General features: G+C 47.1%; 58 protein-coding genes and 5 pseudogenes (1 of these 63 running past the window's edge). 23 read left to right on the top strand and 40 right to left on the bottom strand.

All coding sequences use genetic code 11. From position 1 onward, the window contains the following. Window positions 1–114: 114 nt before the first annotated feature. Both glpK and BLV33_RS16745 read right to left on the bottom strand, forming a co-directional pair. Window positions 115–1,608, bottom strand: coding sequence for a glycerol kinase GlpK (gene glpK, locus BLV33_RS16740; protein ID WP_090794150.1), 1,494 nt, complete (start codon window positions 1,606–1,608; stop codon window positions 115–117). Between the two features lie 35 nt (window positions 1,609–1,643). Further along, complete coding sequence (locus BLV33_RS16745) at window positions 1,644–2,204, bottom strand: glycerol-3-phosphate responsive antiterminator (protein WP_090794152.1); 561 nt, start codon at window positions 2,202–2,204, stop codon at window positions 1,644–1,646. A gap of 267 nt (window positions 2,205–2,471) precedes the next feature. Between BLV33_RS16745 and BLV33_RS16750 the strand changes: the two genes are divergently transcribed. Then, window positions 2,472–3,149: a DNA-3-methyladenine glycosylase family protein gene (locus tag BLV33_RS16750; protein WP_090794155.1), complete on the top strand. Its 678-nt coding sequence runs from the start codon at window positions 2,472–2,474 to the stop codon at window positions 3,147–3,149. On the opposite strand, the gene BLV33_RS16755 is transcribed toward BLV33_RS16750, so the two are convergent. Beyond that, window positions 3,146–3,715, bottom strand: coding sequence for a TetR/AcrR family transcriptional regulator (locus BLV33_RS16755; RefSeq protein WP_090794159.1), 570 nt, complete (start codon window positions 3,713–3,715; stop codon window positions 3,146–3,148). The two genes, BLV33_RS16750 and BLV33_RS16755, sit on opposite strands and share 4 nt — an antisense overlap. 29 nt (window positions 3,716–3,744) lie before the next feature. Continuing rightward, on the bottom strand, window positions 3,745–4,461 hold the full coding sequence (locus tag BLV33_RS16760; protein ID WP_090794162.1) for an MBL fold metallo-hydrolase: 717 nt from the start codon (window positions 4,459–4,461) through the stop codon (window positions 3,745–3,747). Between the two features lie 805 nt (window positions 4,462–5,266). On the opposite strand from BLV33_RS16760, the gene BLV33_RS16765 reads away from it, so the two are divergent. The 3 genes from BLV33_RS16765 to BLV33_RS16780 all read left to right on the top strand — a co-directional run bounded on the left by BLV33_RS16765 (window position 5,267) and on the right by BLV33_RS16780 (window position 8,728). Beyond that, entirely contained in the window at window positions 5,267–7,018 is a 1,752-nt protein-coding gene (locus tag BLV33_RS16765) for an alpha-glycosidase (protein WP_090794165.1), read from the top strand. A gap of 26 nt (window positions 7,019–7,044) precedes the next feature. Further along, window positions 7,045–7,848 carry an SDR family oxidoreductase gene (locus tag BLV33_RS16770; protein ID WP_090794168.1) on the top strand — a complete coding sequence of 268 codons (804 nt, stop codon included), beginning with the start codon at window positions 7,045–7,047 and terminating at the stop codon, window positions 7,846–7,848. A 472-nt stretch (window positions 7,849–8,320) separates the two neighbouring features. Further along, on the top strand, window positions 8,321–8,728 hold the full coding sequence (locus BLV33_RS16780; RefSeq protein ID WP_090794174.1) for a hypothetical protein: 408 nt from the start codon (window positions 8,321–8,323) through the stop codon (window positions 8,726–8,728). A 364-nt stretch (window positions 8,729–9,092) separates the two neighbouring features. Here BLV33_RS16780 and BLV33_RS16785 read toward each other — a convergent pair whose 3' ends face one another. Then, window positions 9,093–9,731, bottom strand: coding sequence for a TetR/AcrR family transcriptional regulator (locus BLV33_RS16785; protein ID WP_090794175.1), 639 nt, complete (start codon window positions 9,729–9,731; stop codon window positions 9,093–9,095). Window positions 9,732–9,927: 196 nt separating this feature from the next. Here BLV33_RS16785 and BLV33_RS16790 point away from each other — a divergent pair, with 196 nt between their 5' ends. Beyond that, the gene (locus BLV33_RS16790; protein WP_090798986.1) at window positions 9,928–10,827 is read left to right on the top strand and encodes an SDR family oxidoreductase; all 900 of its coding nucleotides are present in this window, start codon (window positions 9,928–9,930) and stop codon (window positions 10,825–10,827) included. 547 nt (window positions 10,828–11,374) lie between these two features. On the opposite strand, the gene BLV33_RS16795 is transcribed toward BLV33_RS16790, so the two are convergent. From BLV33_RS16795 to BLV33_RS16825, 7 genes and pseudogenes are all read right to left on the bottom strand, one after another. Continuing rightward, complete coding sequence (locus BLV33_RS16795) at window positions 11,375–13,546, bottom strand: ATP-binding cassette domain-containing protein (RefSeq protein WP_090794177.1); 2,172 nt, start codon at window positions 13,544–13,546, stop codon at window positions 11,375–11,377. A 219-nt stretch (window positions 13,547–13,765) separates the two neighbouring features. Beyond that, window positions 13,766–14,986 (bottom strand): annotated as a pseudogene (locus tag BLV33_RS16800) (IS1182 family transposase); the annotation flags it as partial. 268 nt (window positions 14,987–15,254) lie between these two features. Beyond that, complete coding sequence (locus BLV33_RS16805) at window positions 15,255–15,998, bottom strand: hypothetical protein (protein ID WP_090794180.1); 744 nt, start codon at window positions 15,996–15,998, stop codon at window positions 15,255–15,257. A 100-nt stretch (window positions 15,999–16,098) separates the two neighbouring features. Continuing rightward, a complete protein-coding gene (locus BLV33_RS16810) occupies window positions 16,099–17,301 on the bottom strand; it encodes an MFS transporter (protein ID WP_090794182.1) in 1,203 nt (400 codons plus the stop codon). Between the two features lie 70 nt (window positions 17,302–17,371). Next, on the bottom strand, window positions 17,372–17,653 hold the full coding sequence (locus BLV33_RS16815; protein WP_090794183.1) for an ArsR/SmtB family transcription factor: 282 nt from the start codon (window positions 17,651–17,653) through the stop codon (window positions 17,372–17,374). Between the two features lie 198 nt (window positions 17,654–17,851). Then, window positions 17,852–18,658 (bottom strand): ABC transporter permease subunit, encoded by an 807-nt coding sequence (locus BLV33_RS16820; protein ID WP_090794185.1) that lies wholly within the window; start codon window positions 18,656–18,658, stop codon window positions 17,852–17,854. After that, complete coding sequence (locus BLV33_RS16825) at window positions 18,655–19,542, bottom strand: ABC transporter ATP-binding protein (protein ID WP_090794187.1); 888 nt, start codon at window positions 19,540–19,542, stop codon at window positions 18,655–18,657. The genes BLV33_RS16820 and BLV33_RS16825 overlap by 4 nt, the downstream gene beginning before the upstream one ends. A 161-nt stretch (window positions 19,543–19,703) precedes the next feature. Here BLV33_RS16825 and BLV33_RS16830 point away from each other — a divergent pair, with 161 nt between their 5' ends. Continuing rightward, window positions 19,704–20,297, top strand: coding sequence for a TetR/AcrR family transcriptional regulator (locus tag BLV33_RS16830; RefSeq protein ID WP_090794189.1), 594 nt, complete (start codon window positions 19,704–19,706; stop codon window positions 20,295–20,297). 131 nt (window positions 20,298–20,428) lie between these two features. Here the strand turns inward: BLV33_RS16830 and BLV33_RS16835 are convergent, their stop codons facing one another. From BLV33_RS16835 to BLV33_RS16855, 5 genes are all read right to left on the bottom strand, one after another. Next, entirely contained in the window at window positions 20,429–21,949 is a 1,521-nt protein-coding gene (locus BLV33_RS16835; protein ID WP_253187248.1) for a DHA2 family efflux MFS transporter permease subunit, read from the bottom strand. Window positions 21,950–22,187: 238 nt separating this feature from the next. Then, window positions 22,188–22,829, bottom strand: a complete 642-nt coding sequence (locus BLV33_RS16840; RefSeq protein WP_090794193.1) for an HlyD family secretion protein — start codon at window positions 22,827–22,829, stop codon at window positions 22,188–22,190. A gap of 89 nt (window positions 22,830–22,918) precedes the next feature. Next, window positions 22,919–24,364 (bottom strand): cardiolipin synthase, encoded by a 1,446-nt coding sequence (gene cls, locus BLV33_RS16845; RefSeq protein ID WP_090794195.1) that lies wholly within the window; start codon window positions 24,362–24,364, stop codon window positions 22,919–22,921. A gap of 126 nt (window positions 24,365–24,490) precedes the next feature. Next, a complete protein-coding gene (locus tag BLV33_RS16850; RefSeq protein WP_253187089.1) occupies window positions 24,491–24,868 on the bottom strand; it encodes an NINE protein in 378 nt (125 codons plus the stop codon). 26 nt (window positions 24,869–24,894) lie between these two features. Beyond that, on the bottom strand, window positions 24,895–25,242 hold the full coding sequence (locus BLV33_RS16855; protein ID WP_090794197.1) for a TM2 domain-containing protein: 348 nt from the start codon (window positions 25,240–25,242) through the stop codon (window positions 24,895–24,897). A gap of 165 nt (window positions 25,243–25,407) precedes the next feature. On the opposite strand from BLV33_RS16855, the gene BLV33_RS16860 reads away from it, so the two are divergent. Then, window positions 25,408–26,040, top strand: coding sequence for a 50S ribosomal protein L25 (locus BLV33_RS16860; protein WP_171909181.1), 633 nt, complete (start codon window positions 25,408–25,410; stop codon window positions 26,038–26,040). Between the two features lie 133 nt (window positions 26,041–26,173). On the opposite strand, the gene BLV33_RS16865 is transcribed toward BLV33_RS16860, so the two are convergent. Then, a complete protein-coding gene (locus BLV33_RS16865; protein WP_090794201.1) occupies window positions 26,174–26,581 on the bottom strand; it encodes a DUF2188 domain-containing protein in 408 nt (135 codons plus the stop codon). Window positions 26,582–26,718: 137 nt separating this feature from the next. On the opposite strand from BLV33_RS16865, the gene BLV33_RS16870 reads away from it, so the two are divergent. Further along, window positions 26,719–27,429 carry a class I SAM-dependent methyltransferase gene (locus BLV33_RS16870; protein ID WP_090794204.1) on the top strand — a complete coding sequence of 237 codons (711 nt, stop codon included), beginning with the start codon at window positions 26,719–26,721 and terminating at the stop codon, window positions 27,427–27,429. A gap of 85 nt (window positions 27,430–27,514) precedes the next feature. Continuing rightward, complete coding sequence (locus BLV33_RS16875) at window positions 27,515–27,724, top strand: hypothetical protein (protein WP_090794206.1); 210 nt, start codon at window positions 27,515–27,517, stop codon at window positions 27,722–27,724. A 4-nt stretch (window positions 27,725–27,728) separates the two neighbouring features. Here the strand turns inward: BLV33_RS16875 and BLV33_RS16880 are convergent, their stop codons facing one another. Together BLV33_RS16880 and BLV33_RS16885 are read right to left on the bottom strand one after the other, a co-directional pair. After that, the gene (locus tag BLV33_RS16880) at window positions 27,729–28,229 is read right to left on the bottom strand and encodes a cysteine hydrolase family protein (RefSeq protein WP_090794208.1); all 501 of its coding nucleotides are present in this window, start codon (window positions 28,227–28,229) and stop codon (window positions 27,729–27,731) included. A 39-nt stretch (window positions 28,230–28,268) separates the two neighbouring features. After that, window positions 28,269–28,826 carry a hypothetical protein gene (locus BLV33_RS16885; RefSeq protein ID WP_090794210.1) on the bottom strand — a complete coding sequence of 186 codons (558 nt, stop codon included), beginning with the start codon at window positions 28,824–28,826 and terminating at the stop codon, window positions 28,269–28,271. A 197-nt stretch (window positions 28,827–29,023) separates the two neighbouring features. Between BLV33_RS16885 and BLV33_RS30145 the strand changes: the two are divergent. The 5 genes and pseudogenes from BLV33_RS30145 to BLV33_RS16905 all read left to right on the top strand — a co-directional run. Continuing rightward, a pseudogene (locus tag BLV33_RS30145) lies at window positions 29,024–29,467 on the top strand (SRPBCC family protein); the annotation flags it as partial. Continuing rightward, complete coding sequence (locus BLV33_RS16890; RefSeq protein ID WP_290439080.1) at window positions 29,456–29,977, top strand: SRPBCC domain-containing protein; 522 nt, start codon at window positions 29,456–29,458, stop codon at window positions 29,975–29,977. The pseudogene BLV33_RS30145 and the gene BLV33_RS16890, both read left to right, overlap by 12 nt. A 260-nt stretch (window positions 29,978–30,237) precedes the next feature. Next, on the top strand, window positions 30,238–31,215 hold the full coding sequence (locus tag BLV33_RS16895; protein ID WP_090794212.1) for an ABC transporter ATP-binding protein: 978 nt from the start codon (window positions 30,238–30,240) through the stop codon (window positions 31,213–31,215). Then, window positions 31,212–32,018, top strand: a complete 807-nt coding sequence (locus BLV33_RS16900; RefSeq protein WP_366414821.1) for an ABC transporter permease — start codon at window positions 31,212–31,214, stop codon at window positions 32,016–32,018. Before BLV33_RS16895 ends, BLV33_RS16900 begins: the two co-directional genes overlap by 4 nt. 6 nt (window positions 32,019–32,024) lie before the next feature. Then, window positions 32,025–32,807 (top strand): ABC transporter permease, encoded by a 783-nt coding sequence (locus BLV33_RS16905; RefSeq protein WP_171909182.1) that lies wholly within the window; start codon window positions 32,025–32,027, stop codon window positions 32,805–32,807. A gap of 281 nt (window positions 32,808–33,088) precedes the next feature. Here the strand turns inward: BLV33_RS16905 and BLV33_RS16910 are convergent, their stop codons facing one another. The 3 genes from BLV33_RS16910 to BLV33_RS16920 form a co-directional block, all read right to left on the bottom strand. Then, window positions 33,089–33,646, bottom strand: a complete 558-nt coding sequence (locus BLV33_RS16910; protein WP_090794214.1) for an NADPH-dependent FMN reductase — start codon at window positions 33,644–33,646, stop codon at window positions 33,089–33,091. Between the two features lie 72 nt (window positions 33,647–33,718). After that, window positions 33,719–34,465, bottom strand: coding sequence for an MBL fold metallo-hydrolase (locus tag BLV33_RS16915; RefSeq protein WP_090794217.1), 747 nt, complete (start codon window positions 34,463–34,465; stop codon window positions 33,719–33,721). Between the two features lie 57 nt (window positions 34,466–34,522). Then, the gene (locus tag BLV33_RS16920; protein ID WP_253187090.1) at window positions 34,523–35,935 is read right to left on the bottom strand and encodes a M23 family metallopeptidase; all 1,413 of its coding nucleotides are present in this window, start codon (window positions 35,933–35,935) and stop codon (window positions 34,523–34,525) included. Between the two features lie 141 nt (window positions 35,936–36,076). On the opposite strand from BLV33_RS16920, the gene BLV33_RS16925 reads away from it, so the two are divergent. Then, window positions 36,077–36,568: a hypothetical protein gene (locus BLV33_RS16925; RefSeq protein WP_090794220.1), complete on the top strand. Its 492-nt coding sequence runs from the start codon at window positions 36,077–36,079 to the stop codon at window positions 36,566–36,568. A gap of 29 nt (window positions 36,569–36,597) precedes the next feature. After that, the gene (locus BLV33_RS16930; RefSeq protein WP_090794223.1) at window positions 36,598–36,996 is read left to right on the top strand and encodes a VOC family protein; all 399 of its coding nucleotides are present in this window, start codon (window positions 36,598–36,600) and stop codon (window positions 36,994–36,996) included. Here BLV33_RS16930 and BLV33_RS16935 read toward each other — a convergent pair. Together BLV33_RS16935 and BLV33_RS16940 are read right to left on the bottom strand one after the other, a co-directional pair. Beyond that, window positions 36,993–37,709: a response regulator gene (locus tag BLV33_RS16935; RefSeq protein WP_253187091.1), complete on the bottom strand. Its 717-nt coding sequence runs from the start codon at window positions 37,707–37,709 to the stop codon at window positions 36,993–36,995. The genes BLV33_RS16930 and BLV33_RS16935 overlap by 4 nt on opposite strands. After that, window positions 37,709–38,809 carry a sensor histidine kinase gene (locus tag BLV33_RS16940; RefSeq protein ID WP_090798999.1) on the bottom strand — a complete coding sequence of 367 codons (1,101 nt, stop codon included), beginning with the start codon at window positions 38,807–38,809 and terminating at the stop codon, window positions 37,709–37,711. Before BLV33_RS16940 ends, BLV33_RS16935 begins: the two co-directional genes overlap by 1 nt. A 22-nt stretch (window positions 38,810–38,831) precedes the next feature. Between BLV33_RS16940 and BLV33_RS30150 the strand changes: the two are divergent. The 3 genes and pseudogenes from BLV33_RS30150 to BLV33_RS16950 form a co-directional block, all read left to right on the top strand. Then, a pseudogene (locus tag BLV33_RS30150) lies at window positions 38,832–38,939 on the top strand (tripartite tricarboxylate transporter substrate binding protein); the annotation flags it as partial. A 97-nt stretch (window positions 38,940–39,036) separates the two neighbouring features. Then, a complete protein-coding gene (locus BLV33_RS16945; protein WP_090794226.1) occupies window positions 39,037–39,279 on the top strand; it encodes an HPr family phosphocarrier protein in 243 nt (80 codons plus the stop codon). A 491-nt stretch (window positions 39,280–39,770) separates the two neighbouring features. Next, window positions 39,771–40,097, top strand: coding sequence for a hypothetical protein (locus BLV33_RS16950; protein ID WP_090794229.1), 327 nt, complete (start codon window positions 39,771–39,773; stop codon window positions 40,095–40,097). Between the two features lie 102 nt (window positions 40,098–40,199). Here the strand turns inward: BLV33_RS16950 and BLV33_RS16955 are convergent, their stop codons facing one another. The 10 genes and pseudogenes from BLV33_RS16955 to BLV33_RS17000 form a co-directional block, all read right to left on the bottom strand. Next, complete coding sequence (locus tag BLV33_RS16955; RefSeq protein ID WP_090794231.1) at window positions 40,200–40,712, bottom strand: SRPBCC domain-containing protein; 513 nt, start codon at window positions 40,710–40,712, stop codon at window positions 40,200–40,202. 40 nt (window positions 40,713–40,752) lie between these two features. Continuing rightward, a complete protein-coding gene (locus BLV33_RS16960) occupies window positions 40,753–41,064 on the bottom strand; it encodes an ArsR/SmtB family transcription factor (RefSeq protein ID WP_090794233.1) in 312 nt (103 codons plus the stop codon). Between the two features lie 317 nt (window positions 41,065–41,381). Next, window positions 41,382–41,706 (bottom strand): annotated as a pseudogene (locus tag BLV33_RS16965) (DJ-1/PfpI family protein). A 107-nt stretch (window positions 41,707–41,813) separates the two neighbouring features. Continuing rightward, complete coding sequence (locus BLV33_RS16970; RefSeq protein WP_090794235.1) at window positions 41,814–42,014, bottom strand: CsbD family protein; 201 nt, start codon at window positions 42,012–42,014, stop codon at window positions 41,814–41,816. Between the two features lie 97 nt (window positions 42,015–42,111). After that, window positions 42,112–42,609 (bottom strand): GNAT family N-acetyltransferase, encoded by a 498-nt coding sequence (locus tag BLV33_RS16975; protein WP_090794238.1) that lies wholly within the window; start codon window positions 42,607–42,609, stop codon window positions 42,112–42,114. A 27-nt stretch (window positions 42,610–42,636) separates the two neighbouring features. Further along, entirely contained in the window at window positions 42,637–43,068 is a 432-nt protein-coding gene (locus BLV33_RS16980) for a GNAT family N-acetyltransferase (protein WP_090799000.1), read from the bottom strand. Between the two features lie 112 nt (window positions 43,069–43,180). Next, entirely contained in the window at window positions 43,181–43,714 is a 534-nt protein-coding gene (locus BLV33_RS16985) for a YceI family protein (RefSeq protein ID WP_090794240.1), read from the bottom strand. 245 nt (window positions 43,715–43,959) lie between these two features. Beyond that, window positions 43,960–44,451: a preQ(1) synthase gene (gene queF / locus BLV33_RS16990; protein ID WP_090794243.1), complete on the bottom strand. Its 492-nt coding sequence runs from the start codon at window positions 44,449–44,451 to the stop codon at window positions 43,960–43,962. After that, entirely contained in the window at window positions 44,448–45,155 is a 708-nt protein-coding gene (locus BLV33_RS16995) for a queuosine precursor transporter (protein ID WP_090794246.1), read from the bottom strand. The genes queF and BLV33_RS16995 overlap by 4 nt, the downstream gene beginning before the upstream one ends. A 102-nt stretch (window positions 45,156–45,257) precedes the next feature. Continuing rightward, window positions 45,258–47,588 (bottom strand): ATP-dependent DNA helicase, encoded by a 2,331-nt coding sequence (locus tag BLV33_RS17000; RefSeq protein ID WP_090794249.1) that lies wholly within the window; start codon window positions 47,586–47,588, stop codon window positions 45,258–45,260. A gap of 173 nt (window positions 47,589–47,761) precedes the next feature. Between BLV33_RS17000 and phnC the strand changes: the two genes are divergently transcribed. The 3 genes and pseudogenes from phnC (at window position 47,762) to phnE (BLV33_RS17015) (ending at window position 50,112) form a co-directional block, all read left to right on the top strand. Further along, the gene (gene phnC, locus BLV33_RS17005; RefSeq protein ID WP_090794253.1) at window positions 47,762–48,538 is read left to right on the top strand and encodes a phosphonate ABC transporter ATP-binding protein; all 777 of its coding nucleotides are present in this window, start codon (window positions 47,762–47,764) and stop codon (window positions 48,536–48,538) included. Between the two features lie 32 nt (window positions 48,539–48,570). Further along, a pseudogene (gene phnE, locus BLV33_RS29690) lies at window positions 48,571–49,299 on the top strand (phosphonate ABC transporter, permease protein PhnE); the annotation flags it as partial. A 54-nt stretch (window positions 49,300–49,353) separates the two neighbouring features. Then, window positions 49,354–50,112 carry a phosphonate ABC transporter, permease protein PhnE gene (gene phnE, locus BLV33_RS17015; RefSeq protein ID WP_090799002.1) on the top strand — a complete coding sequence of 253 codons (759 nt, stop codon included), beginning with the start codon at window positions 49,354–49,356 and terminating at the stop codon, window positions 50,110–50,112. A 77-nt stretch (window positions 50,113–50,189) separates the two neighbouring features. Here the strand turns inward: phnE (BLV33_RS17015) and BLV33_RS17020 are convergent, their stop codons facing one another. After that, window positions 50,190–51,125, bottom strand: a complete 936-nt coding sequence (locus BLV33_RS17020) for a phosphate/phosphite/phosphonate ABC transporter substrate-binding protein (RefSeq protein ID WP_090794255.1) — start codon at window positions 51,123–51,125, stop codon at window positions 50,190–50,192. Window positions 51,126–51,285: 160 nt separating this feature from the next. Between BLV33_RS17020 and BLV33_RS17025 the strand changes: the two genes are divergently transcribed. Beyond that, window positions 51,286–52,872: a bifunctional metallophosphatase/5'-nucleotidase gene (locus BLV33_RS17025; RefSeq protein WP_090794258.1), complete on the top strand. Its 1,587-nt coding sequence runs from the start codon at window positions 51,286–51,288 to the stop codon at window positions 52,870–52,872. Window positions 52,873–53,237: 365 nt separating this feature from the next. Here the strand turns inward: BLV33_RS17025 and BLV33_RS17030 are convergent, their stop codons facing one another. From BLV33_RS17030 to BLV33_RS17045, 4 genes are all read right to left on the bottom strand, one after another. After that, on the bottom strand, window positions 53,238–54,251 hold the full coding sequence (locus BLV33_RS17030; RefSeq protein ID WP_090794261.1) for a Delta(5) desaturase DesA: 1,014 nt from the start codon (window positions 54,249–54,251) through the stop codon (window positions 53,238–53,240). 355 nt (window positions 54,252–54,606) lie between these two features. After that, window positions 54,607–55,800 carry an IS4 family transposase gene (locus BLV33_RS17035; RefSeq protein WP_090787168.1) on the bottom strand — a complete coding sequence of 398 codons (1,194 nt, stop codon included), beginning with the start codon at window positions 55,798–55,800 and terminating at the stop codon, window positions 54,607–54,609. A 182-nt stretch (window positions 55,801–55,982) separates the two neighbouring features. Further along, complete coding sequence (locus BLV33_RS17040) at window positions 55,983–57,656, bottom strand: ABC1 kinase family protein (RefSeq protein WP_090794263.1); 1,674 nt, start codon at window positions 57,654–57,656, stop codon at window positions 55,983–55,985. Window positions 57,657–57,658: 2 nt separating this feature from the next. Beyond that, window positions 57,659–57,671, bottom strand: the end of a protein-coding gene (locus BLV33_RS17045; protein ID WP_090794265.1) for a phasin family protein. It continues 281 nt past the right edge of the window; 13 of the gene's 294 nt are visible here — the last part of the coding sequence; its start codon lies beyond the right edge, outside the window; it ends in the stop codon at window positions 57,659–57,661.

Below are 57,671 nucleotides of genomic sequence, written 5' to 3' on the forward strand. Positions count from 1 at the left end.
TATATGCAAAAAAACCACGTACATGCCCAGCTCGCTCACACGAACAGGCAGTAGTGGTTTCTCCGATTCTCCAACCGATGTATTAACTTATCCGTATCATACCACAAAGCCGCTTTATTTAAAAGCCATCGCCGCGCGGACCGCTTTTTTCCACCCGTTATACAGTTCGCTGCGCTTATTTGCTTCCATCTTCGGTTCAAACGTGCGATCGATCTGCCACATCGCAGCAATTTCCTGCTGACTATACCAATAGCCCACAGCAAGGCCTGCCAGATAAGCCGCACCGAGTGCGGTGGTTTCATCGATGACCGGGCGCTCTACGCTGGCTCCCAGCATATCGCTTTGGAACTGCATCAGGAAGCCGTTCCTAACGGCTCCGCCGTCGACACGCAGCTTCCTAAGTTCTATGCCGGAGTCCTCTTCAATAGCGGTGAGGACGTCCAGGGTTTGATAAGCCAGCGATTCCAGCGTAGCTCGAATCAGGTGCTCCCTCGTTGACCCGCGAGTAAGCCCGAAAACAGCACCCCGCACATCGCTGTCCCAATAAGGGGTCCCGAGGCCGACAAACGCGGGAACGACATACACGCCATCCGTAGAAGCTACGCGTTCCGCGTAGCTTTCACTTTCACTGGCGTGTTCGATCAGATGCAGCCCGTCGCGCAGCCATTGAATGGCCGAACCGGCCACGAAGATGCTGCCTTCCAGCGCATACTGCACCTCTCCGTTCAGGCCCCAGGCGATCGTCGTTAGAAGCCCGTGCTTCGACGCAATCGGCTTGCTGCCTGTGTTCATCAGCATGAAACACCCCGTGCCGTAGGTGTTCTTAACCATGCCTTGCTCGAAGCAGGCTTGCCCAAACAGGGCGGCATGCTGGTCGCCGGCGGCGCCGGCAATCGGCACCGAAGCGCCGAAGAAATGCGACTCCGTCGTGTAAGCGTATACCTCCGAGGACGATTTAACCTGGGGAAGCATCGACAGAGGCACATCCAGATGGCGCAGCAGCGTCTCGTCCCAGCCAAGCTCATGAATATTGTACATGAGTGTCCGAGAGGCATTCGAGTAGTCAGTAACATGCGCTTTGCCGCCGGACAGCTTCCAGATCAACCACGTATCTATCGTGCCAAACAAGAGGTCACCGTTTGCCGCTTTTTCCTTTGCACCCGGAACATGGTCGAGAATCCACTTCACCTTGGTGCCTGAAAAATACGCATCAATGCGCAGCCCCGTTTTTTCCGTGAACAGCTCCTCCAGCCCTTGAGCTTTGAGCTCTTCGCAGATCTCAGCACTCTGTCTGGATTGCCACACAATGGCATGATAAATAGGAATCCCCGTGTTGCGATCCCAAACCACAGTAGTTTCCCGTTGATTCGTAATCCCGATAGCCGCGATCTGGTACGGGCTGATTTTCGTATCGGAAAGCACCTCGGCCATGACCCCGAGAATAGTCACCCAAATTTCATTGGCATCATGCTCCACCCAACCGGGCTGCGGAAAATGCTGAGTGAATTCCTTTTGCGCGATTTTCACGATACTTCCTTGATGATTGAATAAAATGGCTCTCGAGCTTGTGGTGCCTTGATCCAGTGATAATATATAGGTTTGTGCCATAGGGAATGGTCCTCCTTACAAGTTCGAACTTAGATTTACTTAACGGCAAAATGATCCCATAACTCCTTATTGGAAGTCGTTACAGCTGTTGCTCCAGCTTCAAGCGCAAGCTCAACTTCACTGACCGAACGAATCAAGCCTCCTGCGAAAATAGGAATTCCCGAGCGTTCCCTGACTTCTTTGATGATATGCGGCATTATCCCGGGCAGCACCTCAATATAATCCGGCCTGGTGCGCTCCAGCAGCGTATAGCTCTTCTCCAAAGCGCTTGAATCCAGCAAAAAGAGGCGCTGGATGGCCAATAGGCCGTTCTGCTTCGTCTTGGTGATAACGCCAGCCCGCGTGGAAATGAGTCCCGCCGGCCTAACCTGTTGGCACAGATACTCCGTTGCATACTCGTCATTTTTGAGCCCCTCCACTAGATCCACATGCAGCAGAATCTTTTTGTCGTTCGCCTTGGCGAGATCGACGATGCTGCGCAGCTGGCCTATGTGGCTGTCGAGCAGCACGATGTAAGTGAATGCAGAATCCAGCAGCTTCTCGAGATCCTTCATTTTACGGATCGCTGGCAAAATACTTTGATTATGAAATGACATGTATTCGGCTCCAATCCACGAGAGAGGGGTAAAAATAAAAAACACATAACTTGCTTCATCCAATATAGATAAGCAACCTATGTGAATCTCCCGTTCTCCATCACATTCTATGAACTTGGTTTTATTGTAATTGCAGAGCCTGCGCAGTGTCAATCTTTCTACTTGTAGCCTTTGGACAAGCTTGCAGGTAAAATATAGGTATCATCGAGGTGAGCGAAAATTTGCTGCACATCAAAGGCGGCATGATGTAGAAGTTGGAGGAAGAAGATGACAAATTCCATTCATTTGACTATGCAGGATGAAGCCATTCACAAGCTTTGCCAGGCTGACCCCCGGATGGGGATGCTGATCCAGCTTGTCGGCGATGTGTCCGTTCAACTTTGGTCCGATCCATTTCACTCCCTAGCGATGTCCATCATTGGACAGCAGCTCTCCGCGAAGGCCGCGAACACGATCAAGAGCCGAGTGAAGCTGCTGGCTCCTGAATTTACGCCTGAGCTTGTGAGGCAGATTGATGTGGAGCTTTTTCGCCAGGCAGGAGTGTCTTATGCCAAAATCTCTTACATCCACGACTTATGCGATAAAATTATCGCTGAGGACGTAAGCTTCGCTGCCCTGGATGAGCTGGATCAGGATGAACTGGTCAAGCACTTGACAAGGATCAAAGGCATCGGTAAATGGACGGCGGAAATGTTTTTGATTTTCTCGCTGGGCAAGCCGGATGTGCTTTCACTCGGGGATGCGGGGCTGCAAAGAGCCGCCAGGTGGCTTCATGAATTGGAAGAGCTAAAGGACGGCAATTATTTGGGTCAGGTTTCCCCGCTCTGGTCGCCTTACCGCAGCTATGCCTCACTTTACTTATGGGAAGCGATCGATCTGGGTTTTGTAGACTCGGGGCTTACACTTGAGCAATGCGTGGAAAATAAAACACAGGAGCCCAGCTAGGTAACTGAGCTGTGCAAGCCTGCTAGATACGTTTGCAGCATGAGCAGCAGGCTTTCATCCCGGTCCAGCTTAAGACCAAACCCGCCTTTGGCTTCCAGGGCTGCGAATCCATGTACCATGCTGCGAACAGCCCGAATCATATGAAGCGCATCTTTTTCTTCCAGCTTATACGCATCCAGAATGCGAAGCAGAAGCGTTACCAGCTCTTTGCTGGCTGCGTCGATTTCAGGGTCCGACTGTTGATTCACCAGGACTACAGCTTCATAAAGCCCTGGATGCAGCCGGGCAAAAGCTACATAATCGAGGCAAAAGGCAATAACCGCCTCATCTCCCGATTTGCCAAGCACGGCTTGCATACCCCTCTCTTTTAGCTGTTGTAACCCGTAAAGGGTCAACTGCTTGCGTAAACCCGGCAGTCCTGCGATATGATTGTACAGCGAAGGAGTTTTGATGCCCAATTTCGCAGCGAGATTAGATAGACTGACTTGTTCAAGCCCATGTTCATCTGCGAGCTGAATCGCAGCTTTTCTAATGATATCCGTATCAATTCCTTGTCTTTGCGCCACTCTAGGCCCAACCTTTCCTACTATGGATTTCAAGATGTACTCAAAGCTTTTGCCGATTCTGCGATGGCTTGATCTATGGCATTCAGCGGATTTTTAACCATTACTCCATGTCCCACTGCGAGCAGGGTTGGCGATAGTAGCCTCAGCTTGCGGGCTGATTCGAGCGCAACCGCTTTGTTCCAAGTTGCAAAAGCGGGAAATGGAAACCCAAGCTTGAATGTTCCCGAAACAGCTATCCCTCCGCGAGTGACAAGGGCATCGCCTGCGATTAAAGCGCCGCTCCTGGAATCCATAAACGCCATATGTCCCGGCGTATGGCCTGGGGTTGCAACGGCCTTTAATGATACGACGCTGTCTCCATCCTCCAGGAGTATATCCGCTTGTGTCTTAACGGATTTCGGCACGCCGCCTTTGATCTTGGTATCAGGTTCGCCCGGCTCAAGTTCAACGTTGCCTGTCATCAGCTTCGAATCCCGTCTCGAAATATACACCTTCACCAGAGGCAGGCTCTGTTTAAGACCATCCAATCCTCCAACATGATCTTGATGAGCATGCGTCAAGATGATACGAGTGATCGGTTTACCCAACTGTTCTGCGGCTTGCAGGATTCCCTTAACGCCAAACGGCATTGCTGTATCGATCAATGTCAACTCCGAATCCTCTTCAATCAAATAACAGCTAACCGGAAAAAAATTGGGCAAAAATGTTATTTGTGTGAGGTGACCTACTTTGGTTATGCGCGGCATGATAATGATTCCTCCCTATTTAACTAACATAATTAGTATATTAACTAATGATATTAGTTTTTGCAAGTGTTTTATTTTATTGTGTTACAATAAATGAATAAATACACTTCATACATAAAGAGATCAAACCACATTGAATACGATGTTGGAACAATCGTAAGATTAACTGAGCATAGGGCAGATAACCTTAAAGTTACGGGGCGACAGCTCCTATTATCGAATTATCTGAATATTTACTTTTCTTGTCCGAAAGCGTATTCTATATGTACGGCAACTGATATTACAGTCTTGTCAATTGGTTATATCTTTCAATCCAGATTCTATCCTAACCTTGGATAATGCTTTAATCACTGGATTGAATTGGATATAAAACACAATCCACTGGAAAGGGGATAGTCCAATGACGTAGGTAAGCGAAGCATGCCTGAATTAAAGAAACACCATTAGTTATTTTTTTGGAAGGAGAAGCTTGGTTTCATCCTCACCAAAGAAGGCATGTGGGAACTCAACCGCAAGGACGCTGGACAAATCACTATTCAGTTACCAACCATTTAATAAAATGAAAATAGTAGTCGTTATGAATCATTCAATTTGAAAATTTACAACCGTAAGTGTTGTTCGATAGGAGCTGTCAGTTCACAATTGAATAATTTGAATATGTTGTAGGGATTCCGGTTATTTCTAATAAGCGGGATCCCTATTTGCGTTTATACATAAGCTTACTAATACGCCTTGTTTGACGTTATCCTCTATTTGGTTAATAAAAGGTTAGGCAATGGCCTTTTAAAATAAGGGAGTTGAATCTATGCTGAGGGAGTGTTTTTATCATACATCGGTAAGCAACTGGGCCTATGCCTATGACAAAGACACGATTCATCTTCGCATTCGCACCAAGCGCGATGATGTGGAAGAAGTGTTTGTCGTTACCGGCGATAAATACGATTGGGAGCGAACGAAAGCCGACTATGAAATGTTCAACATTTCGTCGGACTCCTTGTTCGATTACTGGGAGGCCCATGTGAAGCCTCGATATAAAAGACTTTCCTATGGCTTTCGCCTGCGGTCGGGGGATGAATACGCCTGGATGGTCGAGCTCGGCATCTACGATGAACAGCCTTATCCGCCCAGCGGTTATTATGATTTCCCCTATATCCACGAGAATGACATGCACTCAGCCCCGGAGTGGGCAAAGGAAGCCATCTTTTATCAAATCGTACCTGAACGCTTTGCCAATGGCGACACCTCCAATGACCCGGACCATACGGAACCTTGGGGCGGGCAGCCCACCAACGATAATTTTTTTGGCGGAGATCTTCAGGGCATTATGGATCATCTGGATTATCTTGGGGATCTGGGGATTAATGCGATTTATTTAACTCCGGTTTTTGAAGCGCCTTCCAATCATAAGTACGATACAGTTGATTACAGGAAGGTGGACCCCCACTTTGGCGATAATGCATTGCTCAAGAAATTGGTGGGAAAATGCCATGACCTGGGTATTCGCGTGATGCTCGACGCGGTATTTAACCACTGCAGCGATCAATTTACTCCATTTCAGGATGTTCTCACACACGGCAAGTATTCCATATACGCAGATTGGTTCATCATCAGAGAGTACCCGCTTGAAGTGAAGGACGGCGTTCCCACCTATGGGACTTTCGGCTTTTACGGCAATATGCCTAAATTTAATACCTCCAATCCTGATGTAAAAAAATATCTGCTGAGTGTCGCGGAGTATTGGATTAAAGAGATTAAAATCGACGGCTGGCGGCTGGATGTAGCCAATGAAGTCGACCATGAATTTTGGCGGGATTTTCGGAAAATTGTTAAAGCTGCGAACCCTGAGGCCTACATCGTCGGGGAGGTTTGGAATGATTCCCTGAAATGGCTCTTGGGCGATCAGTTCGACTCCGTGATGAATTATCCTTTTTCCGAAAAGGTACTTCAATTCTTCGACGATCCTAATATGGATGGCAGCAATTTCGCCGACAGTATAGGCTTCCTTCAAATGCGCTATCCGCAGCAGACCAATGAGGTTATTTTTAATCTGCTGAACAGCCATGATACACCCCGCGTGCTCACTCGCATGAATGGGGACAAGCGAAAGCAAAAGCTGTGCGTTGTTTTTCTGTTGACTTATATCGGTACACCCTGCATCTATTACGGGGATGAAGTTGGACTTACCGGTGGCCAGGATCCGGATTGCCGGAAATGCATGGAGTGGGATATAGGCAGGCAGGATCGCGAGCTGTACGACTTTTATAAATGGCTGATCGCGCTGCGCAAAAACAACAAAGCCTTGCGTCGCGGGTTCTTCCGCTTCCTGAAAGCAGATCAGAATGATTCCCGAATCATCTATGAACGGATTGACAGCGATTCTCACTTCACCATCTGGATGAACAACACGGATCAAACCACCTGGCTGTCCCATCCGATGGAAACCAACGACTGGAAGGACGCTCTCTCCGGGGAAGACGTTCCCCCTGTGGATGGCGTTATGCATATAAGGCTGGATGAATTCGGCTACCGGATTTTGTACCGTAAACTTAACAAGTAGATAATGTGATAGAGGAGGAATAAACCATGACTAAACAACAAGAAAATCAACGCTTGCAGGGTAAAGTAGCCGTAGTGACCGGGGGTGGTTCAGGCATCGGAAGGGCTTCGGCCATCTTAATGGCTAAACACGGAGCAAAAGTGGTCATCGTGGAAAGAAATGGAGATCGCCTTAAACAGGTGGAAAAGGAAATCGAACAATCAGGGGGTACCGCTCTATCTTTTGTGGCGGATATTTCAAAGCCCGAAATGATGGAATCCTGCTTCAAGCGGACTGTTGAGAAGTATGGAACACTGGATATCGTATTTGCCAATGCCGGCATCAATGGAGTTCTGGCCCCTATCGAGTTGATGACCGATCAGGACTTTGGCACAACCGTGGATATCAACCTGAAGGGTACCTTTTATACGGTAAAATATGCAATTCCTTACATGAAGGAACACGGAGGCAGCATGATCATCACGAGTTCGATTAATGGAAATCGCGTATTTTCCAATTTTGGCTTCAGCGCATACAGCTCGACCAAGGCGGCGCAGGTTGCTTTTATGAAAATGGCAGCTTTGGAGCTTGCCCAATTCAAGATTCGGGTGAATGCGATTTGCCCGGGAGCTATTGAAACAAACATTGATGAAAATACGGAGAGAACACCGGAGGTCGAGGAAATTACGATTCCTGTGGAATTCCCGGAGGGGGATCATCCGCTGGCGGATAAACCGGGTTCTGCGAAACAGGTAGCCGAGCTGGCCTTGTTCCTCGCATCGAAGGACTCCTCGCATATTACCGGGACAGAGATTTATATCGACGGTGCGGAATCTTTGATTCACGGGTAATTGAAAATTTTAGATCTCAAGATCGGAACATACAAACCCAGGCATTTCTCGAAATTCAGTCCATGACAAATATACACATCAGGAAGAAGTGTCGCAATTGAAGCCGATGCCAGGAATAATGTGCCAAAAGCTGCACATCCTAAACACACAACTTTCAGGAAGTGAGGTGCGCAAAATGCGTCTTCAAAAATGTCTTTCTATCCTCTTAGGGCTCTCCTTGATCGTCAGCACCGGCTGCGGCCAGGTTGCAAGCCCCTCCCCCAAATCGTCGTCGTCCCCATCGCCCTTCAGTTCGTCGTCCATGGGTGGTGCGTCACCCGCATCCGGCGGCCAGGCATCTAACGCTCGGACTGGACCGGCCTCAGGTGGAGCATCCAACGCTCGGTCTGGACCGGCCTTAGGTGGAGCATCCGGCACGGTCGACAGTGTGTCCACGTCGAGCTTCACAATGACGACATATGGGGGTCAGAATGTGACCGTTAACGAGGCGTCCTCCACGACGTATATGAAGGGGACGAGCTCGACCTCGGCGAGTGCCCTTACAAAAGGCGATCGCGTCCTCGTACTTGGGACGACCAGCGTGCTTGGGGCGAGCAGCGGAACGACCATCACGGCCACGCAGGTCATCGTGCAACCGGATCTGGTCGGTCAGCTCCCGGCGAACTACACTGAGGGGTCGGGGACGATCGTCAGCGGAACGGCAGCTGATAATGCGACGGAAGCGGCGCTGGCTGCCTACCCGTGGGGCGTCGTTGACCGCGTTGTGCAGCTTAGCAACGGCGAGTACGAGGTCCACAACATCACCGTCAAATGGCCGCACCACATCTTTGTCACCCAGGACTTCAAGGTCGTCGGCGCCAATTCGAAGATGCCGCAGTAGAGCATACATCAGCTCGGACAGCTCTTCGATCCGACCGGGCGGGTGGCGCTTGTCGTCTCAAGCTCCGGCGGCGGTCGGTCGGAGCGGCGAACTCGCCGACTGCTGCGGGGTCATCATCGTGCTCGGGGAAGAGGTTGGCCATCGAGGCCTCGGACAAGTAGCGGCGCTCGGCGGCCTGGTGCCATTAGAGCCCAACTGTTATTAGTCTGACTCCAACCATCAAGGGGCATCACAAACTGACGTACCCATTCTGGGTATCGCACCAGCATTTATATCGTGGGAGCACAGCAGGCCATCGAAATCGGCCTCCATGATCTGCATTGTCGACACCATCAATAAGAGCAGTCCGAGAGAGCGAATATGATTATGAAATGGTTTGTAAAATTTTAACGATCCCTTTTTCAATAACGGAATCGTCTACAGTATCTAGATATTCAGGTTTAAGCAATTGATACTGTTTCATTTTATAAAAATCAATAATTGCTTGTTTCAAGGTGACATCATACTGAATAGAAAATGATGGTTCCATGATGCACCTCAGCACAGCGTCATCTTGAACCATAAACAGCACAGCATTCATTCTGTTGAAAATCTTCTGATCCATCCCGGATTCAAAAAAAGTTTGTAAATTTTTATTTCGATTTTGTTGGGCAGCTGCAAGATTTTCAAAAAGTTGCGGATAAAATTCTTTGAGATCATGTAAGAACAAATCAGATAAATAAATAACACTTATCACCGATTGTAAAAATGTTATTTGAAAGCGCTCGATAAAAGAGACGGAATCATCTTTTACAACGGTATCAACCTCTTGCAAGTAGTTAATATAATACTCTACAACCTGCTGGATGATTTCATCTTTGGATGAAAAATGCTTATAAAGTGTCACTTTGCTAATATCCATATATTTTGCGATATCGTCTATTTTTAGTTGGCTGAATTTGATTCTTCTAATAACAGGTATAATTTTATCAATATATATATTGACGCTCACGGGTTTTCTCACTAATTGAAGCCTCCTTTGATAATCATAAATAATATTATATCAAATTCGCAGGCACCACAAACATTCTTTATTAAATTAATATATTTAACTAATTTAATAAAAAAAGTTTACTTTATTAATTTCCCGTTGTATAATCAATCCTGTATCTAACATCCTATACCTGATAAACCAAGGGAGGAAAGAAAAGATGAAAAATATGCGTGTTTTTGTCACAGGAGCGACGGGCTTCATCGGTTCCGCCGTCGTCCGCGAACTCATCGATGCCGGGCATCAGGTCGTCGGCCTTGCCCGCTCAGACAATGCCGCCGCGTCGCTGACGGCTACCGGAGCCGCGGTGCACCGCGGTGCACTCGACGACCTCGACAGCCTGCGCGACGGCGCCGCGGCAGCAGACGGCGTCATTCACCTGGCGTTTAAGCACGACTTCTCGGACTACGCCGGCGCGGTCGCAGCGGATCTGCGCGCCGTCGAGACGATCGGGGCGGCGCTCGAGGGCTCCGGCAAGCCGTTCGTGATCACCTCGGGAACATTGATGCTCGCATTTGTGCTCCCGCCGGGGCGTCTCGGGACGGAGGAGGTTGCGGTCGACGCCGCAGTGCCCCGGGGCGCATCGGAGAACGCGACGATCGCGCTGGCTGAGCGCGGAGTGCGTTCATCGGTCGTTCGTCTCGCACCGTCCGTGCACGGCGAGGGCGACAAGGGCTTCGTCCAGAGGCTGATTGACATTGCTCGCGACAAGGGCGTCTCTGCGTACATTGGCGACGGGTCCAACCGCTGGCCGGCCGTGCATCGCCTTGATGCGGCGCGCCTGTTCCGGCTTGCGTTGGAAGCCGCGCCGGCGGGCTCACGGCTGCACGGGGTCGGCGATGAGGGTGTGCCATTCAGTGACATCGCCGGCGTCATCGGTCGCCACTTGAACCTGCCGGTGGTCGGCATTTCCCGCGAAGAGGCAGACGCCCACTTCGGCTTTCTCGGCGCCTTCGCATCGGCCGACAACCCGACGTCGAGCGCACTGACCCAGGAACGCTTGGGATGGCGGCCATTGCACCCCGCACTGATCCCAGACCTCGAACAAGGTCACTACTTCAGGACCTGAAGATGTCCGGTCCGGGTCACGAAGACGCCGCTCCACAGTGCCGAGCAACTTAGGCTCAGGACTCATTTGGTTTACGGGTAATGACTAGCTACGCTGGTACTACCCCTCCATGCAGAGGGAGTTTCGTTATGTATTTCATAACGAAACTCCCTTTTTTGACGGACACTTATCTTCGTCCTATTCTCCAAATAAAGTGCTTCACATAACTGCCCGTCAGCTGAGAAGGCTGCCGATCAAATTCATCCGGCAGCCATCTATTGATGTGTATTGAGCTATAGTTTCAGTTAGTGGAATAGGATATATCAACGTTAATTATCGAACAATCCTCTGCGAATCAAGTTTGCAGTAATCGGCTGCTTTCAGCTGATGAATATTTATGCGAATGCATTGCCTAAAAGTTCCCCGGTTGCTGGCAAACTGACCATATTACTACAGTTCAGCAATACCCCAAATTTGATTTTCTCCACAATTAGTCCAAACGGTCAGTAATACACGGTGACTCGTCGGACACACCAACAGGAGGGCGTTACGTTCGCTGCCTCTTACCTTAATAAACTAACCGTCTATGGCATTCATCCTCAAGCATTTCCCTCAGTCGAGGAGATGCCTTATCTAACATCGTTTGAAATTGGTCTCGTTGAATGGTTAAAAACGTGCAGGGCGTCAAAGTGCGAATGGTTGCCGTTCTAGGCATGGATAACATCAAAGAAATTTCTCCAAAATGGTCTCCGTCGGACAAGACGGCTGCCCGCTTCATTTCCTGCTCACCCTTGAAGAATTTTAATACTTCCACCTGCCCGCGAACGATGATATAAAATTTATTGCCCTCTTCCCCATGTTCAACTACTGTTTCTCCCATATAAACGAATTCTGTAATCAAGCTTTCGCTCAGGTACTCCAATAGATCCAAATCGAGACCTTTGAACAATTCAATATCCCTCAGCCTGTCGACTTCCACCTTAACCGAGCGGCTTTCACGGGAGAAGACAAATCCGCTTTGCTTCCTCCACATGCTTTGATACATATCACACCGGGATAGCAGCTGTTCATGCGACCCGCTATCTCGAACCTTGCCATTATCCATCAAAATAATTTGATCCGCATCTTTTACCGAGGATAGACGGTGGGTTACATTAATGATCGTTCTTTTCCCAATCAATTCATGCAGGCTTTGGTAAAGGATATCTTCATTTTCAGGGTCGAGGGCAGAAGCAGCTTCATCCAGCACAAGAATGCTGGGCTTGCGAATGAGCGCTCTGGCAATAGCCACACGCTGCTTTTGTCCCCCCGAGAGCGATTTTCCATTTTCACCGCATACCGTTTGATATCCATCAGGCAGCCCCAAAATCCAATCATAAATGCCGGCACTCCGGGCGGCCGCGTCTACCTCTTCATCCGAAGCATTAGGTTTACCTAATAAAATGTTCTCTTTGATACTTAGATTAAATAAAATATTTTCCTGAGACACATATCCCGTCATTTCTCGTATAGCTGCGGCAGATAAACGACGCGTATCCGTTCCATCCAATTCAACCTGTCCATCAGAGGGATCATAAAAGCGCATAAGCAAGCTGATAATCGTACTTTTCCCCGAACCGTTCATGCCCACAATAGCCGTATAATTATAAGCGGGTACGCGTATATTCAGCTTCTCAATGACATTTCTAGCATCGGCTGGATAAGAGAAGCTCACCTGACTTAAGCGAATTTCCTGATTGAGCTGATTCACCGATAGAACAGGCTGACTTGGAAGCTCATCCTCTCCGAACTTTTCTCTCAGCAAATTATTGATACGGTTATAGCTCAAGGAAGAGGAAAGCAATTGTGGAAGATGCTCAGATAATAACTTCAGCTGTTGGCTGATACTGATAAAAAAGCTTTGAAACGCTATTAGTATCCCTATACTTATGGCATTCGTCAGGCACAAATAAGCCCCGATGAAGATAGACAGCAGATTCCATAAAAGCAGCACATTCGAAACGGAGGTCGGCATGGATCGGGATAAAAAATGAGCGCGAATCGTAAGCGGCTTTTGTTCCTCGGATGCACTCTTTAAGCGTGACAATTGCCAATGACTCAAACCGTATGCTCTAACGACACTTTGAACTGAAAAATGCTCTTGAATAATATCCATCAGCGAAGTTTGCTTTATTTTTACCGTATCACTCGTTTCAATAGCTTTCCGGCTCATGAGTTGGGGGATACTCAAGGAAATAATCATTCCGACGATGGAAAGAACAGCTAGACTCCAGTGCAGCGTTGCGATCAGAACCAGATAGAAGATCAGACTCATAATCGAGTAAAATGCAGGAACAAACGTCATAAAAGCCGCATGGACAGCAGCTAAGTCCGTTGTAAACCTGGACGTAAGACTGCCTCTGCTCATTCGGTCGTAAAAGGAAGCTGGAAGCCGTTGAATATGATTAAAAAGGAGCAGCCTGGAGTCTATCTGCATCGACGTACTTATTTTAGCAATCCAAAAATCTCTTAGAATGGTGCAGCTTATATGTACGATAAATCCGGCAAGCAAGACAATCAGGATGACAGCCAGTTTATCAAAGTGTTGATTCAATAGAATGATTTCATCGATGATATACTTGATGCTTAAGGAAAAAGATGAAGTATAGATCAATGTGACGATCATCGTCAGCATAATGCCTAAAGACAATTTCCTGTAATTCCAATATTGGAAAAATAGATAGTGAATTAAACTTTTCAAATAGAGATCTCCTTTTGTGACTGAATGTTACTTCATTCGCCAAAAAATACTGCAATCCCTTCTTTAATCCTATAATAAATGAATGCTGATTTTGCCTCAAAAATATCCAAAGGGCTGCCGTTTGGGACTGTTGACAAAGTGGGCTAGGGAATCAATTTTCCTTATTCCACTTTGTTTTTGCCCTTATTTACGTGTGAATTCGGAGGCTGACCTCTCGAATCATACCACTTTTACATAACGCTTTATGTTTAAAGCCAATGCAGAAAGAAGGCAGTGTTCGGTGGCGCTCCGAATGCCCTTCTTGTATGTAAACGTTAGGTTATGGCATCTTTTCATCGTTCCAAAGCTACCCTCACACCAGACACGCCTTGCTTTTTGAACATCGCGATATACGTTCGTTTGTGTTCGGGCTACATTTCGTTCTCTTGCTTCTTGAAATAACGGGCGTTCAATCTTCTTTTGACCCCCTGTCTTACCGAAGCAGCTAGAGCGTAATGGACATTGCTTACAGTCCTTTCTCTGCGAGGCATAAATTTTACTGGAACTTTGCCTTTCCGTTTTCCATTTAAGGTGTGAGAATCGCAGGATTTTTCCCTCTGGACACGTATATGTATCGCTTTTACTGTCATAATTAAAACCAGATTTATGTAAATGATTATCATCAGAATTTATCGGCGCTATGTATCCTTTGATCTCAAGTTTTTCTAATGTGTGGTGCACAGGAGAGCGATCGTAACCTTTATCTGCTCCAACCTTTTGGATTCGTAAATTAAACTTGTGTTGTTGTTCCCTTAATCGTGCGGTGAATGGTTCGTGGTCATTAATGTTTGCTGGCGTAACATGAATATCCGTTATGATTCCATGTTTCACATCAATGCTGGTATGAGCCAAATAGTGAAATCCCTTAGGTTTGTTAGGTCTGCTCAGTAGTCCTGCTTCAGGATCGGTTTTACTCTGTGTTACCTCTTTTTCAGACGGTTCTTCTTTTCGTTTTCTCCCGCCCTTTTTCTTGTTGGGGTTATCCCATTCAGATTCGATTCGACGGGCTTCTTGCTCTAACTCCTTTAGATATTCCGTAGGCTTTTTCTCAACTACGATTTTTTCTGTTTTGCCAATGGATGCATGAGCCTTTATGTGAGTAGAGTCTACAACAATAACTTCTCCAGCCACGATTTCTTTTGTAATACATTCTGAAACAATATGGTCAAAGATATCCTGGAATACCTGGCTATTTTTAAACCTCCTGCGACGGTTCTGACTTAGCGTAGAGTGGTCTGGAACGGATTCGGCCAGATCTAAGCCAAGAAACCAACGATAAGCAAGATTAACAATGATCTCTTGCTCTAATTTTCTTTCTGAAGGTATTCCAAACAAGTAACCAATGAGCAGCATCTTCATTAGGAGGACAGGGTCAATGGATTTACGCCCCATGGGTGAGTAAAGGTGTTGTACTTTCTCTTAAATAAAAGAGAAGTCAAGTTTATTTCGGATATCCCGTAGCAGGTGATCTTGTGGTACTAGATCATCTAGGCTTACATACATGAATTGGTTTTGTTTATCTTTATCCACGCCCATCATAGCGCAACCCTCCAAAGAAAAAGACCGTATAGAAACTAATTCTACACGGCCCTCAATAATCCTATTTAATTAGCTAGTTTGTCAACAGCCCCGCATGGCAGCCCTTTGTTCAACTATCGAGTATTATTGATTACTGAGGAGGTACTTCCTGTACTCCCGGCGGATTCGGTGGGAATGCCTGTGCCATCCCCGGCAAAACACGGTTGGCCTCATCCCGGGCCGCCAAGGAAGCAGCTACCGAAGCAACATCTACGCCTGAAGCTGTAATACGAGCCTCAAGGAATGGAAAATCCGTATAAATATTATCGAACGTATGAATCGTTCCCGGTTCAAGGTCTATCAAGCGCTGCACATACAACGATTTGGCACTCGGTCCATCCTCCACCGGTTCTGGTGGATAGAATACCTCAAGCAGCACGCTTGCAGCTGAAGCCCCTTCATTCGAAGCCCGTGCAACCAAGGTTTTGATAGATCTCTTTTCGTTATCCATGGGGACTGATGGAAATGGGCTTGTTATAAATTGTGGTCTTCGTGGAAGTGGATTGATTACGCCAGGCAAAACAGCGCCGGTTTCATCCTTGGCTGTAAAGGTGACAGATGCCTCATCCGCCCCAGGTCCTGATGTCGTCACTCTTGCATTCACCACCGGTAAATCCGCAAATATGTTGTTAAACGTTTGAATGGTACCGGGATTAAGACTCACTTCCCGCTGTACATAAAGCACTTTGGCGCTTGGTCCGTCATCAGGCTGCGGCGCGTGGAAGACTTCCAGCCGCACATTCATGGGGGCCGTTCCTTCATTTGATGCGCGCACAGCCATTCTTTTGACCTGTCGGTTCCGATTTTCAATCGGAGCTGTAACAAATAATGCCATTGTTAACACCCCCTTCCAGTACTATATATAATCTATTATATTTTCATATAAAGAAATAGATTGGACTAGTTGAGGTGTGCGTGGAAATTGGGTTGTTCAATCAGGCTTCAGCTTCCTGCAAGCTTTGTTCTTCCAGCTTCCGGCTGGACCTGGAGCGGGAGTGGGATAGTCCGAGGGAAATGGCGACTGTTCCGGCGGCAACGGCAACTCCAGCTGCCCCGATCCAACTGATGGATGCCAGCGACGCCTGCTTCACTACGATTCCCCCGATTCCAGCACCCGCGGCCATTCCAAACTGCAGAACCGAACTGTTTAGGCTAAGCATAATACCTGAAGCTCCCGGGGCAAGAGTCATTAAATTATACTGCTGTGTAGGGCCCGAAGACCAGGCTGAGAATGCCCATAGCATGAGCAGCGGGAACACAACAACCGAGGATTGGGCTGCCAGCGACAGCAGGATAAGAGTTGCAGCGTGAAGCAGCATTCCACCAATCAGAGTACGGGGTGCACCCCATCTGTCCGTGCTGTAGCCTCCGAGCTTGGATCCGATCAAGCTGGCGATTCCAAAAGCGAACAAGCCTGCGCTCACTCCCTTTTCACTCATTCCTGTAACTGTAAGAAGAAACGGTGAAATATAGGTGTAGGTGATGGAATACCCGGCGATCCAGAAGAAAGTCACCGACAAGGCTGCGGCGATTCGCGGCTGCTTCAAAAGTGCCAGCTGTTTGCGGAGCGGGACGGGTTCCTCGCCTTCGGTTCGCGGAATTGTGAAGATTATAGCGAGCATGGCGAGCAGCCCCAGTAGACCGATTCCCCCAAAGATCGCCTTCCAGTTGTAGACGGAAGCGACGACTCTTCCAAGAGGAACGCCGACAATCAGAGCGGTACTGAACCCCATAACTAGCGTCGCGATGGCACTCGCCTGCTTTTCGGGCAGAGCCAGCTTGGAGGCTACGGTCAATGCCGTGACGATGAATACTCCGGTACTGAGCGCCAGGATGATCCGTGATGCGATTAGATATTCAAATCCCTGCAAAGCTACGGCGATTCCGTTGCCGATTACAAATACGCCGATGGAATAGAGCAGCAGCTTCCGTCGCTCCAGGCGGGCCGTAACGGCCATTAGTAAAGGAGTCCCGATGGCGTATGCGAGCGAGAAAACGGTGATGAGCTGACCCGCAGCAGACACAGAGATACCGACATTCTCCGCAACCTTATCCAGAATACCTGCAATGATAAATTCCGAAGTACCGACCAGAAAACTGACGGCCGCCAGCATGTAGATTTTCCACGTGTTTGACATATTTATTTCCAGTGCTCCTCTCCACTCCATTATTTTATATATCTAGAAATATAGAAATAATGACAAAAAATTATTCCAGCAAATAAGGTGCGTACTTTTGCGCGAGTTCGCGGTTCACGCTGTAGTAGATATAAGTTCCTTCCTTTCGCAGATCGAGCAGGCCGCAATCCGTCAATTGCTTCAGGTGATGAGAAAGCGTCGAGCCGGCAACGGATTCCAGCTTGCCCCCGATATCCGAGCAGCACAGATTCCTCTCCTCGGTAAGCAGCATTGCTATTTTGAGCCTGGTTGGTTCCCCCAGCGCTTTATATACTTTGACGGCTTGCCGTACTTCCGCGTTATCTTCGCCCATTGTACCTCACCTCTGCCAGTGTCGTTATTTCTAGAAGTATCGAAATAATAACATACCTTGCCGCTAATGTAAACAGGGTCACAATATAATATGGACCCTCATATGGAAGAAGCGATGGAAAGCATGGATGAAAAAAACACAAAACTCCAACCCCTTGTGGACCTGGAGTTCTGTGCTTCTGCACGTAATGCACGGATATTATAATGGCAGGTCGCGTTTGCGAAACGTAGCTATGGCAAGTCCGAACGAAACGAATCCGATGGCAGCGAGAACGATGGAGGTTGCAACCAAATCCACATTACCGTTAATAATTTCGCCTGGCCTATACATAGAGAATATGGAGATATTTCTCATCCATTCGATCTTTACGCTGAGTTTGCCAAGCAAATCCAAACTGAAGAACCCGAACGTAATGAATCCGGAAATGCCAAGCGCCTTCTTCTCATCATTGGAAAGAGAGGACACCAGGAAAGAGATGCCGCCCACCGCAAAGAAGAGCAAGAACGCCGAGATATTCATCTTAATGAATTTGGTTGTATCAAACTCAAAATCGCCCAGAAACCATGCCTTACCGAGAAATCCGGCGATTGTCGTGACGGCCATGATCAAGAAAAGTCCTGTCGTCAAAACGCTTGCTTGCGTGAAAGCGACTTTTCCCCTCGTTGTCGGGGTGGATAATAAATAGGCCATGGAACCTTGATCCACCAATTTGGCCATCAGCTGAGTTGATAACTGGACGCATACGATAGCAAGGATAAGCACCAGAATCAATCCGTAAAATTCCCCCGATATGAATGCCTCGGCACTGCCAAAGCCGTTAAGGCCGAAGGCTCTCCCCACTCCTTCCGGCATGGCCCGGACCAGCTCATCGAGTGCTATCGTGTTTTTGGCCATGCTGGGATACAACCAAAACATGAGAAGGATATAAAACGCAGACCCGAATGCATAGTTTACGAAACCCTTCATGTACACTTTCAACATCTGCTTATACAAGGTGGCATTCATTTCATCGTCTCCTTCCGATCATAGTAATTCATGAATATATCCTCCAGGTTTTGGGTAAAAATATCGATATTGCGCACCCTGTACTTGGCCGTTTCTTCCACAAATTTATCGTAATTGCCCTGGACGGCAACCCTCACCCGATCCCCTTCATGCGATTCAATAAGCAAACCGGAATCCTGGAATGATTTCGCCTCGGCTTGGTTTTCGAAGGTCACCTCGAACAGCTTCCGCTGCATGGACTGCAGTTCGTGGATATCCTTGACGGTAATGATGACGCCATCCTTGATGATTGCAGCCCGGTCGCAGGTTCTCTCGATTTCCGGAAAGTTGTGCGAGGACATCAGGAACGTTTTCCCTCGGGTCTTCTCTTCCAGCACGATCTCGATAAATACCTTCTGCATGAGCGGATCAAGGCCTGATGTCGGTTCATCCAATATGATCACATCGGGGTCATGCATAAAAGCGGCTACAATCCCTACCTTTTGCTTCATACCTTTGGACATTTTTCGGATGGGCGTATGGACGTCGAATTGCAGACGGTCGATTAAGCGGGTGCGCTTGGGCAGGTCCTTCACACCCTGCATGTCAGCCATGAAATCCAGAAACGTCTTACCCGTCATTCCTTCGATAAAAGATATTTCTCCAGGCAGGTACCCGACGTAGGATTGAACTTTCCCTTGCTCCTTCCAGGTATCCAGCCCGTTAATCGTCACATATCCTTTGTCCGGCTTCATGAAGCCCATGATATGCCTGATCGTCGTAGATTTGCCTGCTCCGTTGGGTCCCAAAAAGCCGAAAACCTCGCCTTTCTCCACAGAAAACGATACATCGAATATTCCTTTCCCGTTTGAAAATCTTTTCGTCAAATGCTGAACGGTTAACATACAGGCACCTCCAAGAATTTAAAATATGAAATATTGTTGATTCCATATTTCATATGTGATAATATACCCGACTGGCAGTTTCGTCAATATATTTATGAAATATGCTGTCTTTATTATTTTATAAATTATATAATAAAATCTATGAAGTTAGGGTGAATGGGATGAATGGTTTTGAGAAAAGAGCCGATTTGATCAAAAAGAAAATCATGAAAACCACACTGGACATGCTGCGGACATCGGATCCCAAGAGGATTCGGATTGCTGATATTTCCAGGATGGCTAATGTTTCGCAGGTCACGATCTATAATTACTTCGGAAGCAAGGAGGCACTGCTCCGCGAAGTGTTCAAGAACTACATGGACAAGGCCGTCCGCGATTTCGAACAATATATGAACGAAGGCCATTCGTTAAAGGAAAAGATCGAGCATATCCTCTTTCTGGAGAAAGAATCCTATAAGGACTTCCCTCCCGGTCTTATCAAACAACTTTTGATCGAAGATTATGAGCTGACAGCTTATATCGAAAAGCAATACAAGGAGACAACGATCCCTCTGACCATTCGGATCATTGAGGAAGGGAAAGCCAGCGGCGAGATTGCGCAAGAAGTTTCCATTGAGCACGTCCTGGCTTTTATTCAGCTGTATATGAATCAGTATGAAGCGCTGCTGGAAATGGCCAAACAAAGTGCGGATACGGAAAAATTCCTCGAAGGAATGGTTCATATATTCTTTTACGGCGTATGCGGAAAACCTTAATCCGCCCACACCACAAATAAAACAATCCACCGAGCATTAGTTGTTCGGTGGATTGTTTTATTTTGCTGCCTTCCGAGAACAATCTTTTCCGCTTTTCGGCAGGTGAAAACCATAGCAAATCCGTCAATGTGTCATCCCAGCGGTTCATCCTCCTCCGGATGCCGGGCACGGCGGATAAAAAAGGCCAGCACCAACGCCACGAAGGTAATGAGCGTTGCCACGACAAAAGCATCATTGATCCCATTGATAGTGGATTCCGTCATCGCGGAGCCGTATAACTGGCCGATGACGATTTGTGTACCCGTCTCGGGGGATCCTCCTGACATCGCCGCAATCCCATTTCCCAATTGTGAAACTTCGCTTAGGATAAACGGATTCGATGTCGTGACCGCATTCGAAATATTTCCCATGTGGAAATTGGCGCGATTCGACATGACCGAAACCAGCAAAGCGGTTCCGAGTGAACCGGCTACCTGCCGCATTGTATTGGATGTAGCCGTACCGTGTGCCGTAAGCCGCCTCGGCAGCTGATTCATCCCTTCCGTCATGACCGGCATCATAAGAAATGACATCCCGAACATGCGCATGCAGTAGAGCAGCATGACATGGGCATAGGATGTATCTCCGGTTAACCTGCTGAATTCCCAGGTTGTGATGGTCGTAATCACGAGGCCGATGACGGCAAGCAGACGCGCACCAATTCGGTCGAAGATCCTTCCCGCAATCGGCTGCATGATGCCCATGAGCACTGCGCCGGGAAGCAGCAGAAGCCCGGATTGGAGCGGCGTGAAGCCGCGAATGTTCTGCAGGTAAATCGGCAGCAAAATCATCGCTGCAAACAAAGCCATATTAATGATGGAGCCGACGATGGTGGTCAGGGTGAATATATCGTAGCCAAACACCCTCAAATTGAGCATCGGTTCCTTCACCGTCAATTCTCTCCATACAAAGAGGATTAAAGAGATTACGCCAATTGCCAAGGTTACGAGCACACCCCCGCTTGACCATCCCCATGAGCCCGCTTCGCTAAAGGCGTAAAGCAATCCTCCAAAACCAATCGTCGAGAATAAAAAGCCCCAGAAATCAAAAGAGACCTTGGAAAGCTTGGTCACATTCTGGAGCAGCAAAAACGCCAGCACAATATCGATAATGCTTATAGGCAGAACGAGATAGAACAATATTCGCCAGGTATAGGTTTGCACAATCCAGCCTGAAAGCGTCGGTCCAATGGCTGGGGCAAAAATGAGCACGATGCCCATCATGGCCATAGCCATACCTCTCTTCTCTGTCGGGAAGACGGTCAGAATGATCGTCATCATCAGCGGCATAATGATGCCTGCTCCGGTGGCCTGGACGACTCTGCCGATCATCATAACCGAAAAGCTGGGTGCCAATGCGCAAATCACCGCGCCAATGGTGAACAGCACCATGGCGATGATAAACATCCGCCTTGAACCGAATCGCTCAATCAGGAAAGCTGTGATCGGAATCATGACACCGTTAACCAGCATGTAACCGGTAACCAGCCACTGTACTACATTCGCTGAAACGTTGAAATCGATCATGATATGCGGGATTGCTACATTGATCAACGTTTGGTTGAGGATAGCGATAAAGGCACCCAGCATGATCACGGTCATGAGCTGGCCCATTTTGATGTCTCCCGGCTTTGCAGCTTTAGCACGCGTGAGGGTCCCACTGCCCTCCGCAAGCTCATCGGCCATTTCCATAAGCGAATCCGATGGCTTGGGCAGAGGGGAATAACTACCATCAGCAGCGGCTGCAGCCTTTCTTTGTCCGCTTCGTATCATAAGCCAATTAGCCAGAAACACTAGGAGCAAACTTCCGACGGTGTAACCCAAGATGTAACGGTTCATCTGTCGCTGCCCCTTACCTATGAATCCGAATGGTCGCGCTCATACCAGGCACCAGGCTCAATCCGCGATAACCGTCCAAGGACACAACAATAGGGATCACTTGGGTCACTTTGGTGTAATTTCCTGTTGCATTGGATGACGGCATCAATGAGAATATACTGGCTGCAGCCAGTCCGATGCGGTCCACCTTGCCGCTAAGGGCAGTTCCGCTAAAAGCATCGACATAAACATCGACGGCTTGCCCTATTTTGACTGCATTGAAATCCGTTTCCTGAATGTTGGCCGATACCCACAGCCGATCGAGATCATAGGCATAGGCTAGCGGGACGCCAGGCGCAACATTCATATTAACCACTGCGTTTTGCTGCACAATGGTTGCCGGTTGAGGCATCGTAATATCCACGCCGCCGGTCGCTGATACCACTCTCCCCAGTACGTCGCTCATGGCAAACTTCTTGCCTGCATCTGCAGTCCAAGCCGACAAACGACCCGGGACCATGGAACTGATCATGATTTGCTGCCCGTCAACGCGCGCATTGTTGGTCGATAAATAAGTGACGGATCGATTGTAATAGTAATAGCCCACTATGGCCCCGCCAACGAGAATGATGAGCAGCACCACATTTAGAAGAACCAGTCGTGTCCCGCTTTTCATGACTCATACACACCTTTTTCCCAGTATCGTATCCACTATAGATAAGGATAATGTCCCCAAGTGTGCTCTCAATATGTATTTGTTCCCAATTAAAGAATCGGCGAAAGCAGCCTTGCTACTGACTCCCTCAGTTTCATCAGCAAAGACCGATGCTGGAAGCGATCCCAGGTTAACTGAGTGGCGTTTTCGGCATCTTTTTCAAAAATGCGCATAAGCTTGACAGCCGTAGCCGAGTCATACATAAATGCATTGACTTCAAAATTCAGTTTGAAGCTTCGTATATCAATATTCGCTGTTCCTACAGACGCGAGCTTCCCGTCGACCACTATCATTTTGGCGTGCAGAAAGCCTTTTTCGTATAAATAGCACTTTACCCCGCTCGAGAGCAGCTCTCCGATATAGGAATATGACGCCCAATACACCAGCTTGTGATCCGGTACACTTGGAATCATGATCTTCACGTCGACCCCTGACAAAGCCGCCAGCTTGATGGCCGTAAACATGCTTTCATCCGGGATAAAATAAGGCGTTTGCATATAGATACTTTCTTTGGCTGCATGAATCATTTTGATAAGCGAGTTCTTGATCTGCTGCTCATCGGAATCCGGCCCGCTGGCCACAATTTGGATCCCCACATTACCATTGCCGACTATTGGAGGAAAGTACCGCGGCTCTATACCGATATCCTTGGAAGTCGCTATATTCCAATCCATCAGGAATTGTGCCTGAATCTGCGGGACGGCCCCTCCCTTCAGCATGAGATGGGTGTCTCTCCATTCCCCGAACCGCTCCATCAGACCCAAGTATTCATTGCCAATATTGAAGCCGCCGATAAATCCGTACTTCCCGTCAATCACGGCCAATTTGCGATGGTTCCGGTAGTTGACTCTCAGATTGATATAGCGAACTCGCGATGGAAAAAAAGCCGCCGTCTCCCCGCCAGCCTGTCTGAAAGCCTCAAAGAAACGCTTGTTCAGCCTCGATGAACCGATGGCATCATAGAGAAATCTGACTTTGACGCCCTGTCTGGCTTTTTCCGTTAAAACCTGCATCAACCTGCGCCCCAGCTCATCATCACGGACGATAAAATAAAGCAGATGGATATGATCCTCAGCTTCTCCAATCGCTTCAAACAAGGCCTCGAATTTGGTTCGGCCTTCCGTAAAAATCTCAACCTCGTTATCCTGCGTAAAAAGAGCATAGCTGGTTATCAAATTCAGCTGAATCATATCGTGATAACCCGCAATGGCAGGGTCTTTATAGGAGATAACCCCCTGCTCCAGCTCCTGGAACTGCTTAAAAATGATCCCTTTGGTCGTGCTCAGCTTGTCCCCTCTGAACCGATACAGCTTCATGCGGCTTAAATTTTGTCCAAATATAAGGTACAAGATAAATCCGACACTGGGCAAAAAGAACAGCACCATAAGCCACGCCCAGGTTGCCGCGATATTCCTTCTTTCGAGAAAGATCACCGTGCCTGCAAAAAATAAATTAAGAATTGTCAGCCCGGTATACAAGTTATGGTAATATTGCACGTTGCCCGACAACTCCTTTATCCTGCTATCTTCTATATCCTATCCTATTGTATAACACCAAATGACAGGAAGAAAACAAAAAGCAGGAAGGTCCGTGTCGGAGTCCCCTGCTTCTTTGATTGGTGCTTAGGATTGTTGTTGATTGCGAAATTGCGCGATACGTGAGATAAGCTGCTGCTCAACCTGAGTATTCCATGCATTCACCATGCCTGGCAGTAGAAACAAGTCAACTATAATCCAAATGGCTAGAGCTATGGCTGCGAGAGCAGTAAGCAGAAAACATAAAATGACAAATGTGTTATTTTGAAACACACCGCTTACCGCTGCCAAAATATAAAATAAACCGGCAAATAAAAACAAGGCTAATTGCCCAAAAGCGGTTTTCTTCCGCTTGAGATAAAAACGGTGAATGCCCAAATGACCGCCGATCAGCATCAAATAAGCAATTCCAAGCGATTTCTCCGAATTTCTTAGCTCGGAATTCAGGACCATCAGTTCATTCACGGAAAGGTCATGCTTAGTCAGTTGCATTAGTATTGAACCGAAGCTGCCGGTTGGTTGATTTTGTTCAGTGTGATTTGATCCATGATGCGGTTCTCTACGGCGGAGTTATGCTCTTTCACCCATTGATGCAGTTTAAAAGCGTCTACAATCCACCAAATAAACGTGGCAATGGAGCCAATAAGCGTAATCGTTAGAATTATTTGCGCAATAGCCGAGCCAGTTTTGCCCATGTAAAAACGATGGCCTCCGATCAGTCCCAGGAAATACCACAGCACATAAGCAACGACCATGTTTTTACCTTGGCTTTTGACTTCTGAATCCAATAAAAGCAGATCTTTTGTTTCCATTTGACTTTTTCTCAACATGTTGTCCATGGTTATCCTCCTGTTAGAAAATGTAAGATACGTTCGACAAAATTATAGCAGACGAAATTATGGCTTACAATGAAAAATTTGTGGAAATATGTTTCAACCTTGTCCGAATGGGGTATATATGTGCAGGGCTTTAGCCGCTTTTGCAATACCTTAGGAGGTGTACGAATGAGCAACTCGATTCAGCTGTTAAACCGTACCGGTAAAGTAAAGCAACTGAGAGCACAAGGGCAAGTTCCAGCTGTCGTATACAGCGGCAGAATGGACAACGAGCATGTAGCTGTTGAGGAGAAACTAATCCGTGCAGCACTTAAAAGCAATCCGCATGCGATTCTGGAAGTCGTCCTGCCTTCCAAAAAAAAGCATCCCGTGCTGATTCATCAGGTTCAAAAAGACAGCTTGAGCGGAAAGCTGCTGCATATTGATTTTCTGCAAATTAATATGAAGGAGAAGCTCGATACCCCTGTAGCAGTTCATTACAGCGGGGAGAGCGTTGGCACCAAGGAAGGCGGAATCCTTCAGATTGAGATGCATGAGGTCATGGTTCGCTGTATGCCGAATAAGCTGCCGAGCTCTCTGGATATAGACATCAGCAAGCTGAATATTGGTGATAAGCTGCTAGTTTCTGACCTGGAGGTAAGCAAGGATGTGGAGATCTTGACCGATCCTGAAGCTGTTCTGGTGACCATATTAGCTGTTCAGAAGCTGGATGAGGCTCTCGAGCCTGCAGCCGAAGACGCTGGAGATGAAGCTGAAGCCGAGGAAACGGATGAAGCGAAAAGCAAGGAAAAAGTTCAATAAAATACCTAAAATATGCAGGAGAGCCTGGCTAAAAACCAACGTCGACTCCGATCAGATTAAACCGCTGCTGTATAACTAATCAAAAAGGAAAGGCAGCCTGACTGGGTTATGACCAGTCAGGCTGCCTTTCCTTTTATTTATAGTTATGTGAAGTCTGTATAGTTCCGTCTTCCCGATGAATGATGGCGCTCAGGTTGTCCTCAGAGGCTAACTTCAGAGCCTCTTTCACCGCTTTTGCTTTGGTGTCCACCACGAGCTCCGGCTCATCCGCACCTTCGGCTTTAACGGCCCACTTCCCATCAAAAGGAAGCACGTGAAGATTATTATTGTCTTCTTCCCGTTTTCTCTTTTGTTTAGCTTTACGGCTGCTGTCAGGATGGTCTTCTGCCCATTCTTTAGCCTGGGAGGTCGCAATCGCTATTGCTCGACCTTCTTCATACCCGTCCTCCAGCAGTGCATTCGCTATTTCAACCGCCTTGTTGCGCGTGCGCGGCTCAAAGTTTTTTAATGAATCAGGGTAATCACCCTTTGTCCATGGCATTCGAATCCTCTCCATTCTGTAGATGCTTATAGTTTTATTTAACCATTAGGCGTCATTTTCAACCAAAAGGTTTATAACCTTGTAGTAAGTGGTAATAAAATGGGGAAATATGAAACGAGCAGATGGGGTGATGGAATATGGATACAGAACGAATTGAACACATACGCCAGGAAGAAAAAGAATATCACGAAGATTGCTTTGAGCATTACAGATTGTATGAAAAAGGCTCCTGGCTGGACAAGCCGATCCCGATGGTTATGGAGCTGGCAGGACGCTTGGGCCAGAACCGGCCATTAGCCGTATTGGATCTGGGCTGCGGCGCAGGACGCAACAGCATTCCATTGGCACAATGGGTTAAGCCCGCTGGAGGAAAGGTCCTTTGTGTCGATCTTCTCGATAAAGCTTTGGAAAAGGTGCAGGATTACAGTGAGGAATTCCTCGTCGATGATGTGATCCAGACGCAGCAAGCGGACATTGGCGAATATCAAATACCCCGGAATGCCTTCGACTATATCGTCGCTGCTTCTTGTTTGGAGCATGTGAAAACACCTGAAGTGTTGAAACGGGTTTTATATGCTCTCGCTGATGGAACCAAAAGCGGGGGCATTAATTTTATCATGATGAATACCAACATCGAGGAAATGGATAAACAAACTGGCCGTAGACGGGAGACGCTGTTTGAGGTCGTCATCCCCAAAGAGCGGGCGCTGGAGCTGTTTCGCGCCAATTATGCGGGCTGGGAAGAACTTAAATTGACCGAGGAGCCGATGGAGCTCGAGATCAGCCGTGACGATGTCCCTGTTATATTAAAGGCGGACAGCTTGATCGTCGCTTATCGCAAGCCATGAGAAACATGTTATCTTCTTTGGTACATCACTACGGAATTGGTTTGTACGGCGATTTCAACCCAAGGCTGGCGGGAGAGCCAGTCGCATGACCCGTATCTGGAATAAATACGGCATCCCCGGACTTGGCATTGTATCACCACTCATTACCGGATCACCATTGGGAGCAGCTATCGGGATATCGTTCGGTGCGGATCCGCGTAAGCTCATTGTATGGATGACGATCGGAATCATCTTTTGGAGTGCGATTCTGACTACTGCCGCTGCGCTTGGAGTGAATGCTTTTAATTTCAGCTAGTTCCTTAAACAATGGTGTTCATCATGAATTGGATCGCCGGCCAAGATATTATATGACGATCCCGGTAAATCGAGTTAATGGCATCCGGCTTTGTGCTGACAATTCCTCTTTGTAGAATAGCTGCTTGAAAGCCTCGTTCCATTGCACCATTAGCAGTAAAAGTGACACAATATTCTGCAGCAAAGCCGGCAACGACAACAAATCCAATTTCATGCTCACGAAGCACTTGTTCCAAATTAGTTTTCCAAAACGCATTGGAGTATTCTTTCGTAATCCGGATGTCCTTTGGGCCAACTGTAATTTCCGAAATAAATTCTCTTGCTTCTGGATCCGTATCCTCATTCGATCCCTCCATGTCTTGAATATGAATGACCATTTGATCTTTCCCACGCAATAACCCTGATACATAATTGATGTGCTCACAAGCTTCCCTTACATCCAGTTTCTCCTTTGGATCATGTAAGAAAATTTTTTGCATATCAACAACCAACAATCCCATTTTCATGCCTTGTCCTCCTCCATGCTTTTTAATCCATCGAAAAAACTACTTAAGCTCGAAAGTGGCTTTTATGCCTTCAATGTCCTCCCACATAGAATTATAGTCAGCCGCCATCTTCTTATCGCTTGGGGCGACCTGTACGTCAGTTGGGGTACTTAATGTATAAATCTTGTCTCCCTTTTCTCCTATCTTTGATATATGAATATTTTTCACAAGTTCTGCCCCGTCTGTACTCCATTTCTCTTTAGACCATATTGTTATAGAAAAAAGTGTCCCGTTATTTGCTTTGTAAACAAATCTGAGATTATCTCCATTCTCTTCAACATCGTATTTCCCATTCCAACTTTTCGGGATTTTGAGAATGAAATTGTATTTAGTGTTTTCATATACCATGCTTTCGGTAGCTTTCGTCGGTTGTTGAGTCGATAGTACTGCTGCTGTACTTATAGGGGCTGTAGTTGATTCTCTGGTTGCAGTGCTCACTGGCATAATTGAAGATGAACTTGTTGGTGTTTTTGCCTCAGTATTACCACTACACCCAGAAATAACTACAAATATCAGGGTCACACCACACCAAAAAATAATTTTTTTCAAGTTGTTCATACAGAAATTCTCACCTTCATTTATTTCATATTTTAATATTTGAACGTAAGGAAGAGGAAAAAGTTTCATCCATTTCGAAATCTGGCCACTATTTATATTCCTTTACAAGAATATTCCAAATATGGTATATTATCGTTATAGAACAAGTTGCAAGACAAAAACACAAACTTGGAGGATGAATGATGGCTGAGAGCAAAATGTTGAACAACGCAGTTGCAACTGCAAATGGTCGGGAATTGACAGTGACCCGCGTCTTCCAATCACCGAGGGAGATCGTGTTCCAAACATGGACGGACCCTCGACACTTGTCACACTGGTGGGGACCGGAAGGTTTTACGATCACGACCCAAACCATGGACATCACACCTGGGGGAGAATAGAGCTTCGTGATGCACGGACCGGATGGTACCGATTATTTCAACCGGATTCGGTACATCGAAATCGTTAGTCCCGAGAGGTTAGTTTATTCCCATGGAGACCTCGATAATGAAGAGTCTTTTCAGGTAACGGTGACCATGGAGGATAAGGGTGATGCAACTGAACTAACCATGCGGGCGGTATTTCCAACGGCCGAGGAGTTGGAAGAGAACGTCAAGAAGTACGGAGCCATAGAAGGAGCCAAGTCGACTTTGGGCCGCCTGGCTGACGAGCTGGATTCATTTAAGACGACCAGTCTGGAGTTTATTCGGACCTTCAAAGCGCCACGCGATCTGGTGTTCAAGACTTGGACGGATCCAGAGCACCTGAAGCATTGGTGGGGACCACAGGGTTTTGACATCAACGTCTTCAAGTTCGATCTGCAACCGGGAGGCATCTTTCATTACAGTATGGTGAACGCGGAAGGTAACCAGATGTGGGGGAAGTTCGTTTTTCGAGAAGTTGCAGGACCGAGCAAGCTCGTCTTCGTGAATTCTTTCTCCGATGCGAAAGGAAATACTGTTCGACCTGAATTCAGCGAACTGTTTCCTATGGAAATTCTAAATATCGTAACCTTCACCGAGCAGGACGGTCATACGATCATGACCATGCGAGGCGGTCCCATTCAAGCCACAGATGAAGAGATTCAATTTTTTTATTCCATGCATCCCTCCATGCAGGAAGGCTTCGGCAATTCCTTCGGTCAGTTGGATGAATACTTGGCGAAAATGTAGTAGTGCAAAAGCCGGGCAACGCGGACAAATCCGCCTAGTTCCCGGCTTTTTCAATTGCTCAAATTTCTATTTGATCAGTTTCGGCAGGGGTTTCCCTTTTGGACGTTAACTTATCGTGTATCGCTCGCTTTTTCCGATTAAAACCCCTCCAATATTGAGCGTTTTTGATTTTCATACTGCAAATTACTCCTTGATCAAAAGCCTCTCCTCATGCATAATGATATGGCTCCATCAATCAATAGACAGGAGGCAGAAGGCCAGTGATATCCGTTCAAGGATTGAACAAATCGTTTAAGGTTGCTAAGCGTACGACCGGACTGGTGCAGGCGACAAAAGCATTATTCGTTCGCGAGCATACGGAAGTCCATGCATTAACCGATATCTCATTCAATATCCAACCAGGCGAAATCGTAGGATATATCGGGCCGAATGGCGCAGGGAAATCGACCACCATCAAGATAATGAGTGGTATTCTGGTCCCTGACAGCGGAACATGCCGCATTATGGGATACACCCCATGGAAGGAACGAGTTCCATATGTGAAGCACATCGGTGTAGTGTTCGGACAACGAACGCAGCTATGGTGGGATGTCCCCGTGATGGACTCATTCGAACTGCTGCGGGATATTTACAAGGTTCCGCACGCAGAGTACAAAGCCAATTTAGACTTAATTGTAGAAACATTGGATTTACAAAACCTCATTCACACCCCTGTTCGACAGCTAAGCTTGGGCCAAAGGATGCGATGTGAAATCGCGGCTTCCCTGCTCCACAGCCCCCAGATCCTATTTCTGGATGAACCTACCATTGGGCTCGATGCCATCTCCAAGATCGCCGTAAGACAATTCATCAAAACCATCAACAAGGAAAAAGGCGTCACCATCATTCTCACCACACACGATATGAACGATATTGAAGCTCTTGCTGGTCGCATTCTTCTGATCGGTAACGGAAGCTTGTTGTACGACGGCAGCTTGAATGCCATACGCAGCCGCTTCCACACCCGCAAAACCATCGCAATCGATTATCGCGAAACAACCGACCCGCTCCTGCTTCCAGGTACCCAAGTCCTGTCTTGGTCAGCGGAAAGAGCTGTGCTAAGTGTCGATACGGAGCAGGTCATGATCTCGGATATCATCTCTCAGCTTTCCTCTCGGTTGGAGCTCCTTGATGTTGCCGTAGAGGCGCAGCCGATTGAAGAGATCATCGTCCAACTCTACAAGGAGTACCGCATATGATAACGCCCTATTGGTCCGTATTGAAGCTTCGCCTGCTGAATGGCATGCAGTATCGGTCGGCCGCCTTGGCAGGAATCGCGACTCAATTTTTCTTCGGGTTTATCTTCATCATGATCTTCGAGGCCTTCTACAACCAGACTTCAGGTCAGGCTCCCATGACGCTTCAAGAGCTTGCCACGTACACATGGCTCAGACAAGCCTTGCTTGCATTTGTTGCCTTATGGTTTCGCGACAATGAGTTTTTTCAATTGATTACCACAGGCAATATCGCTTATGAATTATGTCGTCCCACTGGCATTTATCCATTCTGGTACTCCAAGCTTATCGCTTCACGCATAGCAAGTGCTCTGCTGCGCTGTTTTCCCATTCTGATCATTGTTTTTTTCTTGCCTGAGCCCTATAAGCTGGGATTGCCGCCAAACCTTCCAACCTTTCTACTATTTTTAGCCGCTGTTATGATAGGCTTACTTCTGCTGGTGGCGATCTCCATGTTAATCTACATATCGGTATTCTGGACTCTGTCGCCAATGGGCTCCATGCTGATCTTTGGGGTATGTGGAGAATTTTTCGCGGGCATGATTATCCCAATCCCATTGATGCCAACTTGGATGCAATCCATCTCTTATGCACTGCCTTTTCACTTAACCCTGGATTTCCCATTCCGCCTGTATTCGGGCAATATTCCGCCGAATGAAGCGCTTTTCGGAATGTGTACACAGATTGGATGGCTCATCTTTGTGGTGATCGTAGGCAAATTTCTGCTAAGCAAGGGATTGCGAAGAGTCGTCGTACAGGGAGGGTGAGAAGAAATGATTCTGTATTTCAAATATTTGCTGATCCTGATCAAATCCCAGATGCAATATCGCACCTCTTTCTGGTTATTGTCGATTGGACAGTTTTTCATCCCATTTTCGGTATTTGCCGGGATGTACTTCATGTTCCAGCGGTTCGGTCAGCTGAAAGGGTGGAGTTTTTTCGAGGTCTCACTTGCATTCGGGGTTATTCATATGGCCTTCTCAATTAGCGAGTGCTTGGGGCGAGGCTTCGATGCATTCTCATCTTTGGTCGCTGGAGGGGATTTTGACAGGCTTCTTGTGAGGCCTCGGAGCACGGTCGTCCAAGTATTAGGCTCTAAGTGTGAATTCACTAGAATCGGGAGAATAGCGCAAAGCTTGCTGATGCTAATCTGGGCGATCCTCAACCTACCAATCGAGTGGACATTGCTGAAAATGTTTACTTTAGTGCTAATGATCATCAGCGGGATCTTCATCTTCACGGGGATCTTTATGCTGGCGGCAACTCTGAGCTTCTGGACGATTCAAGGCTTGGAGGTAGCGAATGTTTTCACAGACGGCGGGAGAGAGATGTCCCAATACCCACTGAATATTTATCAGAAATGGGTGACCCGATTCTTCACCTTCGTCATCCCTTTCGGCTGTGCCAATTACTTGCCTCTTTTGTATTTGCTCGATCGAGCCAGCGGCCATGACATGCTCTACATGCTTTCGCCTCTCGCGGGGATCCTTTTCCTCTTTCCTTGCCTGCTTGTATGGCATTTCGGGGTAAGGCATTATCGATCTACGGGTTCATAAGAGAAGCAGAGAGTTGCTTCGTTTCAATATTAAGACGTATAGTACATCTTAATTACTTGATTTAAAATTTCTAACTTCATTTAGACGTAAAACACTGCTTATATGGTTGGTTTTCTTTCATGCACCTCTAGAATGGTTCTGTAAGACGTAAAACACATCTTTTCTCGAAAGAAATCATTAAAATCCCCTAAGTAAGACGTAAAGTACGTCTTATCAAATTCAAGGATGCTACAAAACAAGCCGGTTCAGAATCATTCTGAACCGGCTCAACTTTTAATAGCTTATTTTCGCAATGGCTTCAAAGCACCGCTCCATGCGACTACCTGGTCAAGCATACCGTTGACCAATGGCTCTTGATGAGCACCCGGTTTGAATACGCTGTAGTTCTCAAAATCGGTAAAGAGCGATAACATCACTGAATTACGAACGTGAGCAATCTGAAGCTCTGACAGGATTAGCCGCAGATTCTCGATTGCGCGTGAACCTCCAACACTGCCGTAGCCTACAAATCCCGCTGCTTTATTAGTCCATTCGTTGTACAGAAAATCGATAGCATTCTTAAGGGCACCGGATGTTGCGTGGTTATATTCAGGTGTGACAAAAACGAATCCGTCAAAAGTTGCAATCTTTGCCGCCCATGCCTTTGTATGCTCTTTCGTGTATTGACCCATTGTCGGAGGAACAGGCTCGTCAAGCAGTGGCAGGTTGAACTGGGCGATATCTACAAGTTCATACTCGGCGTCATTTCGCTTGCTTGCAATTTCGTACACCCAGCGGGCAACAGCCTCACCGTTGCGACCCGGACGCGTACTTCCAATAATGACAGCAATTCTGTTCATGATTTACTCCTCCTGATTATTCAAATTACGAATAATAGTTATTACCCTTAATTGGTAGTTATATTCCAACTTTTAAAGATTTACCACCAATCCGCATCGCGCTAACTGGACATCGCCTTTGTAAATCACCTGCACCTCTTCTGCGAGCTGGCTGATCTCGCCGAAATGAGGCAGATGAATGAGAATCAGCTTGTTCACATTTGCTTTAGCGGCGAGCTGTCCGACTTCAGCGCTATTCATGTGCCCATAATCCCGGGCATTCTCGAACTCTGCATAAAAGGAGGTTTCCGCCAGCAGCAGATCCGCATCCCTGCAAAAATCGATCAAGGACTCATCGAAAAACGTATCCGCTGTATACACGATGGTTTTGTCCTTGAATTGAATTTTAACCGCTACGCAGTAAGCCCCATGAAAGGTTTTCATGAAAGAAAACCGCATATTACCCAGCTGGAAATTATCCTTGTCCGTGAACGGAATGATCACCGATCCCATCATCGACTTATAGATGGCTGTTACACCATCTTCGCCTTGAGGATCATGAGCGAAATAAATGGGCAGCGGCTCAGCGCGAAGCTTCAAATCCGTATCGATCAAGCAAGCATATTGCAGACAGCCAAGATCGGCAACGTGATCATGGTGGGCGTGTGTGATGATCGCATGCGACAGCTCCGTTGGCTTCATATGCTTTTGCAATTGCGCCAACACTCCGCTTCCGCAGTCCAGCAGCACCTTCTCGCCTTCATCCTCCAATAAATAACCGGCGGTAGCTTCACCCGCTTCTGGATAAGCACCCCAATGTCCCAGTATGGTAAGCTTCATATTCCAGTACCTCCGTCTCTTCTATTCGTTATACAATTCCTTCATCCTCAAGTTTTATCAGGGTTGAAGCCATTTAAATGGCGTGGAGTCAAAAAACATGTTCGGATTGACAGGAACGTTATTCGCCCAAAAGGTAAAATGCAGATGCGGTCCCGTGGAAAATCCCGTAGTCCCGACAAGCCCGATAATATCGCCCTTTTTTACTTTATCCCCTGTCTTCACGCGCAGTTCGGACATATGGGCATACTGCGAGAACAACCCCATGCCATGATCGAGATAAATGGAATTTCCGGTAAGATACAGCGAATCGGCCAAGGCGACAATACCATCGTTGGTGGCCTTGATCGGAGTTCCCTCTTTCGCCGCCAAGTCGATGGCCCGATGGGAGCTGTCATACTTGCCGTTCACATAACGAGTATAGCCGTAGGGCGTTGTCAAAATCCCCTCAACAGGCTGGATAAAATCCGACGAGAATAAAAACTCCGGCGCAGACCGGCTGCGAGCCATATCGATTTTCTTTTGGTCGGCCTGGATGCGGGCTGTGTCCTGCCTCATGCTCTCCATTTGCTTGGTGACCTCAAGATATTGGGTATCGAACTTTTTGGCTTTGACGGTCAGAATCTGATCGCCGACGGGATAGGGACCCGGTTTCAAATCAATCGACAACGGCAGGTAAGCAAAATACCCCGTACCAAAAGACTGCAGGGGATACTTCTTCCCTTGCCAGCTTATTTCCCCCGCTTCCTTATGCCGCACAAGTACAACATCTCCCGGCGATGCCGATTTGGGGAAGAGGGTCCAATCGGACTGGATCGCTGCTTTTGCCGCTTCTTTGGCCGTGTAATAGGCAGCCTCTTGAAGAAGAGTCTGTATGCGTTTTTGCTCTGCGTTCATCACCGATGTGACGTCCGGGGTCACTTGGTCGGTCCAGGTTCCTCCACCGTCCACGGTAACGAGCAACGTGGGATCCAAACCTTCTGCTGCAAGCACCCACCCCACTCGATCCGTAAGAAATTGTGACTTCATTACATCGAGGGTCTTAGACTTAAAGTTTACAGTAAGCGGCTTAGGCAAAGTACCGAGCAGCGCTTGCAGTGTTTCATCCCCGGCAGAGTCCGGTGCAAGCTGATCAACGGTTGCTTCTGTCCAGCTCACTCCCCCGTCTTTGGTGATCTTGGCGCTGTCCGCGTATCGAATCCAGCCTTGGGAAAGATTTTGCATATGAAAATCGAGGATTACCTTTTTCTTTGCCACGGGTGAAGCAGTTGGAGCCGGGGATATACTTGTCGCTGCTGTATGACCTTGCAAGGCTCCATGCTCAGGCGCCAAAACAGGCCTTCCCATAATGAAAATAACGGCCAAACCAGCGAGCGCAAAAAGTCCCAGCAGGAATGCCCAATACCTGCCCGAGCGCCACATCGGCACACGCTTACCGACTCTAATCTTGCGAGGATTTCGTTCTGAAGCCATACAGGCGGCCTCCCGTAATTATGAAATTTCCGCTCTGCAGCGGTTGCTCGTCCTCCTTCTATAGTACGCTAACTTTTGAAAAAGGAGAAATAACTTCTTTGTCGAAATGCTAAATAACGCTATGAAAGAGAGGTTATTCGATTGAAGAGCATACCTTTCGAGATGCTGGAGCAAGCCGTTACAGAGGAGCAGCTCATCCAGCTGCAAATGATTGTTAATACAGAAGGGCATTCCAGCTTTTATCGTTTACTCAATGGATTTACGGCCAGAATCAAAAGCTTCACCGATCCGGAGGAGCATGAAGTCAGGAGTTTGCTCGATAAAGCAAAGCGGCTGTTTCCGACCCCCGTTCTATTCAGCCCGTCATGGGACAAAGTGTGGAATGAGCTTGAGCAGATTATTACGCATAAAGCGAAGATTTTGCAATCCGTTCCACCGGAGGAAAGAGACGGAGAATGGCAAATCGTCATGGACAATCCGGCCACGATCCAGGACGTTGTGTGTTATCCCGGCCTAGCATTCTTGGACGCTGTGTACCTCTTTGCCTACTTCCGACCGCAAATGGAAAAAAACGAGTATCTGCGTTTACAAAAAGTCCAAACCTTGTTTATGCAGCTTGGATCGGACGCCTAATGAATATAACCAAATAACGAGGAGAGATCATGATGAGTTCAGCACCATTTCAAATCCAAAAAATTAAGCAGCTATCCATTCCTGTGCATGAATTGGATGCTGCCGTTGCTTTTTACCAAGAGAATCTTGGACTTCCGCTGTTGTTTCGTGTTCCGAATATGGCCTTTTTGGATTGCGATGGGATTCGCATCCTACTCAGTGTTCCGGAGACGGAAAAGTTGGATCATCCGAGCTCGATTGTTTATTTCCAGGTTGAAGATATCGATGCTTCCTATCAAGCTTTGCTGGCGCGAGATGTCCATTTCATCGGGAAACCGCACAAAATCGCAGAAATGAATCAAATCGAAACCTGGATGGTGTTCTTCAAAGACCCGGATGAGAATGTTCATGCCCTTACCGCGGAAAAACCGGTGTCCGCAAAAGCCTAAAGGTGCTGCTTGGTACCCTTGTAAACCCGCTCCGGGCGCCCGACGGAACCGTAGGACAGGTCGGCTTTCAGCCGGCCTTCCGAAACCAGATACTCCAGGTATCTTCGCGCGGTAGATCGGCTTGCGCCAATAGAACGGGACACCTGCTCTGCCGTTAAGCCTTCCTGTTCCTCTGTAATGACGGAAACGATTTTTTCCAACGTCAGCTTGTCGATGCCCGTAGGTAAATAAGGGGCATCCCTCTTATCCTCACCTTTGATCAAATAATCGATTTCATCCTGGCTGATTTGTCTGCCTTCTTGCTGCAGCTGGGCCAACCGGGATCGAAATACATGATATCTTTTCAATGTGTCCTGCAATCTTTCAAAGATCAGCGGCTTCAAAATGTAATCGAAGGCGCCGCCTTTTACAGTTTCCCGGACCGTTTCAATTTCTTTGGCTGCGCTGATCATGATCACATCGGTGTGGGGATACTGTTTTTGGATGATTTTCAGCAATTCGAGTCCGCTGGTGCCCGGGAAATAAATATCCAGCAGAACCAAATCTATCTCAAGATCATCCAGCAAATCCAAAGCCTGAATAGTATCCGTCGCAATCCCCGTCACTTCAAAGCCTGCCACTCTTTCCACGAACCTGCGATTAATTTCCGCGATCCGCCTCTCATCATCTACAATCAAAACATGAAGTGTTTCCATTTGCTTCACGAGTGCCATCACAATTCACCCCTTACTTGTTGCACCTTTGGTTTGGGTATGGCTACAGTGAAGACAGTGCCTCCGTTTGAACTCCTGGAAACCGTCACGTAGCCGTTTAATTTCGTCGCTGCCCGCTGAACCAGAAACAATCCGAACCCGCGCCCTGCTTCATTCTTGGTAGAAAACCCCAATTCGAACACCTTGTCGCCGTTTTCATCCGGTATGCCAATTCCGTTGTCCTCACACTCAATAATCAGATCGTCACCCAGATCCGTAAAAAATACCTTCACCGTTTTCTCGCTCAGATCCGATCGTTCCAATACAGCATCCATCGCATTATCAATAATGTTGCCAATGATCGTAACTAACAGATCGCGGTCCAATTCAGCTGAAACGTCCCGAAAAATGCTTTCCCGGTCAATCTCAAAATGTACCTTCAATTCCTGCGCCCGATTAAATTTGCCGATAAGCAGGCCGCCATTAATCGGATCGGGAAATTCCTTCATGATAAAATGCACCAGATTGTGATGGATGTCCGATTCCCGCGAAATCACTTCTATGGCTTCATGGTACGACTCAAGCTGAATAAGGCCGGAAATCATATACAGCTTATTCGAAAACTCATGCGTCTGGGCACGTAATGCTTCCGCATATTTCTTAACCTGAGACAGCTCCTGCCCCAGCTTGAATATCTCCGATTTATTCCGAAAGCTCGAGACCGCGCCGATCACCTGCCTTTGGCGATTGACGATGGGAATTCGGTTGATGATCAGCTCATTTTCTCCAAACCACATCTGTTGATCAAATTCCGCCCTGCCGGTTCGGATCACCTCTAACAGCCGAGTGGACGGCAATAAATTCAAGATATGCTGTCCCGTTATCTCTTTTACATTCCTTAGCTCCAGCAAATGAATGGCGGCCTCATTGACCATGGTTATAATGCCCTTGGAGTTAATGGCAATGATGCCCTCGCGTATTGACTCGAGAATGGCTCTTTTTTCCTCATACAAGGCAGCAATTTCCTGAGGCTCTAGGCCAAGTATCGCTTTTTTCACCATATTGGCTATGAAGATAGCCCCTGCGATTCCGAATAGCAAGGTGAAGAAGCCAATCATCATAATCTGATTCTTATAATTCCTGATCAATAACCTGAAAAAAGAAGGAAACAGCCCATACGGGTACAAAGATTCAACCCCGCTTGCCCAATTGACCAAGGATTATGGCGCGATTGCTGTAGCCAAAGATTCCCTCACAATTTAACTTTTACGCTTAAACTATTCGCGGCCGGTGAGAAGATTTATACTTCGAATTGAAGACGCTTTCTTTTAATCAGGGAGGTTAGAAAATGAGTTCAGAGATCCAAGCGATTGTTGATATCAATCAAACTGCGGCCCGTTTTAAATCGAGCATCGTGCTTCGCATTAATCACATCAAATTTGTAGACGTCAAAAGCATACTCGGTCTAAGTATTACCTTGTATCGAAGTCATGATTATAAGCTGGAAATTCACGGACCTGACGAGACGGAAGCCAGAGCCGCCATGCTGGAGGTTTTCAAAAAGCATCATCTGCTCGTGCAACTGATTTGATCCCTTGCGCAGTTTTTGAGGACTTCAATCACCTCGATGATGGAGTGATGGTCGAAGGCAGCTTTCAATTGGATTAGTGAGTGAAATCTCACTATTACTGAGTTTACTCTCATTAATGAAACTCAATAATCCAAATAAATTAGCTTTAATGAGCCTAGACTCCTTATTCGTGAACATGAGTTCGTTAATAGTGAGCCTAGACTTATTAACTCAATTCAATGGGTAATGCAGCCATTATTTAGTGAGCCTAGGCTCACTACTATTAAGCTTCGCCTCCATGGACACCACAAACGGCAAAAGGGATGTCTCTATAGTAGATGGATCTACTTCGGAGACATCCCTTTTTATAGTCAATATAGACCACAGAAATCTGCTTTAATCCGCAGACTGCGCCAAACGCACCAGCATATGGGCTAGATCGATATTTAGAGGATTATCAAAAAACATTGTCGAATGAAGTTGACAAAAATGTAATGGAGGGCATACATAACATGGACCCAAACGACAGCCAAGAGAAAAACAACATTCAGATACACATCAATGCGGATCTGGAGGAGAAAATTCCAGGTTATTTGGCCAACCGTCACAAGGATGTTGAACTTATACTTAAGGCGCTGGCCGCTTCCGATTATGAACCTATACGCATCGCCGGACAACGTATGAAAGACAGCGGCGTCAGCTATGGATTTGATGTTGTAACGGTTTACGGCCACATCCTGGAAAATGCCGCTAACAATAAGAATTCGGAAGAAATATGCAAAACCGTAGAAAGCCTAAAAAGATTCATAGACGTCGTAGAGGTCATCTATGAAGAATGAAACGGAGCGCTGTCTGGCAAAAGGCTGGATACTCAATAGCAAAAATAAATCTGGCTGGCAAAGTTAATGGCAGCCAGATTATGCAGAGATATTCTTCAATCTTTACACGGCTTGGATTTCTTTCAGATGTTTGGCAAGGTTGTCCCAGGTTTCGGTCATCCCTTGGATTAGACCCATGTCCATTGTTGCCTTGAGTGCTTCGGCCGAGACGAATTGAGCGCGGTTAATGAGCTTGGTCTTGCCTTCGTAATCGACGAATGTCAAAGTGATCAGCAGCTCCGGCATACCCACTACCGCGTTGCCTTCCTCATCAGAGAAGACATCGGTGTAGACGATCCGCTCCGGCTCTACGATTTCGCGGTAAACAGCTTTACCCCAAGAGTTCATCTGGCCATCGGCCGATCGCATGCAATAGTGCCAGACTCCACCTGGGCGGAAATCCATCTTGCAAACCGGCAGCGTCCAGCCTTTCGGTCCAAACCATTGCGACAAGTGCTCAGGATCCTTAAATACCTTGAACACGAGCTCGCGCGGCGCATCGAAAATACGCTCCATCACCAGATCCCGATCTTCTACCTTCGTGGTCATTTTGTTTGCTCCAGGGTCATTGGACATTTCATTGCCTCCTAAAGTTGTTGTTATATTGATTCTTTTCCTACTTCTGCAGGTCGCGCAGATAATCGTCCAAGCGATCAAATCTCTCGTCCCAAACACGTCGGAAGGACTCCAGCCATTCGTCCAACTCAATGAGCGGCTGGGCCCGCAGCTTGTAAATCCGCCGATTGGCGACCGGCTGCACCTCAACCAGCCCGGCCTCACTGAGGACTCGAAGATGTTTTGAAGCTTGCGGCTGGCCAAGCCCTAGTCGATCGGCAATTTCCCCTACTGTGAGAGGACCGCTTCGCAAAAGCTCGACAATGTTTAAGCGAGTTGGTTCGGCGAGAGCACTGAAAGTTGTCGCATTCATGACTGAACCCACTCCATAGATTTCTGGATGATCGAACGAACCTGGTTGCAAACATCTACTTGCCACGGTTGATTTGTCTTATTCATAGACTTGGTGACTTCTGGATTCATGTATAATCACCTCCCAAAAATGAGTATTTATTTGATATCTTAAATATACCATAAATGGAATATTCCTGTCAAGGAATATTTTAAGGAAAAAAAATCCAATCCCCTAAGGACTTGGATCATTTCTTTAAGTTCTGCTGATTAATGCAGATTTGCTTTCGCAAATAGCCTGGTATCAATAGCTTGCAGTGTTTCGCGGATGAAAGCCGGCTAGTCCTTTGGAGTCCGGGAAGTGATCAGGTTGTTATCCACGACAACCTCCTCATCGCGGAACGTACCTCCCGCATTGACCATATCATCCTGCAAAGGCGGATAGCTGGTAAGCGTACGGCCTTTCAGCAGATCCGCACTGGCCAGAATGCTGAATCGCCAATTCTGTTTCATAGTAAGCTTCTCCCTTCTTGCCTTCTAGTCTTTCTCCTGCTTTAAGACCGATAACGGCCGTTTCGTGTCCGGCCTCTCTCATAGCCACATAGGGCTTTTGCATTTCACTGTCTTCAAATTGCGGTCCAAGTAAAAAAGCAATCCGTGCCATGGAATTACATCTCCTTTCAATAATAAACGACTTAGCCGTCCTAAATCAACGAATAAAGAAAGCACCCCTTCGGATGCTTCTTGATTATGTGTCTGCATCACCCAAGTTTATACATGCTTGTGTGACCAATCATGATATTCTTTTTCAGCGGTTTCCTTGTTGTGGCCATATCGCTCTTGAAGTTTACCAATCAGCTTCTCGCGCTCACCATCAATGACATCCAGATCGTCATCGGTCAGCTTGCCCCATCGGCTTTTGACTTCACCTTTCATTTGCTTCCATTTACCTTTGAATACATTGCTATCCATCGAACTCACTCCTTATAGTTTGTGATGAAAAACCATGCCCATGATGTAATTACCCGAAAAATGCCATTTTAAAACTAAAAATTTGGACTTGCCGGTCTTAATCCAATATCTTTTGGAAGCTTACTATATCCACACGTCTGCCAAATTTGAGGCCGATTTCTTTGAAATGCGCAGCTTGGGTGTAGCCATTTTTCTTAAACAATAAGGCACTTTGTTCATTTTCTCCGCTGATCGTAGCTATTAACACATGATACTTATGCTCTCTCGCAACCTGTTCGACAAAGGCGAGTGCTTTCCCGCCAATGCCCTGACCGCTGTATTCCGGTTTGAGATAGATCGTCACCTCTCCGGTAGCGTTATAGGCTTGTTTATTTTTGTGCTGAGTGATCAATATGTATCCGGCAATTACGCCCGCCTTTTGAATGACGAAGGTGGGATATCTTGGAATGTTATTCATGACGGTTGCTTTCATTTCTTCCCAATTCAGTGCTTCAAGATGGAAGGTTGCCGTCGAATGGAGCACATAATAATTGTAAATCTCCATGACTTCCTGAACATGGTCTTCCCTGATTTGAATAAACTCCAATTGTTCCATAGACAATCCCCCCAGGACATGATATTATCAGTCGATTTCAGAATCCGTATAATAGCTGCATACAAATCGCTCAACTCCGGGGTACTTTTCCCCCAAGCTGTTAATCTCAAAGCCGATACTTCTGTAAAAGTTGACTGCCTCTTCATCGGTTTCAACCAATACCCTCTCAGGCTTGAACATCGCGATCGCTTCAAGAATGAGGCCTCGTCCGAATCCCGCTCCCCGGCTGTCCGGCCGAACTGCGATGTGTTGAATTGTCAGCTCATCCCTGTCCTCTTGCTGAAACCCAAGAATACCGACGATTACATCATCAGATTCATAGCCAAATAGCTCGAGCTTCTCATTGGTTATGTAGTCCTGTATGGTTTGTTCAAGATGATCTGGATCGGGAAACACACTATAAGCAAGCAATTCTTGGATTTGATGCTCATGAATTCTCGATTTAATAAGAATTAGCACACCATTCAATTGACTTCACCGTCCGAATTAGAAATTCCTTTACATTTTACTCCACCCTATTGCAAAAAGAAAGAGAGGACACCCCAGTAGGTGTCCTCTCCTGCCAATGCGATTAAGCTTGTTTCGCAGCTTCAATTTCAATGGATACTTTAACTTCGTCTCCGATAAGGAAACCGCCTGTTTCCAGAGCCGCATTATAAGTTAATCCGTAGTCGCTCCGTTTGAGACTTCCGTTACCGCTGAAACCTACTTTTTCATTGCCCCAAGGATCTTTTCCCGCTCCTTCAAAGCTGACAGTAAACGATTCAGGACGGGTTACGCCATGCAAGCTCACATTACCGGTAACATTGTACTCGCCCTCACCCTTTTTGGTGATGGAAGTAGATTGAAAAGTCATTCTAGGATATTGCTCGATATCAAAGAAGTCTCCTGTGCGCAGGTGATTGTCACGGTCGGCATTTCTTGTATCAATACTGCTGAGGTCTATGGAAAATTGAACATTAGCGGTGGTCAGATCATCAGGATCAGCTTCAATTTGGGCTTCAAAGCTATTGAATGAACCCTTTACCTTTGCGATCATCATGTGTTTGATGGTGAAATCGATGCTGCTGTGCGAAGCGTCCACATTCCAGTGGGATTTTGCCATTAGTAGTGCCTCCTCATATTTATTAATTATTTACTTACTTATTGTTATCTTCTTACTATTTTATATCTCTTTCTTATCTTATACTGACTTGTGGTATTTGTCAAATTAAACTGTAACTTTTTTTGCTGATAGTCTTTTTCATGGTTAGTATCCAATGTGTACCGCACCTTATCTTTTCCCGGTTACCCTAAAAATAAAATGATCCCGACAAGCTTCTTTTTGAAAGCTCTCGGGATCTATCTATTTTATCGATTATCTATCTTCTCCGGATACAGATCGTGCTGGAACAATCGCTTTCTGGCCATCTCCTCGTAGGGTGTCCCAGGTTTTCCATAATTCGCATAGGGATCAATGGAGATGCCGCCGCGAGGTGTAAACTTGCCCCAAACCTCGATGTACTTGGGCTCCATCAAATGAATCAGATCTTTCATGATGGTCACAATGCAATTTTCATGGAAATCGCCATGGTTCCTGAAGCTGAACAAATATAGCTTGAGCGACTTGCTTTCGACCATCTGAATTCCTGGCATGTAGCTGATATAAATTGTCGCGAAGTCAGGCTGACCTGTTATCGGGCATAAACTTGTAAATTCCGGGCAATTAAACTTCACAAAATAGTCCAGCTCCGGATGCCTATTCTCAAAGGTTTCTAAAACGCCAGGATCATAGTCATAGCTATATTTCACATTTTGGTTCCCCAGCAAGCTGATGTTCTCGAGCTCATTCTCTTTGCTCATGCTGCTGTCCTCCTCACCCACTTAACCAGTAAATAGATAAAAGGTGTTCCGATGATTGACATGGCGACCTTCACGCCAAACTCAGTAGTCGTAGCCGCCAGCATATCCGGAAAGGGCATGATTCCGATAAAAGCGACAGTAAAGAAAATCGCTGTATCGATGATCTGGCATAGGATTGTTGCTACATTCGTGCGAAGCCATAAATGTCTTCCGTTAGTTCTTTCCCTCAGCTTCGTGAACAGATAGACGTCCAAATTTTGACTGATGGAATATGCCGCCAAGGAAGCTAGCACAATCCTAGGCACACCGCCTAGAATAATCTCAAGCTCCTCCTGATTATCAAAAAACGGCGCGGACGGCATCCGAATCACCAGGGTAAAAATCCCCACCATGATGACATTCATGAACAATCCGGTCCATATCGCCCGACGAGCCACATGCCTACCCCAGATTTCGGAAATGGTATCCGCCATAATAAAGGTGATCGGGTAAAAGAAAATGGCCGCCGTCACATTAGCAAAGCCTACGTTGACGGTTTTGATCGCCACGATATTGGCGATCATTAAAGCCGCGATAAAACTTGCCGCAAGCACGATCAGCTTCTTGGTGGAAGGGTCAATCTGCAGATACGGGGTGGCCCCGACTCTCGATAAATTGCTTGTAGGCACTGCCGATTCCGCCGTTGCTGCTGCACCATATTTCATGTTTCATTCCTCCATAGTTTTGTTTATAGACAGGATGGTCGCGAACTGTCTTTGTACAGTTTATACCATGATCATGCAGAGAACAATGGAAAAATTACAACATTATGTTTCGACTGTAAGGAACGTTTGCACACCTCGTGTTCTTTCATTGACTTGATAATGCTTCCACTCTTCCGGCAGCAGGCGCTGATACTGCGGCTGCAAATATCGATCGTCCACCAAGACGAGCACCCCGCGATCGTGTTCAGAGCGGATCAACCTGCCGCCTGCCTGCAGCACTTTGTTCATTCCCGGGAATACATAAGCGTAATCGTATCCATTTCTGCCCGCGCTGCTAAAGTAATCCTTAATGATATTGCGCTCCAGACTGATTTGAGGCAGCCCTACTCCGATGACAACTACACCAGTTAAGCGATTGCCCACAAGATCAATGCCCTCGGAAAAAATACCGCCCATCACGGCAAAGCCGGCGAAGGTTCCCTGATTTTCCGCATCAAATTGGGCCAAAAAGCCCTCCCGCTCCTCTTCTGACATCTCACCCTGCTGGAGGAGGGTTCGCACGCCGCTTCTCTCTTCCATAAACGCCTCATATACACTGTTCATGTATTCATAAGAAGGGAAGAAGAACAAGTAATTGCCCGGATTTTCGGCCGCGAGCTTCAGCAGTAGTTTCACCAAGTGAGCCTTGTTCCGTTCACGGTCCTGATAGCGAGTCGAGAGTGGCTGAATATGCACACTGAGCTGCTTACTTGAAAACGGTGACGGTATCGACACCGTATAATCGTCTTCACCCGCCCCAAGCATATCCAAGTAATATGCGTTCGGTGAGAGCGTGGCCGAGAAGTAAATGCGTGAGCGGTACCCTTTTCCAAACATAGTTAGCAGGTACGAGGGATCGAGACAAAACAGCTTCACACTGACCTCGCTTTTGGAGATTTCCATATAGGTTACGTAGCGCTCATCGTACAGCTTGTCAATCCGACCAAAGCTCAGGCAGGCAAAGTAAGTGTCCAGCAGCTGCGGACTCGGCAGCCTGGAGCCTGAAGCAGCAAGCTCTCGTTCGGCATGGAGCGCAAATGCCTGGACTAGGGCAGCAAGCTCTTTTGGCGAATCCTTCTCGATCCGCAGCTTGTCCCCGCTCTGTTTTCTCAAAGAAATTAAATAATCGTTGACCGCCTTAGCCGCTTGAAAAACCTCTGTATTCACACCTTTAAACTCGCGTTGAACCGCCAAAAAATCGGATTTATGGAGTGAACTTGAGAACATCTCCCTTGCCCGATCGACCAAATTGTGTGCTTCATCAATCAAGAGAGCGGTTTGTTTTTTGGACTCGTTGAACATTCGTTTCAAAGATACTCGAGGGTCGAATATATAATTGTAGTCACATATCACCACATCCGCTGCATAGGCCGCATCCAGGGAGAACTCAAAAGGGCAAATTCTATGCTTGCGCGCATATGCCTCAATCACCTGGCGACTCATCAGCGTTTCGTTTGACAGCAAATCAAGCATAGCCTCATTGATCCGGTCATAATAACCGTCGGCAAACTCGCAATACTCCTTCGTGCATCTCGTTTCTTCTTTAAAGCACACCTTGTCCTTCGCGGTTATAGTCACCGTATGCAGCTTCAGCCCTTTGCCTTGCATCCGTGTAAAAGCTTCTTCCGCTGCTGTCCGGGTTATCGTCTTCGCTGTCAAATAAAAGAGCCGATCCAGCAGCCCTTTGCCGATGGCCTTCACGCCGGGAAACGTCGTCGATATCGTTTTGCCAATACCGGTCGGCGCTTTGGCGAAGAGGCTCACTCCCGCTTCTATCGCTTTGTAAACCGCTCCTGACAGCTTCCGTTGACCTGCCCGGTATGTCTCAAAGGGAAAATCCAGCTCCTCGATGCTCCTGTCCCGATCCCGCTTATGCTGCTGCAGCATTTGCGCATAGGGGGCATACCGCTGAATAACCTCGCCCGCAAAAGCCTCCAGCTCCGCAAGCTCCGCCTCCTGCACAAACCTCTTATGCTCCCCGCTTACCACTTGAACATAGGTCAATTGAATTCGCATCCGGTCGACTCGATGCTCCTTCGCATACATATAGGCATAGAATTTAGCCTGTGCCCAGTGAACGGGATACATCTCCTCTGTAATCAGCTTGATGTCCTTGGCCGTTGATTTGATTTCATCAATAGTCATGATGGAATCCTCGTCAAGCAGCAGCCCGTCGCATCTTCCATCCACGACAAAAACGAGATCGCCATAGGGGATCTCCGCGCTTAGATACACTTCTTTTTGATCCTGCTCGCGGTACTCTTTTTGCACGTTCTGGTGAGCTTTGGTGCCCTCCGTTAATGTGCTGGCCGTCCGAAACCCGGAATCAATGCTTCCGCCGCGAAATACATATTCAACAAGCGGTCTTACTGCTATTTGCAAAGGGTTCGACAAGATTTCACCTCTCGCTGATGCAGGTTAACAATTTAATATAGAAACGTTTGTTCCTGTATTATAACATGATCTTAAGAATTATGTAAAAATTTGATGTTGAAAAGGTAAATCTTCACAGTATGTCGAATAATTTGTGTTGATAAAATTTCATTCACCCAGGAAAGTGAGAAACCATGATTGAATTTAAGAATGTAACCAAAACGTATCCAAATGGCACCATCGGTTTAAAAAACATCAATTTAACCATACACCCGGGTGAATTTGTCGTTATTGTCGGTTTATCAGGTGCCGGAAAATCGACCATGCTGCGTTCGATCAACCGGCTTATTGAAATTACAGGCGGTCAAATCGTCATCGACGGGAAAGCCATTACGTCAGCCAACGGTTCGGAGCTGCTTCGAATGCGGCGTGATATCGGGATGATTTTTCAAAGCTTTAATCTGGTAAAAAGATCTTCCGTCCTGCGCAACGTCCTGTCCGGCCGGGTAGGCTACCACTCCACACTTCGTATGCTGCTTGGCCTGTTCCCCAAAGCCGACATTGATCTGGCTCTGAAGGCTCTGGAGCGTGTCAATATCCTTGAGAAGGCATACTCTCGCGCAGATGAGCTCTCAGGGGGCCAGCAGCAGCGGGTATCGATTGCGAGAGCACTCGCACAGGAGGCGAAGATCATTCTCGCCGACGAACCCGTCGCATCGCTAGATCCGCTTACGACCCGCCAGGTCATGGACGATCTGAAGCGGATTAATCAGGAGCTGGGGATCACGACGGTCGTCAACCTGCACTTCATTGATTTGGCAAGGGAATACGCGACAAGAATTATTGGGCTTAGGGCCGGAGAAGTCGTATTTGACGGACCTGTAGCGCAGGCAACCGACGCCAAATTCAGCGAAATCTATGGCCGCGTTAACCTCCAAGATGAGCTGCTTGGGGAGGCGAAGAAGCATTGAAAGCCAGCACCCCGCCCATCCGCCCTTCGCGAATGAAGATATACCTGATTGCTTTGTTTTTAATCGTATTGCTTGTGGGCAGCGCCTATGAAACGGATGCAACTTTCACCAAGCTGATTGAAGGAACACCGCAAATCACCGGCTTCATCGCTGAGATGTTTCCGCCGGATTGGGGCTTCTTCGGCACCATGTGGAAGCCGATGGCCGAGACGATTCAAATGTCCATTCTCGGCACGTTGATCGGCGCCTTGTTTGCCTATCCGATGGCCCTGCTGGCTGCGCGCAACGTAACTTCGGCACCTTGGCTCAGCCGTCCTGCACGGTTTATCATGAATTTAATTCGTACGATTCCGGATTTGCTATACGCCGCCTTATTTGCGGTACTTGTCGGTTTTGGCCCCACTGCAGGTACGCTTGCGCTGATTTTTTTCACCTTCGGCATTCTATCCAAGCTGTCCTATGAGTCAACGGAAGCTATCGATCCAGGTCCTATGGAAGCCATGAACGCAGTCGGTGCCAATAAGCTGAAGCTGATCCGCTATGGAGTGCTTCCTCAGGTAGCCCCTACTTATCTGGCGCATCTTCTGTATACGTTCGAGGTCAGCATTCGGGCATCCGCCATCTTGGGCTTGGTTGGCGCCGGCGGAATCGGTCTCCTGCTCCGCAATGTCCTGGATTTATTCCGCTACGATCAAGCTTGCAGTATCGTTCTTTATACGCTGGTCATTGTAGTCTTGATCGATACCGTAAGCACAAGGCTGCGCAGACAATTATTAACCGGGGGCAGCCGTACCTTATCCGCTTCGCGTACCCGCTTGTACAAGTTTATCGGAGCAGCAGTGGTACTCGGCTTATTGGTTTGGTCATTATTCGGGCTGGAGCTTACAGGCATACAGCCTACAACCTGGATCCTTACCAAATCCATGATGTCCGGACTGTTTCAACCCGATTGGTCTTATGTTTACAACCCGGAAGGAGAAGATTTGATCCGCACGCTTCTCGAGACATTGGCCATCTCGTATTTGGGTAATTTCGTCTCCGCAGTAGTCTGTATCCCGTTTGCTTTCTGGGCTGCAGCCAATATGAGCCGGAGCCGTCTCTTCTCCGGCAGCGGCAAATTTATCTTAAGCCTCATTCGAACCATACCCGAAATCATCATGGCTCTGATTTTTATCAAGGCCGTAGGACCGGGGGCTTTTGCCGGAGTGATGGCACTTGGCCTTCATTCCGTTGGCATGCTCGGCAAGCTCTATGGTGAAGCGATTGAAAATATGGATATGGGACCTACTGAAGCCCTTGCCGCCTGCGGGGCCAACCGCTGGAAAACGATAGCTTTTGCCGTTATTCCGCAGGTGATTCCCGAGTTCATCTCCTATGCCCTGTATCGATTCGAAATCAATGTTCGTTCCGCGACATTGCTCGGGATCATAGGAGCAGGCGGTATCGGTACGCCGTTGGTTTTCGCCATCAATGCCAGGGGCTGGCATCGCGTCGGAATCATTTTGATCGGAATTATTGTTACGGTTTCCGTGATCGATTATATCTCTGGCGCTCTGCGAAAGAGAATCGTGTGAAGAAAAAAAAGCCGAGTTCTCTACAATTGTAGAAAACCCGGCTTTCTTATGATTTTACCAAATACTATAACTTATGATTACTTCAAGCCCATTTCTTTATTAACACTGCGCACGATATCAAACTTGCTGTCTTCGGATGCCACATAACCTTTGTGGGAATATACATCAAAGATAACCTTTTGACCTTCTGGATCCTTGCCGATCGCGATGAAAGCATCCTGGATTTTCTTTCTCCAATCGCTGGACATATCGTTGCGAACTGCAATCGTGTCATTCGGGATTTTATCGGAAAAGCCCAGTACTCTGGTATCTTTGAAAATATTCGGATAATCCTTGGTCAGGGACACACGAATATCCTGGAATACACCAACAGCATCCACTTGGCCGTTTAAGAGGGCAATCATCGCTTTATCGTGGCCTTGGAATTGAACACCCGTTACATCCTTTTGCAGATCCAGACCCGCCTTTTTCAGCATATATCCTGGATACACATAACCAGCGGCGGAAGTTACACCCTGCCAACCGATTTTCTTTCCTTTCAGGTCTTTCACTTCTTTAATAGGAGAATCCGCTTTGACCACAATCATCGATTTATAAAAATCTACAAGATCCTTCGTTGCCTGTCCTGTCGCATCATCCACGCCCAAACGAGTTGCTTGCAGCAGCAGATCTGCCGCTTTACGCGTGTCATGTGCGACTACGTAGTTGCTCGGCGGCAAGAAACCAACGTCTACTTGCTTGGATGCCATAGCCTCGATTACCGTATTATAATCGGTAGATACGGAAACTTTTACAGGAATGCCAAGCTTGTCACCCAGTAATTTTTCCAAAGGCTTCGCTTTGGCTTCCAATGTTTCTGCATTTTGTGAAGGTACGAATTGCACTTTCAAATCTTTTGGAACATAAGACCCCGACCCCGAGGTTGTTTTGCTGTCTGTAGCTTTAGCGCATGCTGCGAGAAGTCCTGCGGCCAACACTACAGTTAAACCAATTGCTGCTGCCTTTTTAAACATAAGGTTCCTCCTAAAAAATTTTTACTATCCGACAATCAATATAACCTATTTCCCATATACAGTCAGTAAATTTATTGTAAAATATATAGGACAGGCTTACCAATAATTGTATACTATGAATTGACAAACATCTACAAGAATTTAATGAGGGGTACTCGACATGCAGGTACACCATCAGCAAGTTACCATAACCATTCTGGAGACAAGTGATCTACACGGCCATATCCTTCCTATTCATTATGGGAACAACAGCTTTCGAGAGCTGGGCCTGGCCAAGATAGCCACATTGATCCGTAAAGAACGCCGAGAAAATACCCACACCCTGCTGGTGGACAACGGCGATTTAATCCAAGGCACACCTCTGACCTATCACCATGCCAAAGTAGATCCCAGGCAGACTAATCCAATAATCCTGATCCTAAATGCCTTACAATATGACGCCGGCATTATAGGAAATCATGAATTTAATTATGGAAAAGACATGCTGGATAAAGCAGTAAAGGAATCGCATTTCCCCTGGCTTTCTGCGAATATTGCGAACAAGGCGACAGGCGCCCCTTATTTTGGCCAGCCCTATGTCATCAAGCAATATGAACATGGAATCAAAGTCGGGCTGCTGGGACTCACAACCTCTTACATACCGCATTGGGAAAATCCAAGCCATATTGAGGGGATCGACTTTCTAGATGTTGTAGCGGCAGCTCAGCATTGGGTGCGGCATCTGCGTGAGGTGGAAGGTGTTGACGTCGTCGTCGCAGCTTACCATGGAGGATTCGAGCGGGATCTGGAAAGCGGTTTGCCCAGCGAGCCATTGACTGGCGAGAATCAGGGGTATCGCTTATGCATGGAGGTTGAAGGCATAGATGTGCTTCTTACCGGGCATCAGCATCGAATGATTGCAGCTGAAGTAAACGGGGTTGCTGTTCTCCAGCCGGGCTACCAAGGATGCTGCTTGGGTAAAGCTGAAGTTCAGCTGGAGCTTCAAGGGGGACGCTGGGTTGTGAAGCAGAAAACAACCGAGCTGTTGTCTGTGGCGGGTGTGGAGCCGGCAAGTGATCTTCTCGAGCTGGCCCAGCCGTACGAGATCCTGACACAGCACTGGCTGGATCAGCCGATTGGCTGCCTGACAGGCGACATGCGCATTACGGATCCCATGAGCGTGCGTACTCGGGAGCATGTCATCATTGAATTTATCAACAAAGTGCAGATGCACTATGCGGGAGTTGAGATTTCCAACACGGCCCTGTTTGACAATGAATCAACAGGCTTTCATCAGGACATCACGGTTCGCGATGTAGTCTCGAATTATATGTATCCCAATACCCTCAAGGTCATTCGCATTACCGGCCAGGATATTAAAGATGCTCTGGAGCAAACTGCAGGATACTTCGCCCCCTATGACGGACGTGGGTATAAAGTTAGTGACGCCTTCTCGGCGCCCAAGCCGCAGCATTACAACTATGATATGTGGGAAGGAATCGAATATCAGATCAATATTTCCAGACCCTTGGGAAGACGTGTAACCTGGGTGCACTATCAAGGAAAGCCGATCGTTCTGAGCGCCAAGTTTGATGTGGCCATGAACAATTATCGCGCTGGCGGCGGCGGAAATTACAACATGTTTCAAGGCAAGCCGGTTATCCGTGATATTCCGACCGACATCTCTGAATTAATAACCAGCTATATTATGGAAAAAGGCACTATTGAGGCCACGGTGAATGCGAACTGGGAAGTAGTTCATGATTGACGGTGATTCTTGTTACACAGCTATTATCCGTAGCGCATCCTTTAAATGAGTCTAAACTCACTAGTAGTGAGGACAATCTCCTTATTTTGTCCTCAAATCCACCTTGCATCTCATTTAGTAGGGCTAACCTCACTATTAGCGAATTTAAGTTCACTAACAGTGAGTTTGGACTTACAAACTTATATTTTCATGGATTACTTCGATGGAGTAGTGATCTCAGACTTACTAATAGTGAGTTTACCCTCACAATGAGTCATAAGCGATAAGCGATAAAAACTGGGATAACCATTATCGATGGCTTTCAGATGCGAGACCGCGAAAATGAACACAATAAAGGGCACCCATCTGGTGCCCAATTTCTATTTTTATGCTTTACGTTTAAATGAAAATTGCTTAAGGTCCTTGAAGCCTACAAATTTCTTGCTCTGCTCACTCCAAAAGCGGAATCGGAGTGACTTCAAGCTGGTTAGTAAGGTTATCGTCTGTACATCGCGCAATTTAGCATTAGAGCTATGCACTTTTTCCAGGTAATAGTTAGGAACTCTTGGGCTCAAATGGTGAATATGGTGATAACCGATGTTGCCCGTAATAAAATGCAGCACTTTCGGAAGCTTATAGAAGGAACTGCCATGCATGGCAGCTTTCACAAAGTCCCAATTTTCTTCCCCTTCAAAGTAGGTATCTTCAAACTGATGCTGTACGTAAAAGAGCCAAATGCCAATTGAACCCGAGATCAAAAAGATCGGACCCTGAATCAGAAGAAATTGCTGCCAGCCGAGTAACCAGCAAAGCAATCCAGCCCCGCCAATAATGCCAACGTTGGTAATGTAAGTGTTGAAGCGTTCTTTCGTTCCGGCCTTTTTGCGGTTAAATCGGTATTCCAATAGGAACACGTAGATGGGCCCAATAACAAACATCGAGAAGGGATTCCTGTATAAGCGGTAGAACAAACGTCGAATCCATGAAGATGATAAATACTCCTCAACTGTAAGCGTCCATATATCGCCTGTTCCGCGTTTATCCAGATTGCCGCTTGTAGCATGATGAACAGAATGGCTGTGTCTCCATTGGAGATAGGGCACGCATGTCAGAATACCGAATAGAGTCCCGACAATTTCATTCGCCATGCGGTTTTTGAAAAAGGATTTATGACAGCAATCATGAAAAATAATGAAAATCCGTACCAGAAACCCCCCGGCTGCAACAGCAAGCGGAAGGGTAATCCAATAAGAAACCGATAGACTTAAGTAGGCTGCGGACCAAAGTAAAAGAAAGGGTACAACAGAATTAATGATTTGCCATACACTGTGTTTGATATGGGGTCTTTCGTAAGGTGCCATGTCTTTGCGCCATTGATTGTGTTGTTCCTCTTGGAGCATTATATGATTATCTTCCTCTCTCAATGACAAACACATGGATCATATTTGTCCCAATAACGGTATTACGTTTAAACTCGTAAAGGGTTCCAGTTAATTTATTCGATCCTATTCTCTTATCTCAATATAAAGACAGTATCGTTGGTAAACTCACCCGTCATACTGTCTATATGAGTCATATAGAATACACTAAGCTTGCATCAAACTTCACATTAACCACTTAACTTGCTTGTTTTTGATTAAAAAATACTTAATAGTAATAATTTTACAGTAACTCAATTTCCGTAACAGCTAAAAAAGGAAAGTGGAGTTAAGACAGCGCGTATTCCCATAAAATGGAATATTCATTTATCTTGGCCTAAAGTAAGATCATTCGTTGCGACTCTTGCTTGGCTCTTCCCGCCGTGTCCACTTTTTGTCTTCCTTTTGACTGGCGCGTGGGTGGTCGATTCAGCTCCTGCTTAAACACCTTCCACGGGTGGTACATGTACGTTCGCAGCAGTTGTAAAAGGTTCCACTGACTTTTTCCTGTTTGCAAAGCTAGCTTTACAAGCATACTCACAGCAAAAGCAATCAGGGACAAAAAGAGTTGGTTCCACACTGAATCAGGTTGGCAGCCATGCAGGTTCACTAGCTTCAAATGCTGTTTCATCCATTTAAAGAAAAGCTCAATTTTCCAGCGATTCTTGTAAATGTAGGCAATCTCATTTGCAGTTAAATCCCATCGACTTGTTATTAACCGGTAGCGGCGGCCCTTGTCATCCTCAAATTCAACCAGACGTAATGGAGTTGTGGTCTTGTTTGTAAGTACATCCACATCCTGAAGCAGCCGGAGTGGCCCAACGCTTGCCACACTCTTACGTTCACTACCGCTAATGGGATATAGATGTGTTCGATCCCGCACACGCACCACGAAAAGCTTATTGTCCGTTATCCAGGTTTGGAAATTAGGGAGGCTTTCATAACCCCGATCCATGACATAGGTGACATCATCTTCCACAACCATATCTAGCACGACCTTATTTTCCCGTACATTGACCGTAGAAGCAATGACCTTATCCGGGAATACGGTGTCAGGATCTGCAACAACCACACGAACATGAAGACGAACCCCTGTTTTTCGCGACCCACAGCGAGCCCAACTGCCTAATAAAGCGGGAAGGGAAATGTCCGTAGCATCGATGATATGCAGACGCCCAATGTTCGGCGTAATTCCAGCCCCCGACTTCGTTTTCTGGTCGATTTGGCTGATGAGTTGAAAGAAGATCTGCTGTAGGGTTTGGGTGCATAAGCTATTCGTTTTGCGAGAAAGCTGTGCGCTGCTGATGGACTCCAGGCCGATCGCTTGTTGCAATTGCGGATGCGCACGCAATTGTTCGGTAATGACATCATACGTAGGGAGTTGCAGCAATTGAGCGATCACATGAAGCTCGATAGCCGTACCTGAAAACAACTTTTGGGTTCGATGATCGTCGAGTACAGAACGATAACCTGAAACATTGAGAGTACGTAGGCATTGACAAATGACGCGAATATCTTTAACGTTATCCATGGTTAAGCTCCTTATTGGAGAAATGATGGATAACACGCCGTCAATTCAACAATAAGGGCTTTTTTGTTTTTTATCCACGAAATAACATCAATTTATTCCATAAATAGGAATTAATGAGAACAATATTTTCATGTCAGGTTTGATGCAAGCTTAGTGTATAGAATATCGTTTTCAGGTGTCAATCAGAACCTCCCAGACTTAAAAATCGAATACAGCAGCCACAGCAGCATCAAGCCTGCAACCGCCGAGCCGACCTCGATCACCGGGAAATGCAGGATGAGGGAGGGTGTTTTGCCTACCGATGTGGCGACGATGAGTCCGACCATGATCAGACTGAAGGAGAGCAGCACGATACTGATCGAGATGCGGTTGCTGATCTGATCCAATTTGCGCAGCAGCAAGTCGATTTCCGGGATGCCGATCTCCACCTTCAGCTTACCGGTACGGATAAGCTTCGTCAGATGGCTGGCCTGCTTGGGAAAGCTGATGATGGTGTCGGCCAGGGCCGAAAGCTGCTTCCACCATCTTTTGTGCATCTGCTGCGGCTGGAGGCGTTCCTTCAGCAGGCGGAGTCCGAAGGGCTCGGCCAGATTGACCAAGCTTAGATGCGGATCCAGCTTCACCGCAACGCCCTCTACGGTAATCATCGCTTTGCCAAGCAGCGTCAAATCGACGGGCATCCGGATGCGATGCCGGTTGGCCACCACAAACAAATCGTTCAGGACATCGCCTAAACTGAGCTGGGACAAAGGTATATCATAGTACAGTTCCCGCAATAGATCCAGGTCGAACTGAAGCTCATTTGTATCCATCTCCTCCTCAACCAGCCCCAGGCGCAGAATAGCTTTGAGAATTCCATCGCTGTCCTTGCGCATCAATGCGATGAGAAGCATGATTAATTGGTCCTTCATCTCCTCATTCAAGCGCCCCACCATGCCAAAATCGACAAAAGCAATGCTTCCGTCCATGCGTACAATAATGTTCCCCGGATGGGGATCGGCATGGAAAAATCCTTCAATCAGCACTTGATGAAACATGGAGTTGACGAGCCGCTCCGCGACTAATTTGAGGTCATGTCCTTGTTTCAGAAGGGCTTCAGGCTGGTTCAGGGTGATGCCTTCGATATATGATAAAGTCAGCACTTTCGACGTGGTATATTCCCAATATACTTTTGGGATATGTACATCAGGCTGCTGGACAAACTGCCGGGCAATTTTATCCGCATTCCTGCCTTCCAGCGTATAGTTCAGCTCTTCCCGCATCGATTTGGACAGTTCCTCGATCATTCTTCGGATCTGATTATGTGCCATCCACTCCAACCGCCTTTCGGCGATGGTTGCCAGTTCCTCAAGAATGTCCAGATCCAAATTAATCATTTGATCCACCAAAGGGCGCTGCACCTTAACCGCTACGGCTTCACCGGTGATCAGCCGGCCTACATGAACCTGGCCGATAGAAGCAGCTGCCAAAGGGATCTCCTTGAACTCCTGAAACATATCGCCGAGCGGCCGATGAAGCTCATTTTCGATGATCATCCGCACCTCTTCGAACGAAAAAGGCGGCACTTGATCCTGCAGCTTCTGCAGCTCGAAGATAACATCCTCCGGAAGCAGATCATGGCGCGTACTGGATAATTGACCTAATTTAATAAAGGTCGGCCCCAGCTCCTCCAGCACCAGCCGGATGCGTTCTCCTAGGGATTTGACCGTTTCCGGCTCTTTTCTGGCAAACCATTTTCTTGGAAGCTTCGGCATTTGGAAGAGCCCCATCTCTTCAACCATGTAACCAAAGCCATGTCGAACCAGAGTCATAATAATCTCGCGGTAGCGGTTGGTGTGCCGGAATTTGATAGCCATGACTACAAGGTAGTC

The sequence above is a fragment of the Paenibacillus sp. GP183 genome, assembly GCF_900104695.1.
Lineage (GTDB): Bacteria > Bacillota > Bacilli > Paenibacillales > NBRC-103111 > Paenibacillus_AI.

Coding starts and splice junctions, on each gene's coding strand:
- BLV33_RS16885 (WP_090794210.1), bottom strand. CDS start 28,826: ATGAACAACTTGAAAAAAATTATTTTTTGGTGTGGTGTGACCCTGATA.
- BLV33_RS16910 (WP_090794214.1), bottom strand. CDS start 33,646: ATGAACAGAATTGCTGTCATTATTGGAAGTACGCGTCCGGGTCGCAAC.
- BLV33_RS16900 (WP_366414821.1), top strand. CDS start 31,212: ATGATAACGCCCTATTGGTCCGTATTGAAGCTTCGCCTGCTGAATGGC.
- BLV33_RS16955 (WP_090794231.1), bottom strand. CDS start 40,712: ATGTCCAATGACCCTGGAGCAAACAAAATGACCACGAAGGTAGAAGAT.
- BLV33_RS16935 (WP_253187091.1), bottom strand. CDS start 37,709: ATGGCACTCGTGAAGCAAATGGAAACACTTCATGTTTTGATTGTAGAT.
- BLV33_RS16750 (WP_090794155.1), top strand. CDS start 2,472: ATGACAAATTCCATTCATTTGACTATGCAGGATGAAGCCATTCACAAG.
- BLV33_RS16930 (WP_090794223.1), top strand. CDS start 36,598: ATGATGAGTTCAGCACCATTTCAAATCCAAAAAATTAAGCAGCTATCC.
- BLV33_RS16875 (WP_090794206.1), top strand. CDS start 27,515: ATGACCCGTATCTGGAATAAATACGGCATCCCCGGACTTGGCATTGTA.
- queF (WP_090794243.1), bottom strand. CDS start 44,451: ATGAGCAAAGAGAATGAGCTCGAGAACATCAGCTTGCTGGGGAACCAA.
- glpK (WP_090794150.1), bottom strand. CDS start 1,608: ATGGCACAAACCTATATATTATCACTGGATCAAGGCACCACAAGCTCG.
- BLV33_RS16915 (WP_090794217.1), bottom strand. CDS start 34,465: ATGAAGCTTACCATACTGGGACATTGGGGTGCTTATCCAGAAGCGGGT.
- BLV33_RS16985 (WP_090794240.1), bottom strand. CDS start 43,714: ATGGCAAAATCCCACTGGAATGTGGACGCTTCGCACAGCAGCATCGAT.
- BLV33_RS16905 (WP_171909182.1), top strand. CDS start 32,025: ATGATTCTGTATTTCAAATATTTGCTGATCCTGATCAAATCCCAGATG.
- BLV33_RS16765 (WP_090794165.1), top strand. CDS start 5,267: ATGCTGAGGGAGTGTTTTTATCATACATCGGTAAGCAACTGGGCCTAT.
- BLV33_RS16940 (WP_090798999.1), bottom strand. CDS start 38,809: ATGATGATTGGCTTCTTCACCTTGCTATTCGGAATCGCAGGGGCTATC.
- BLV33_RS16870 (WP_090794204.1), top strand. CDS start 26,719: ATGGATACAGAACGAATTGAACACATACGCCAGGAAGAAAAAGAATAT.
- BLV33_RS16835 (WP_253187248.1), bottom strand. CDS start 21,949: ATGGGCCAGCTCATGACCGTGATCATGCTGGGTGCCTTTATCGCTATC.
- BLV33_RS16970 (WP_090794235.1), bottom strand. CDS start 42,014: ATGGATAGCAATGTATTCAAAGGTAAATGGAAGCAAATGAAAGGTGAA.
- BLV33_RS17025 (WP_090794258.1), top strand. CDS start 51,286: ATGCAGGTACACCATCAGCAAGTTACCATAACCATTCTGGAGACAAGT.
- BLV33_RS16840 (WP_090794193.1), bottom strand. CDS start 22,829: ATGAAAAGCGGGACACGACTGGTTCTTCTAAATGTGGTGCTGCTCATC.
- BLV33_RS17040 (WP_090794263.1), bottom strand. CDS start 57,656: ATGGCTATCAAATTCCGGCACACCAACCGCTACCGCGAGATTATTATG.
- BLV33_RS16855 (WP_090794197.1), bottom strand. CDS start 25,242: ATGGACAACATGTTGAGAAAAAGTCAAATGGAAACAAAAGATCTGCTT.
- BLV33_RS16805 (WP_090794180.1), bottom strand. CDS start 15,998: ATGGCATTATTTGTTACAGCTCCGATTGAAAATCGGAACCGACAGGTC.
- BLV33_RS16865 (WP_090794201.1), bottom strand. CDS start 26,581: ATGCCATGGACAAAGGGTGATTACCCTGATTCATTAAAAAACTTTGAG.
- phnC (WP_090794253.1), top strand. CDS start 47,762: ATGATTGAATTTAAGAATGTAACCAAAACGTATCCAAATGGCACCATC.
- BLV33_RS16770 (WP_090794168.1), top strand. CDS start 7,045: ATGACTAAACAACAAGAAAATCAACGCTTGCAGGGTAAAGTAGCCGTA.
- BLV33_RS16810 (WP_090794182.1), bottom strand. CDS start 17,301: ATGTCAAACACGTGGAAAATCTACATGCTGGCGGCCGTCAGTTTTCTG.
- BLV33_RS16860 (WP_171909181.1), top strand. CDS start 25,408: ATGAGCAACTCGATTCAGCTGTTAAACCGTACCGGTAAAGTAAAGCAA.
- BLV33_RS16960 (WP_090794233.1), bottom strand. CDS start 41,064: ATGAATGCGACAACTTTCAGTGCTCTCGCCGAACCAACTCGCTTAAAC.
- BLV33_RS16880 (WP_090794208.1), bottom strand. CDS start 28,229: ATGAAAATGGGATTGTTGGTTGTTGATATGCAAAAAATTTTCTTACAT.
- BLV33_RS16830 (WP_090794189.1), top strand. CDS start 19,704: ATGAATGGTTTTGAGAAAAGAGCCGATTTGATCAAAAAGAAAATCATG.
- BLV33_RS16745 (WP_090794152.1), bottom strand. CDS start 2,204: ATGTCATTTCATAATCAAAGTATTTTGCCAGCGATCCGTAAAATGAAG.
- BLV33_RS16945 (WP_090794226.1), top strand. CDS start 39,037: ATGAGTTCAGAGATCCAAGCGATTGTTGATATCAATCAAACTGCGGCC.
- BLV33_RS16815 (WP_090794183.1), bottom strand. CDS start 17,653: ATGGGCGAAGATAACGCGGAAGTACGGCAAGCCGTCAAAGTATATAAA.
- BLV33_RS16975 (WP_090794238.1), bottom strand. CDS start 42,609: ATGGAACAATTGGAGTTTATTCAAATCAGGGAAGACCATGTTCAGGAA.
- BLV33_RS16790 (WP_090798986.1), top strand. CDS start 9,928: ATGCGTGTTTTTGTCACAGGAGCGACGGGCTTCATCGGTTCCGCCGTC.
- BLV33_RS17030 (WP_090794261.1), bottom strand. CDS start 54,251: ATGCTCCAAGAGGAACAACACAATCAATGGCGCAAAGACATGGCACCT.
- BLV33_RS17035 (WP_090787168.1), bottom strand. CDS start 55,800: ATGGATAACGTTAAAGATATTCGCGTCATTTGTCAATGCCTACGTACT.
- BLV33_RS16820 (WP_090794185.1), bottom strand. CDS start 18,658: ATGAATGCCACCTTGTATAAGCAGATGTTGAAAGTGTACATGAAGGGT.
- BLV33_RS16950 (WP_090794229.1), top strand. CDS start 39,771: ATGGACCCAAACGACAGCCAAGAGAAAAACAACATTCAGATACACATC.
- BLV33_RS17020 (WP_090794255.1), bottom strand. CDS start 51,125: ATGTTTAAAAAGGCAGCAGCAATTGGTTTAACTGTAGTGTTGGCCGCA.
- BLV33_RS16760 (WP_090794162.1), bottom strand. CDS start 4,461: ATGCCGCGCATAACCAAAGTAGGTCACCTCACACAAATAACATTTTTG.
- BLV33_RS16825 (WP_090794187.1), bottom strand. CDS start 19,542: ATGTTAACCGTTCAGCATTTGACGAAAAGATTTTCAAACGGGAAAGGA.
- BLV33_RS16920 (WP_253187090.1), bottom strand. CDS start 35,935: ATGGCTTCAGAACGAAATCCTCGCAAGATTAGAGTCGGTAAGCGTGTG.
- BLV33_RS16995 (WP_090794246.1), bottom strand. CDS start 45,155: ATGAAATATGGTGCAGCAGCAACGGCGGAATCGGCAGTGCCTACAAGC.